Source organism: Cupriavidus sp., from assembly GCF_057315035.1.
The window spans coordinates 114,668-161,831 of the sequence record NZ_DBHKYV010000013.1 but is presented as its reverse complement, the minus strand read 5'-3'; the positions used below and the strand labels follow the sequence as shown (position 1 = coordinate 161,831).

Below are 47,164 nucleotides of genomic sequence, written 5' to 3'. Positions count from 1 at the left end.
CCGCGCACGCCGCGCTATCCATCCCCGGACTGAAGTCCGAGGTTTCCCGCGCAGCCTGATGACGGGGAAGCAAACGGAGATCTCAATGGATAGACGACGCTGCATACCATAGCAAATTCGACGCCGGGCGTCGCGCGTACCTGGGGAAAGGTATGACGGACGTTCGACGATCTCAGCAAGGCCAGCCAAGCCTGCAAAGCCTGCGAAGGCTGTCCTGAGGCGAGGCTGGCGTACAAGAATCGTGAGAGGGGGTAGTCATGATGCACGAGCGGTTTCGCGGCCGGCAGGTCAGGCCAATCGTTGGCGGTGGTGGGTTCAATGGCGGCGAGCCGCCCGATGAGGGCGGCACCGAAGGCCGCTTGCGTGCACTCGAGCGCAGCGTTGCCGTTATCAAGGCCAATATCGTGACCAAGGCCGATATCTCCGAAGTGCGCGCCGATATCCACAAGGCCATCGCCGATATCAACAAGGTCATTCTCGAATGCAGCCGCTGGAACCATGCGTCGCTGGTGGCAATGTTTGGCGCCTTTGTACTGGGCGTGATCGGTCTGCTGGTCACGATCTGGAATGTCGGCCAGCCGCAAGCGCCCGCAACCGTGACCCATGGAAGTGCGCCGGTGGTGATCCAGGTTCCCGTAGCCCCGGCGCCGTTGTCGGCGGTGTCGGTGGGGTTGGATGAGTAGCGGGCCAGTGGGACCGATCAAATGGATGAGTATTCCTCGGTAGATACGATTACACCGACGATTGGGGGTTTCTGGATCGGTGTTATCGGTGCCGTCGTCGGCGTCGCAGGACTTGGATTCTCGATCTACAGCTCTGTGGAGAAGGAGCCGAATGTAAGGTTGCTGATCCTCTCGGGATGGACGGCTGCACTGCTGGCATCCGTCACGGCGGGGATCATCGCCTTCAGGCTGGTGAGACTCATTTCCGGTATGAGTCAGAAGATCGCTGCTCTTAGTTCGCGACTTTCCGAATTGCAGGCAGACAAACGATTTTCGCCGCGCAAGCGCGTACGCCTGAGCCCGCACCAATACGCTAATGAGCTACTTCGAGAGCTTCAACTACTATCCGTCGCTCCGCGCACGACCCGCGGAGGTCCTTGGATATGATCGCCTGGACGATGCCTGCAAGAATGACCTTCTTCCAATCTTCACCGCAGGTGCGTGGCCTAAGCAGGAAGGTATCGAGGAATCCATTCAAAGGGTCAGGGCCGCAACCGGGGGCAGGAGTTTCATCCTCGACGTTACGCGCGAACCTTCCCGCATGAATTCTTCAACGCAATCCTTGCTGGAACCTGAGCGGAATTTCGCCGCCTGGCAAAAATTTGTCGCCGGAATACCCAATGTGGTACCTGTGCTTCAAATCACGCCGTCGGCAAAGATCTCCCAAGTCATACATCAGGCACGCGAACTGGAGCAGAGCGGCACCCACCGAGTTGCTTTCCGCATCAGCGGATTCAGCGAGGATGTTGACAAGGTTACTGCTGCGTTATCCGCATTGTCGAAGAGCGAGAACGGGCTGGTGATTATCGATGCGGGCTATATTCGAGAGACTTTCGCCGCCTCTCTGGCTGCATGCGTAACGGCAATAAATAGCATTCGACAGGAAGTGGAGGATGCCATTGTCGCGGTGCTGGCGACCAGCTTCCCTGCGAGTGTGGTGTCGCATATAGATGCAGGTTCAGGTGGGAAGCGCGGCGTGATTAATCTCCTTGAGAGGGTCTTGCATGCCGAAATCGGGCCGGATGCGGCAATCTATGGAGATCACTGCTCGGTTCATGCGCGGACCTACCCAGCGGCCGGTGGTCACTACGTGCCGAGAATCGACTACCCGATGCACGACGCCTGGGCGTTCGAATGTAGACCTGACGCAAATTCTGCCGGCTATGTGGATGCTGCGAAGAGTCTCATTACTGACCACCCGGAAATCAGTCGTGATGCAACCTGGGGCGCCGAGCGTATCGTTGCCGCCGCCGCCGGCGAGATCGATGCCATGCGCACGCCTGCCATGTGGATTGCTGCACGGGTGAACATGCACATTGCAAAGCAGTTCGAACTATCTCGGCAGATATTGGGTACTGACGAGGACAGCCTTATGGAAGATTTTCTGTAGCTCGCCGACGGACACTGCACCGGTACGTTTTGTATGAGCCGGCACTGTTGCCGAACGTCAAGAAAGGCAGACAACAAAAAACCCGGAGAGCGTTAGCTTTCCGGGTTCTCGGCAACGTAAGGCGTTGCGGGCCATGTACTGGTGGGTGGTACAGGGATTGAACCTGTGACCCCTGCCGTGTGAAGGCAGTGCTCTACCGCTGAGCTAACCACCCCTTACTGCTTCGTCACCGTTGTTGCTGATGTCGTGCAGCGGAGAAACGAGATTATGCCGATGGCTCAGTATCTTGTAAAGCCCTTTCTCAAACTTTCTTCAAAATAGTTGTGAGGGCCACGGCACTGGCTGGTCGGCTCGCCGGCCTATTGGACCGTGGCCTCCGCGGGAGCTTCGGTCTTCCATACCGTCTTGCCACCGCTGGCCTTGTCCAGTTCCTTGAGCACGCCCAAATGAGCGGTGACCTCGGCCTCCGTTGCCAGCAGTACTGGCAGCGTGAGGGTGGACAGGTCGGCCATGGCGCGGGTTTCGCCCTGGGTGGTGCTGCCGTCGAGCATGTCGATGACCAGCGAATTCTGGCCGCGCGTCATGGCCAGGTAGACCTCGGCCAGCAGTTCGGCATCGAGCAAGGCGCCGTGCAGCGTACGGTGCGAGTTGCTCACGCCCAGGCGGTCGCACAGGGCGTCGAGGGAATTCCGCTTGCCGGGGAACATCTGGCGCGCTTCGCGCAGTGTGTCGATCACGTTGCCGGCGTGCTTGCGGAACGGCGGCAGGCCGTGAAGCTGGAATTCCATATCGAGGAAACCCAGGTCAAACGCGGCGTTGTGAATGATCAGCTCGGCGTCCTGCACGAAGTCGCGGATCTCGTCGACGACCTCCGCGAACTTCGGCTTGTCGGCCAGGAAGTCGGCGGTGAGGCCGTGAATGGCTACCGCGTCTTCCGGGACGTCGCGCTCCGGATTGATATAAAAGTGCAGGTGGCGGCCGCTCAGGCGGCGGTTCACCAGTTCCACGCAGCCGATTTCGATCAGTCGATCGCCGGTGGCGTGGTTCAGGCCGGTGGTTTCTGTGTCGAGAACGATCTGTCGCATGGGGCGGGATTGTAAACGGTCGCGGCGAACGGCCCGATGCCGGGCCGGAAATCGATCATTTGTTGAGGGATTCCACGCCCCGGTTGGCGAGCCGGTCGGCGCGTTCATTGCCCGGGTGGCCGGCGTGGCCGCGTACCCAGTGCCATTCGATCTGGTGTGGTTGACGGACTTCGTCAAGGATCTGCCAGAGGTCGGCATTCTTGACAGGCTTCTTTTCGGCGGTTTTCCAGCCGCGCGCCTTCCAGCCAGTAATCCACTCGCTGATGCCTTTCTGCACGTATTGCGAGTCGGTATAGATCTTCACGATGCAAGGGCGCTTGAGCGCACGCAGCGCCTCGATCACCGCCATCAGCTCCATGCGGTTGTTGGTGGTCGGGCTTTCCCCGCCAAACAGTTCTTTCTCGTTGCCACCGGCAACGAGTACGGCGCCCCAGCCGCCTGGGCCGGGGTTGCCCTTGCAGGCGCCGTCGGAATAGATTGTGACTTCTTGCATGTACAGGAGGAATGAATGCCTGGCGCTATTCGTCAGGCTTGATCTTGTGAGTCTTGCCGTGCGTGCCCGTGGGTGTTGCCACCGGTGCGGACACTGGCGTCAGGGCAGGCTTGGCGGTCTTCCATGCCGGGCCTACCAGGCGAATGTTCTTGACGCGCTTGACCGCCGAGATCATGTACACCGAGCCGAAGATCGGCCACCAGCGATCGCCGGCCTTTTCCATGAAGGCGGCGCGCTGCAGCCAGCGGTCAGTGCGATAGGGCGGGCAATAGCAGCCGAACCGGCCGCGGATGATCTCGAAGCCCAGCAGCTTGAGCCAGTCCTTGATGCGCACGAAGCCAACCGTCTGCGCATCGCTGGGCAGGAATGGTGTCGCGCCCAGCCGGTTCAGGCCCTGGCGCGCACCCCACAGGCTCATCGGGTTGAAGCAGGTGACTACCACGCGTCCCTCGGGCATCAGCACGCGCGATACTTCGCGCAATACCTCGTGCGGATCCTCAGAGAACTCAAGGATATGGGGTAGCGTGACAAGGTCGATGCTCTGCGTGTCGAACGGCAATTCGTCGAAGCGGCATAGCAACTGGCGCGCATCGGGATGCGTTGCGCTGGGTCCATGGGGGCCGGCGCGGCCGTCGAGGGCCAGCGCGGAGAACGGCATGCGGTTCTCGCGCAGCGTGTCGATATGGGGCAGGCCCAGTTGCACCGCGTGATAGCCGAATACATCCGCCACCGTCCGGTCGTATTGCTGGGCCTCCCACCGGAGCATGTATTGCCCGGGCGGCGACGCCAGCCATTCTTCCCAATCTATAATCGGTCGGTCGGACATAGGAGCACGCATGTTGAAAGTGGAGCCAATCCCCGCCTTCCAGGACAACTATATCTGGGCCATCCACGACGGGCATAGCGCCGCAGTCGTGGACCCGGGCGAGGCCGAACCGGTCGAGCGCTTCCTGGCGCAACGCGGTCTGGCACTGGGCGCTATTGTAATCACCCATCACCATGGAGATCACCAGGGTGGGGTCACGGACCTGCTCAAAAACCACGTTGTCGGGCCCGACGGCGCACCGCTACCCGTGATCGGGCCGGCTGGCGAACGGATTGGCCATCGCACCCAGGCGGTGCGCGAGGACGACACCGTGACGCTGACGCACCCCGCCGCCTCGTTCCGCGTGCTCGATGTGCCAGGCCATACCGCCGGCCACGTGGCCTACGTGGGCGATCTGCCCGGCACAGGCCATGTCGTGTTCTGTGGCGATACATTGTTCGCCAGTGGCTGCGGCAGGCTGTTCGAGGGTTCGCCGGCGCAGATGCTGTCGTCGCTCGACAAGCTGGCGGCGTTGCCCGGCGATACGCGTGTTTTCTGTGCCCATGAATACACACGCAGCAATGTGCGCTTTGCCCAGGCGGTCGAACCAGGCAATGCCGACCTGGCGGCATGGTCGGCGCGCGTCGATGCGCTTCGCCAGGCAGGCACCCCGACGGTGCCGACCACCGTGGCGCATGAGCGCGCGGTCAATCCATTCCTGCGCTCGCGCGATGCGGCGGTGCGCCAGGCGGTCCAGGGGCAGGGCGGAGACGTCAGCAACGACGCCGCTGCGTTTGGCTCACTGCGCGGCTGGAAAGACAATTTCCGATAAGACATTTCAGACGTTTCTGAGTCGGTGCGGTCGGTGGCGATCCCCGTTGGACGTACCGAAAGATCACCAAATTGCATCATGGGGAAAATCTCATTGACGCGAACCGGCCTTTTCCATAGGATCAGGCCAAATTTTTGGCGTCACTTTCAGAGAACTTAATGCGATTTGGTCGATTTCTGGCGGTAGTTGCGTGTGCCGCGCTGCTTGCAGCATGTGCCGGCACTCCCACGCCGCCTGCCGGTGAAATGGCCGGCACACCGACCGCCCTGGAATCCGGTCCGAAGAAGGACCCGCTCAATACCCTCAACAGCACTGGCCGCGCCGGATCGCTGTCCGGCAGCAACGTCGTCAAGGTCGAACAGTCCGGCGTGGACTGGCTGCGCGGCCCGTCCTCCGATATCTGGGACCGCATCCGCAAGGGTTTTGCGATGCCCGAGCTGGAAGGCACGCTGGTTGATGACCGGACACAATGGTACGCGGCGCGTCCCGACTATATGGAACGGATGGTGGGCCGGTCGAGCCGCTATCTGTACCACATCGTCGAGGAGCTCGAACGGCGCAAGATGCCCACCGAGCTGGCCCTGCTGCCGTTCGTCGAGAGCGCATTCAATCCCCAGGCGGAGTCCACGGCCAAGGCGGCCGGCATGTGGCAGTTCATCCCGAGCACCGGCAAGAGCTACAACCTCAAGCAGAACATGTTCCGCGACGAGCGGCGCGACGTGCTGGCGTCTACCGACGCGGCGCTCGACTACCTGTCGCGGCTCTATGACATGTTCGGCGACTGGCATCTGGCGCTGGCTGCATACAACTGGGGCGAGGGCGCGGTGTCGCGGGCCATTGCACGCAACCAGGCGCGTGGTCTGCCAACCGACTACGCCAGCCTGACCATGCCGAACGAGACGCGCTACTACGTGCCGAAACTGCAGGCGGTGAAGAACATCATCGCCAACCCGGCCGCGTATGGCGTGAAGCTGCCCGAGATTCCCGACCACCCGTACTTCGTCACGGTCACGACCTCGCGCGATATCGACGTGGCGCTGGCGGCCAAGCTGGCCAATATGCCGCTGGATGAATTCAAGGCGCTGAACCCCTCGTTCAACCGGCCGGTGATCCTGGGCGCTGCCAACCCGCAGATCCTGCTGCCGTTCGATAACGCCGAGCGTTTCCAGTACAACCTCAATACCTATCGGGGTGGCTTGTCGAGCTGGGCCGCGGTGACGGTGGATAGCCGCGAACGCGTGGAGGCCCTGGCGGCCCGTCTCAATGTCGATGCCGACACGCTGCGCGAGATCAACCGGATTCCCAAGGGCATGCGCCTGAAGGCCGGCTCGACGGTGATGATCCCGCGTAACGAACGCCATGACCAGGACATCAGCGCTTCGCTGGTGGATACGGCGATGCTGGCCGTGGAACCCGATGTGCCTGACGCCAAGCGCGTGGTGGTGAAGGCGGGGCGCAAGGATACGGTGTCGTCGGTGGCGCGCCGCTATGGCGTGTCGACCCGGCAGGTGCAGTCTTGGAACAGGTTGTCGGGCAGCAAACTGGTGGCCGGACAGAGCCTGGTGCTGATGGTGCGACCGAATTCGGCCGCGGCAGCGCGTGCAGAGCGTGGCGATGACGGCGACGATACGCCGGCACGCGGCACCGCGCATGGCAAGACACGCGGCAAGGCCCAGGTTGCGGCGAAGTCCGAGAAGGCGGAGCCGCGCAAGCGCGTGGTGGTCGAGGCTACGCCGCGCAAGGGCGCCACCAAGTCGACCAGCAAGCCTGCCCCGGCAGCGCCGTCGAAATCCACTGCGTCCGCGAAGTCCACCAAGTCCGGCAAGGCGCATTCGCACTAAGCCACTCGCACTAACCTACTCGCACTGAACAACGCGGATCAGCGATTTTCCGCCCCGGGCACCGGGGCGGAATGTCTGGTTGATCGGAATCAACGACCGAAGCGGCAGGGCGCGGCGACAGTGACACTTTCCATCCGGTGTCACACGTACCCATGTCGATCCTCCGAACCCTCTGCGGGTTGCCGCTCGTCGCGGCATGCCTTGGTGCTGCGTGCGATACCGTGCGTCAGGACGCCGACGCCAAGTATCCCGCTCCGAAGCTGATTGCCCATCGTGGCGGCACCGCCGACCGTCCTGAGAATACCGTTGTCGCCATCGAGTCATCGCTGGCACAACGCGCCGACATGATCTGGCTGTCCGTGCAGTTGAGTGCGGATGGGGAGCCGGTGCTCTACCGGCCTGCCACGCTTGAAGCGCTGACCAACGGTACCGGCAAGGTCGCCGACTGGTCGGCCGCGGCACTCTCGAAGCTCAACGCGGGCTGGACCTTCTCGATAACGAATCCCGATGGCAGCCGGCAATACCCTTATCGCAACCGGGCAGTAGGCATACCCACGCTGCGCGATGCGTTGCGTGCCATCCCCGCCAAGATACCGGTCATGCTCGACATGAAGGCCATGCCGGCCGAGTCGTTGACCCATGCCGTGGCGCAGGTACTGACATCCGAGGAGGCCTGGGGTCGCGTGCTGATCTATTCGACGGAGGCGGATTTCCAGCGCACGTTCGCGGCATGGCCCAAGGCACGCCTGTTCGAATCGCGCGATGTCACGCGCAACCGGCTGGTGACGGCCACGCTCGGCCAGACCTGTGGCGCCGCGCCTGCGTCGGGTGCATGGGCGGGGTTCGAATTGCGACGTAATGTCGAGGTGGTGGAAACCTTTACCCTGGGTGAGGGAAGGTCACCGGTCAATGCCGTGTTCTGGACCAAGGATTCGGTGAACTGTTACCGCGCGAAGCAGCAGGTCAACCTGGTGGCATTTGGTGTCAACGATCTGGCAGCCTATTGCGAGGCCAAACGCCTGGGTCTCGATGCTGTCATGGTAGATTCTCCAGAAAAGATGGCCGGCATTCGGGCCCAGGTGATGCAGAGCCCCGCGTCCTGCGGCAAGTAGCCGCCGCGCCGTGGCGTTCGACCGCGCTCAGGCCTGCCGAAGCCATCCGCACCGCATTCACGATAAACGACAAGCGGAGGAGACACATCATGACGGCAAGCCGTGCGTTGCACGCGCGTTCCCTGTCCGAGAAGGCAGGCTTCTGGGCCGAACAGGCCGCGCGCATCGATTGGGAAACGCCCTTCGAGCGAGTGCTTGACGACACTCACCCGCCGTTCGCGCGCTGGTTCGTTGGCGGGCGTACCAACCTGTGCCACAACGCGATCGATCGTCACCTTGCGGAACGGGCCGACCAGCGTGCGTTGGTCTATGTGTCCACCGAAACCGATACCGAGCGTACCTATACCTATCGGGAACTCCATGATGAAGTGACGCGCATGGCCGCCATCCTGCAAGGGCTGGGCGTGCAACGCGGCGACCGCGTGTTGGTCTACATGCCGATGATCCCCGAGGCCATGTTCGCCATGCTCGCGTGTACGCGTATCGGTGCGGTGCATTCGGTGGTGTTTGGCGGGTTTGCGTCGGTCAGCCTGGCCGCGCGTATCGACGATGCCAGGCCGAAGGTGATTGTGAGCGCCGATGCCGGATCGCGCGCGGGCAAGGTTGTGCCATACAAGCCATTGCTCGACGAGGCGATCAGGCTGGCCGGTCATCATCCCGAGAAAGTCTTGCTGGTGGATCGCAAGCTGGCCGACATGCCGCGTACCGCGGGCCGCGACGAAGACTACGGCGCATGGCGCGACAAGGTGGCCGGCCAGGACGTGCCCTGCGTGTGGCTGGAATCAAGCGAACCGTCGTACGTGCTCTATACCTCGGGCACCACGGGCAAGCCCAAGGGCGTGCAGCGCGACACAGGCGGATACGCGGTGGCGCTGGCCACATCGATGGCGTATATCTTCTGCGGCAAGCCCGGCGATACGATGTTCACGGCGTCGGACGTCGGCTGGGTTGTTGGCCATAGCTATATCGTCTATGCGCCGCTGCTGGCGGGCATGACGACGGTGATGTACGAGGGCACGCCGATCCGCCCCGACGGCGGCATCTTGTGGAAGATCGCGGAACAGCACCGCGTCAATATCATGTTCAGTGCGCCCACGGCCATCCGCGTGCTGAAGAAGCAGGATCCCGAATTGCTCAAGCGGCATGACCTGTCCAGCCTGCGGCTGCTGTTTTTGGCCGGCGAGCCACTAGATGAGCCGACTGCGCGATGGATCCAGGACGGCATTGGCAAGCCTGTGGTGGACAACTACTGGCAAACCGAATCGGGTTGGCCAATCATTGCGATCCAGCGTGGCGTGGAGCCGTTACCGGCAAAGCTTGGTTCGCCCGGGGTACCCGCGTATGGCTATGACCTGCGGATCGTCGACGAGGTCACTGGCGATGAGTGTGCGCCGAACCAGAAGGGTGTGGTTGCCATTGACTATCCGCTGCCGCCTGGCTGTATGACCACGGTTTGGGGCGATGATGACCGGTTCATTCGGACCTACTGGTCGTCGGTGCCGAACCGGCAGTGCTATTCAACCTTCGACTGGGGCGTGCGTGACGATGATGGCTATGTGTTTATCCTCGGGCGTACTGATGACGTGATCAATGTGGCCGGCCATCGGCTCGGTACACGCGAAATCGAGGAGAGCCTGTCGTCGCATCCGGGCGTGGCCGAGGTAGCCGTGGTTGGTGTGCAGGACGCGTTGAAAGGGCAGGTGGCGCTGGCGTTCTGCATTGCACGCGATGCTGGCCGTACCGGTAACGAGTCAGATCGCCTGATCTTCGAAGGCGAACTGATGAAAACCGTGGAACAGCAACTTGGCGCGGTGGCGCGTCCGGCACGCGTGTTCTTTGTCAACGCACTGCCCAAGACCCGATCCGGCAAGTTGCTGCGTCGCGCCATCCAGGCCGTGGCGGAAGGGCGGGATCCGGGCGACCTGACCACCATCGAAGATCCGACCGCGCTGGAACAGGTGAAGGCAGCGCTGGCCTAGCCACTAGCCACCAATCCGCTCGCTCTCTCGCGCTGCGGGAGGGCGAGCAACCCAAAATTCCGCTTGCCAGCGACCTTCATGCGGCCTAATATTTTAAGCATAAAATATTTAACCATGATGTAGAGTGCTGGCGGTCCATTTTTCCGACGGCACGCAGGAGACTGACAGATGCGTGTGCTCTGTATTGGCGGTGGCCCGTCCGGCCTGTACTTCGGCCTGTTGATGAAACTGCAGAATCCGTCACACGAGGTCGTCGTGGTGGAGCGCAACCGCGCCTATGACACGTTTGGCTGGGGTGTGGTGTTTTCCGATGCAACACTCGAGAACCTCAAGCAGGCTGACCCCGTCAGTGCGGCCGAAATCAACGCCGCGTTCAACCATTGGGACGATATCGACATCCATATCGGCGGTCGGACCATCCGTTCCGGCGGCCACGGCTTTATCGGCATCGGCCGCAAACGCCTGCTCAATATCCTGCAGGCGCGCTGCGAGGCGCTGGGCGTAAAGCTGGTGTTCGAGACCGATGTCAGCGATGACCAGGCGCTGGCGCAGCAATACGGCGCCGACCTCGTCATTGCATCCGACGGCATCAATAGCCGTATCCGCACGCGTTATGCCGAATCGTTTGAGCCGGACATCGACACGCGACAATGCCGCTTCGTCTGGCTTGGCACCCACAAGCTGTTCGATGCATTCACCTTCGCGTTCGAAAAGACCGAGCACGGCTGGTTCCAGGCGCATGCCTACCGTTTCGACGACAACACGTCGACGTTTATCGTCGAGGCGCCCGAGGCAGTCTGGCGGGCCGCCGGTATCGAACAGATGAGCCAGGAAGAAGGCGTGGCGTACTGCGAGAAGCTGTTCGCGCGCTATCTTGATGGCCACAGGCTCATCAGCAATGCCACGCACCTGCGCGGCTCGGCGATCTGGATCCGCTTCCCGCGCGTGATCTGCGGGCGCTGGGTGCACTGGAACGCGCTCCCCGACGGGCGACGCGTGCCCGTGGTGCTGATGGGCGATGCCGCCCACACGGCACACTTCTCGATTGGCTCGGGTACCAAACTGGCATTGGAAGACGCGATCGATCTTGCCAATGAGATTAGCGCGAACCGGGCGGCGGGCATCGATGGCTTGCCCGAGGCCCTGTCGCATTACGAGGCCACTCGCAGCGTGGAAGTGCTCAAGATCCAGAACGCCGCGCGCAATTCCACCGAGTGGTTCGAGAACGTCGAGCGTTACGCGGGCCTGGCACCGGAACAGTTTGCCTACTCACTGCTGACCCGTTCCCAGCGGATCTCGCATGAAAACCTGCGGGTGCGCGATGCGGGCTATGTCGACGGCTTCGAGCAATGGCTGGCCGCGCAGGCCGGCGTGCCACAGGAAACCCTGAAGCTGCGTGCAGCGGGTGGCGATGCGGGCTTGCCGCCGATGTTCACGCCGTTCACGCTACGTGGCGTGACACTGAAGAACCGCGTGGTGGTCAGCCCGATGGCCATGTACTCGTCCGTTGATGGCGTGCCCGGCGATTTCCATCTGGTGCACCTCGGATCGCGTGCCATGGGCGGTGCCGGCATGGTGGTTGCCGAGATGACCTGCGTGTCGCCCGACGCGCGCATCACGCCGGGATGTCCCGGACTCTGGAACGACACGCAGCGCGACGCGTGGCAGCGTATCGTTGCCTTCGTGCATGCTAACAGTGACGCGAAGATCGCCATGCAGTTGGGTCACGCGGGCCGCAAGGGTTCGACCCAGCTTGGTTGGGAAAAGATGGACTACCCGCTGGCGGACGGCAACTGGCCGCTGGAATCGGCGTCTGCATTGCCGTACCTGCCGGGCATTTCGCAAGTGCCGCGGGAAATGTCACGGGCCGACATGGACCGCGTACGCGATGACTTCGTGGCCAATGCACGGCGCGCCGCGCAGGCGGGCTTCGACTGGCTCGAACTGCATTGCGCGCATGGTTACCTGCTTTCGAGCTTTATCTCGCCACTGACCAATGTACGGACCGACGAATATGGCGGAACGCTGGCCAATCGGCTGCGCTTTCCGTTGGAAGTGTTTGCCGCCGTTCGTGCAGTCTGGCCGCAGGACAAGCCGATGTCGGTGCGCATCTCCGCGCATGACTGGGTGGATGGCGGTATTACCGCCGACGACGCGGTAGAGATTGCCCGCGCGTTCAAGGCCGCCGGCGCCGACATGATCGACTGCTCGTCGGGCCAGGTCAGTCCGGACCAGGCGCCGGTCTACGGCCGGATGTACCAGACGCCGTTCGCCGACCGCATCCGCAACGAGGCTGGCATTCCGACGATTGCCGTGGGCGCGATCTTCGAAGCCGATCACGTCGACAGCATCGTGGCTGCGGGTCGCGCCGACCTGTGTGCGATAGCACGTCCGCATCTGGCCGATCCGGCGTGGACGCTGCATGAGGCGGCCAGACTCGGCTTTCGCGATGTGGCCTGGCCAAAGCAGTACGTGGCTGGCAAGCGCCAGCTGGAAACCAATCTTGCGCGTGCGGCATCGTTTGCGCAGCAACCGGGGAAATAGCCATGACACTGGCATTGACGGGCCGTCATGCATTGGTGACCGGTGGCGGCCGGGGCATTGGCGCGGCGATAGCGCGTCGGCTGCTGGAAGACGGCGCCAGCGTGACCCTGCTGGGGCGCGACTGCACCGCGCTTGACGCCGCCATGCAGGCGCTGGAACCGCTTGCGGTCGATGGCGCCGCGTTGGGGGTGGCCACTGCCGACATCGCCGATCCCGATGCGGTCACTGGCGCATTCGGACTGGCTACAGACGAGCGCGGGCCAATCACGCTCTTGATCAACAATGCGGGCCAGGCCCACAGCGCGCCATTCGCCAAGACCGACCTGGCGTTGTGGCGACGCATGCTCGACGTGAACCTGACCGGCACGTTCCTGTGCACGCAGGCCGCACTGCCGGCGATGCTCGAACAGGGTTGGGGCCGCATCGTCAATGTGGCCAGCACGGCCGGACTGATCGGTTACGGCTATGTCAGCGCGTATTGCGCGGCCAAGCATGGCGTGATTGGCCTGACGCGTGCGTTGGCGCTGGAACTGGCGACGAAGGGCATTACGGTCAACGCCGTGTGCCCCGGCTACACCGAAACCGACATCGTGCACGCTGCCCTGGCCAATATCGTGGCAAAGACGGGCCGTACCGAAGAACAGGCCCGGGCCGAACTGGCTGCACGCAATCCGCAGAAGCGGCTGGTGCAACCCGACGAGGTGGCCGACGCCGTGGCGTGGCTGTGCCGGCCTGCGGCATCCGCAATCACCGGACAGGCCCTGCCAGTGGCAGGCGGCGAGGTCATGGCAGGTTAAATGCCAAGTGCTCTCGTTTTGCTCCCCTCTCCCGCACGCGGGAGAGGGGCAGGGGGAGAGGGCCAGCCTTTCAAGTTGCGAAAAGGCCAAAAGACAAAGGAGCAAGAAATCAATGAGTGAAATCGCACTGGACATGCGCCACCACAAGCGCCCGTTTGCCGGCTATGAGCCGAAACATTTCCTGTGGTCGGTATCGGCCGACGGCAAGGTGGCCACGCTCACGCTGAACCGGCCCGAGCGCAAGAATCCACTGACCTTTGATTCGTACGCGGAACTGCGCGACCTGTTTCGTGGCTTGTGCCATGCCACCGATATCAAGGCCGTGGTGATTACCGGCGCCGGTGGCAACTACTGCTCGGGTGGCGATGTTCACGAAATCATCGGTCCGCTTACGCGCATGACCATGCCCGAGCTGCTGGATTTCACGCGCATGACCGGCGATCTGGTCAAGGCGATGCGCGCCTGCCCGCAACCGGTGATCAGCGCGATCGATGGCATTTGCGCCGGCGCCGGCGCGATGATGGCGCTGGCATCGGATCTGCGACTGGGCACCGCGCAGGCCAAGACCGCGTTCCTGTTCGTGCGTGTGGGCCTGGCAGGCGCCGACATGGGCGCGTGCACGCTGCTGCCGCGCGTGATTGGCCAGGGACGCGCCAGCGAACTGCTCTACACGGGTCGCTCGATGAGCGCCGAGGAAGGGCTGCAGTGGGGTTTCTTCAATGCGCTGCATGCATCCGACACGGTACTGGCCGAAGCACAGGCACTTGCCGCGCAGATTGCCGCGGGGCCGACGTTCGCGCATGGCATGACCAAGAAGCTGTTGCATCAGGAGTGGAATATGGGTCTGGACGAAGCCATCGAAGCCGAAGCCGAGGCGCAGGCCATCTGCATGCAGACGCGCGATTTCCGGCGTGCCTACGACGCATTCGTCGCGAAGCAGAAGCCTGTTTTCGAAGGCGACTGAGGAGCCCGCATGAGCGACAAATCTTATCTCGATCTGCCTTTCCTCGACGACGCACATCGCCAGCTCGAGCGCGAGCTTGATGCGTGGTGCCAGCAGAACCTGCGCGATATCGATCACCACGACGCCGATGCGGCGTGCCGTGCGCTGGTGCGTCAACTGGGTCGGGCCGGCTGGCTGCGCTACTGCGTGCCTGCGGCATTCGGCGGCGTCTTGCCGGCGCTCGATTCTCGGGCACTGTGCCTGCTGCGCGAAACACTGGCGCGGCACGATGGGCTGGCCGACTTTGCCTTCGCCATGCAGGGGCTTGGCTCGGGGGCCATTACGCTGGCCGGCAGCGATGCGGTGCGCGAGCGCTATCTGCCACGCGTGGCAAACGGTGAGGCACTTGCGGCGTTCGCGTTGTCGGAGCCCGACGCCGGCTCCGATGTCGCGGCACTGCAATGCAGTGCAAGGCTGTCCGACGACGGCAGCCACTACGTGCTCGACGGCACCAAGACGTGGATCTCGAATGGCGGCATTGCCGACTTCTATTGCGTGTTCGCCCGCACCGGCGAGGCGCCCGGCGCGCGTGGCATCACCGCCTTCGTGGTCGATGCCGATACCCCCGGCCTGACGATTGCGGAACGCATCGACGTGATTGCGCCGCATCCGCTGGCCACGCTGCGCTTCGACAACTGCCGCGTGCCGGTTGGCAACCGCCTTGGTGAGGCGGGGCAGGGCTTCAAGGTGGCGATGATGACACTGGACATCTTCCGCGCCTCGGTGGCGGCGGCAGCGCTCGGCTTTGGCCGTGCGGCGCTCGACGATGCTCTGGCACGCGCCACGTCGCGCCCGATGTTCGGCGGCGTGCTGGCCGACCTGCAACTGACGCAGGCCGCGATCGGCGACATGGCCACGGCGATCGACACGGCTGCGCTGCTGACCTATCGCGCCGCGTGGCTGCGCGATGTGAAGCAGTTGCGCACCACCCGCGAGGCGGCGATGGCCAAGATGGTCGCTACCGAAAATGCGCAGCAGGTGATCGACCGCGCCGTGCAGATGTTTGGCGGCCTGGGCGTCAAGGTAGGCACGCGCGTGGAGGGCCTGTACCGCGAGATTCGCTCGTTGCGGATCTATGAGGGTGCCACCGAAGTGCAGAAGCTGATCATCGCGCGCGAAACACTCGCGGCGCGCCAGGCATAACGTCGTATCAGGCAGGATACGAAACAGGAGACAACAATGGTCGCCCCCAATGTCGTCACGTCTCACGTCGACACGTTTGCGCAAGACCGCTTGCCGCCGTTGAAGGCATGGCCGGTGTTCCAGTTCAATGACGATACACGTTACCCGGCGCGGCTCAATGCGGCCGTCGAACTGGTTGACCTGCACCTTGCACAAGGGCATGGCCGACGCGTGGCGGTCCGGCACGAACGCGATGGCCGCATCGAGACCGTGACCTACGCGCAGCTGGCGGCGCTGGTCAATCGCATTGCACATGTGCTGGTCGAGGACATGAAGCTGGTGCCAGGTAACCGCGTGCTGCTGCGCGGGCCGAACAACCTCATGATGGCCGCAAGCTGGCTGGCAACCCTCAAGGCCGGCCTGATCGCGGTGCCGACCATGCCGTTGCTGCGCGCCAAGGAACTGCGCCAGATCATCGACAAGGCGCAGGTCACGGCCGCACTGTGCGATGCCCGCTTGCGTGAGGAACTGGAAACGAACCAGCGCGCCGACAGCGAGCACTTCTGTCCCACGCTGACCACCGTGCGTTACTTCAACGGTACCGGCGCCGATGCGCTGGAGACGGCGCTCGAAACCAAGCCGGAGACTTTCACGGCGTGCGACACGGCCGCCGACGACATCTGCCTGATTGCGTTTACCAGCGGCACCACAGGCCAGCCCAAAGGCACCGTGCACTTCCACCGCGATGTACTGGCGATGTGCGACCTGTTCCCGCGCCACGTGCTCAAGCCCAGGCCCGACGATATTTTCTGCGGCACGCCGCCGCTGGCGTTTACGTTCGGACTCGGCGGCATGCTGTGCTTTCCGTTGCGTATCGGCGCCAGCACCGCGCTGGCCGAGAAGCTCACGCCCGAAACGCTGCTCAAGCTGATTCAGGACCATCGCGCGACGATAGTCTTCACTGCGCCGACGTTCTACCGGCAGATGGCCACGCTGGCGAAGAACTTTGATCTGCGCAGCCTCAGGAAGACTGTCTCGGCCGGCGAGGCGCTGCCCGATGCCACGCGGCAAGCGTGGAAGGCGGCGACCGGCATCGAGATGACCGATGGCCTGGGTGGCACCGAGATGATGCATATCTTTGTCTCCAGCACCGGCGCCGACGTGCGTCCGGGTGCCGTGGGTCGCGTGGTGCCCGGCTACGAGGCGCGCATCGTCGACGACAACATGCAGCAGTTGCCGCCCGGTACGGTGGGCAAGCTGGCGGTGCGCGGCCCTACCGGCTGCCGTTATCTCGACGACCCTCGCCAGGAGGCCTATGTGCGCGACGGCTGGAACCTGCCGGGAGACACCTTCATGGTCGACGAGGATGGTTACTACTTCTACCAGGCGCGTTCGGACGACATGATCATCTCGGCCGGCTACAACATTGCCGGCCCCGAGGTCGAAGGCACGCTGATGAAGCATGAGCATGTGGCCGAATGCGGCGTGGTTGGCTCGCCCGACCCCGAGCGCGGGCAGGTGGTGATGGCCTATGTAGTGCTACGTCCCGGTGTGGAGGCCAGCGATGCCACGCGCACTGCGCTGCAGGATTACTGCAAGCGCGAGATCGCACCGTACAAATATCCGCGCCGCATCGAGTTTGTAAGCACACTGCCGCGCACCGAGACCGGCAAGCTGCAGCGTTTCCGCCTGCGGCAAATGGCCGTTGAAGTTGTGGAGGGCAGGGAAGGCGTGGAGGGTGTGCGGCGATGAGCGAAGTGTTTCGCAACCATGTACGCGTACGGTTCAAGCATTGCGATACCGCGGGCATCGTCTTCTATCCGCGCTACTTCGAGATGCTGAACGATTTCATCGAGGACTGGTTTGCCGAAGCGCTCGACTGGCCGTTCGATGCCATGCATGTGTCCGGCCATGCAGGTATTCCCACCGCGGCGCTGGAATGCCGCTTCGAGGCGCCGAGCCGCCTTGGAGAACGGCTGACGCGCGAACTGCGTGTCACGCACGTTGGCCGCAGCAGTTTCACGGTGGCGATCCGCTTCGTGGGGCCCGACAACGACACGCGCATGGCCATCACGCAACGGCTGGTTTGCGTCGATACGCGCACCATGACTTCGCAACCACTGCCAGGCGCGGTTTGCACCGCGATGGGGCGCTATCTCGACGCGTCTGCCTCTGCCTGACTCATTCGACTCAACCGACTCATTTGACCCTTTTCAAGAATCGACATCATGCTGAACACATTGCAACCGCCCGACTGGGCACCACCCAAGGGTTACGCCAACGGCATCATGGCCGAGATGCAGGTCGGCAGTCGCCTGATCTTTGTCGGCGGCCAGATCGGCTGGAACGGCCAGTGCGAGTTCGAGACCGATGACTTCGCGCTGCAGGTGGCGCAGGCGTTGCGCAATATCGTGGCGGTACTGGCGCAGGGTGGGGCAGGTCCCGAGCACATCGCGCGCATGACCTGGTATGTGAAGGACAAGGCCGAGTACGTGGGCGCCTACAAGGCCATTGGCCAGCACTACCGGGACATTATCGGGCGGCATTTTCCGGCGATGACCGCGGTGGAGGTGGCCGATCTGGTCGAGCCGCGCGCCAAGGTGGAAATAGAGGTGACGGCGGTCGTGCCGCCGGCTGGCTGAAACAGCATTGGGCGCGATGTCGGGCGTAAATCGGGCGGCATGACAAATAAGCCGCCCGGTTGTCGTGTCTATCGTAAGTTATTGAATACTTGAGAAATTGGGTGCGGCGGGATATAATTCGAAAGTTTCGCTTTCAGAACCCTTCACCCTAGCGCCTACCGTATTCCACCTTCCGCCGCCCTGATCGCGCGGGTTTTTCATGCACTGCACAAAAGTGATGAAACAGCCACGCGTTGAGCCGGTCCTTCAATGGGCCGCGCACGGGCACGAGGCGTTGAGCAGGTCGGTCACGGGGTGAGTCCAGCAGGAGCCTACCCGTGTTACCGTCTTTTCCGTCCGCCATCCTCGCGCTTGCAGACGGCACGGTCTTTCGTGGCTATTCCATCGGCGCTTCCGGCCATACGATCGGCGAAGTGGTGTTCAACACCGCTATCACCGGTTATCAGGAAATCCTCACCGACCCGAGCTATTCCCGGCAGATCGTCACGCTGACGTATCCGCATATCGGCAATTACGGCGTCAATCCTGAGGATGTAGAAGCCACGAAAGTCCATGCCGCCGGCCTGATCATCAAGGATCTGCCGCTCCTCGCCTCGAACTTCCGCAAGGAACATACGCTCGCCCACTACCTGAAGCAGGAAAAGGTTGTGGCGATCGCCGGTATCGACACTCGCAAGCTGACCCGTATCCTCCGCGAAAAGGGCGCCCAGAACGGCTGCATCCTGGCCGGCGAGGACAACGTCCAGAAGGCCATCGACCTGGCGCGCTCGTTCCCGGGCCTGGCAGGCATGGACCTGGCAAAGGTCGTGTCGGTCAAGGAACCGTACGAGTGGACCCAGACCGAGTGGAAGCTCGGCGAAGGCTACGGCCGCCAGGACAAGCCGCAGTTCCACGTGGTTGCCTATGACTACGGCGTCAAGTTCAACATCCTGCGCATGCTGGCCGAACGCGGCTGCAAGGTGACCGTGCTGCCGGCGCAAGCCAGTGCGGCCGACGCCCTGGCGCTGAATCCGGATGGCATCTTCCTGTCGAACGGCCCCGGCGACCCCGAGCCGTGCGACTACGCGATTGCCGCCACGCGCGAGTTCATCGCCCGCGGCATTCCCACGTTCGGCATCTGCCTGGGTCACCAGATCATGGCCCTGGCCGTGGGTGCGAAGACGCTCAAGATGAGCACGGGCCACCATGGCGCCAACCATCCGGTCAAGGACCACGATGACGGCCGCGTGGTGATCACGTCGCAGAACCACGGCTTTGCGGTCGATGCGTCGACGCTGCCGGCCAACGCGCGTGTCACGCACACGTCGCTGTTCGACGGCACGCTGCAGGGCTTCGCGCTGACCGACAAGCCGGCCTTCTGCTTCCAGGGTCACCCGGAAGCGTCGCCTGGTCCGCACGACATCGCGTACCTGTTCGACCGCTTCACCAAGCTGATGCAGGACGCCCGCGCCAAGGCAGCTGCCTGAGAACGAGAAACCTGAACAGGATCCGCCCATGAACGCCTTCATGCACGCCAGCCTCGGCGTCACCGATTTCTGGACCTTTGTGCTCGGTACGATCTTCATCGTGTTGCTGCCGGGACCGAATTCGATGTATGTGCTGTCGGTAGCCGCGCAGCGCGGCGTACGCGCCGGCTACAAGGGTGCATGCGGCGTGTTCCTGGGCGACGCGATCCTGATGGTGCTGTCGGCCGCGGGTGTCGCATCGCTGCTGAAAGCCAGCCCGGGGCTGTTCCATGTGGTCAAGTACGTCGGCGCCGCCTACCTGGCGTGGATCGGCTTCCAGATGCTGCGCGGCGCGCTGCGCAACTGGTCGAAGCGTGCCGACGGTGCTGACGTCGCCCCGGCGGCGGTGTCCGTGGATCGCGCGGCGAACCCGTTCACCAAGGCGCTCGTGATCAGCCTGCTGAACCCCAAGGCAATCCTGTTCTTCATCTCGTTCTTCATTCAGTTCGTGGATCCGCAGTTTGCGTATCCCGCGCTGTCGTTCGTGGCGCTGGGCCTGGTCTGCCAGGTCTGCAGCTTTGCCTACCTGACCACGATCATTTTCGTGGGCGCGAAGCTGGCCGATGCGTTCCGTCGCCGACGCCGCCTGTCCGCAGGCATGTCGAGCGGGGTCGGGGCGATGTTCATCGGCTTCGGTGCCAAGCTGGCCACGGCCACACTGGGCTGACCTACCCGGACGCCCACCAACAGATATCCGGCACGGCCCGCACGAAACACGCGGACCGGCCAATAAAGAGAGCGTGCAATGCCAAAACGCACAGACATAAAGAGCATCCTTATCATCGGCGCGGGCCCGATCATCATCGGCCAGGCGTGTGAATTCGACTACTCCGGCGCACAGGCCTGCAAGGCACTGCGCGAAGAGGGCTTCAAGGTCATCCTGGTCAACTCGAACCCGGCGACCATCATGACGGACCCGAACACGGCCGACGTGACCTATATCGAGCCCATCACGTGGGAAGTGGTCGAGCGCATCATCGAGAAGGAACGCCCAGACGCGATCCTGCCGACCATGGGCGGCCAGACCGCGCTGAACTGTGCGCTGGACCTGCATCGCCATGGCGTGCTGGACAAGTACAAGGTCGAGCTGATCGGCGCATCGCCGGAAGCGATCGACAAGGCCGAGGACCGCCAGAAGTTCAAGGACGCGATGACCAAGATCGGTCTCGGTTCGGCGAAGTCCGGCATTGCCCATTCGATGGACGAGGCCGTGGCGGTGCAATCGCGCATTGCCCAGGAAACCGGCTCGGCCGGCTACCCGATCGTGATCCGTCCCTCGTTCACGCTGGGCGGCACGGGCGGCGGCATTGCCTACAACCGCGAAGAGTTCGAGGAAATCTGCAAGCGCGGCCTCGACCTGTCGCCCACGCGCGAGCTGCTGATCGAGGAATCGCTGCTCGGCTGGAAGGAATACGAGATGGAAGTGGTCCGCGACAAGGCGGACAACTGCATCATCATCTGCTCGATCGAAAACCTGGACCCGATGGGCATCCACACCGGTGACTCGATCACCGTGGCCCCGGCCCAGACGCTGACCGACAAGGAATACCAGATCCTGCGTAACGCCTCGCTGGCCGTGCTGCGCGAGATCGGCGTGGACACCGGCGGTTCGAACGTGCAGTTCTCGATCAATCCTGTCGATGGCCGGATGATCGTGATCGAAATGAACCCGCGCGTGTCGCGTTCGTCGGCGCTGGCATCGAAGGCGACGGGCTTCCCGATCGCCAAGGTGGCGGCCAAGCTGGCCGTGGGCTACACGCTGGACGAGCTCAAGAACGAAATCACCGGCGGCCAGACCCCGGCATCGTTCGAGCCGTCGATCGACTACGTGGTGACCAAGGTGCCGCGTTTTGCGTTCGAGAAGTTCCCGCAAGCCGACAGCCACCTGACCACGCAGATGAAGTCGGTGGGCGAGGTGATGGCCATGGGCCGTACGTTCCAGGAATCGTTCCAGAAGGCGCTGCGCGGCCTGGAAGTCGGCGTGGACGGGCTCGACGAGAAGTCGACCGACCGCGACGAGGTGATCGAGGAAATCGGCGAAGCCGGCCCGGACCGCATCTGGTACGTGGGCGATGCGTTCCGCCTGGGCATGTCGCTCGAGGAAGTGCATGCCGAAACCGCTATCGATCCGTGGTTCCTGGCCCAGATCGAGGACATCGTCAAGACCGAAGGCCTGGCGCGCAACCGCACGCTGGACAGCCTGTCGTCCGCCGAACTGCGCTTCCTGAAGCAGAAGGGTTTCTCGGACCGCCGCCTGGCCCGCCTGTTGAAGACCGATGCCAAGGCCGTGCGCGAAGCACGCGTGGCGCAGAACGTGCGCCCGGTGTACAAGCGCGTGGATACCTGCGCCGCCGAATTCGCGACCAACACCGCCTACATGTACGGCACGTATGAAGCCGAGCATGGCGAGTGCGAAGCCGAGCCGACCACCAACAAGAAGATCATGGTGCTGGGCGGTGGCCCGAACCGGATCGGCCAGGGTATCGAGTTCGACTACTGCTGCGTGCACGCCGCGCTGGCACTGCGCGAAGACGGGTACGAGACCATCATGGTCAACTGCAACCCGGAAACCGTGTCGACCGACTACGACACCTCGGATCGCCTGTACTTCGAGCCGCTGACGCTGGAAGACGTGCTGGAAATCGTCGACAAGGAAAAGCCGGTCGGCGTGATCGTCCAGTACGGCGGCCAGACCCCGCTGAAGCTGGCGCTGGACCTGGAAGCCAATGGCGTGCCCATCATCGGCACCAGCCCCGACATGATCGACGCCGCGGAAGACCGCGAGCGTTTCCAGAAGCTGCTGCAGGAGCTGGGCCTGCGCCAGCCGCCGAACCGTACCGCACGCGCCGAAGACGAAGCGCTGCGCCTGGCCGAGGAAATCGGCTATCCGCTGGTGGTGCGCCCGTCGTACGTGCTGGGTGGCCGCGCGATGGAAATCGTGCACGAGCCGCGCGACCTCGAACGCTATATGCGCGAGGCCGTGAAGGTGTCGAACGACTCGCCGGTGCTGCTGGACCGCTTCCTCAATGACGCGATCGAGTGCGACGTGGACGCCCTGTGCGACGGCCAGCGCGTGTTCATCGGCGGCGTGATGGAGCATATCGAGCAGGCTGGCGTGCACTCGGGCGATTCGGCCTGCTCGCTGCCGCCGTACTCGCTGTCGCAGGCGACTGTCGACGAACTGAAGCGCCAGACCGCCGCAATGGCCAAGGCACTGAACGTGGTCGGCCTGATGAACGTGCAGTTCGCCATCCAGCAGAAGGGCGGCGAAGACATCGTCTACGTGCTGGAAGTGAACCCGCGCGCGTCGCGTACCGTGCCGTACGTGTCGAAGGCTACCGGCCTGTCGCTGGCCAAGATCGCCGCGCGTTGCATGGCCGGCCAGTCGCTCGATTCGCAAGGTATCGGCGCCGAAGTCGTGCCGCCGTACTACAGCGTCAAGGAAGCCGTATTCCCGTTCAACAAGTTCCCGGGCGTGGATCCGGTCCTCGGACCTGAAATGCGTTCGACCGGCGAAGTCATGGGCGTGGGCAAGGTGTTCGGCGAGGCGCTGTTCAAGAGCCAGCTGGCCGCCGGTTCGCGTTTGCCGGAAAAGGGCACCGTGTTGATCACCGTCAAGGATAGCGACAAGCCGCGCGCCGTGACCGTGGCCCGCATGCTGCACGACCTCGGCTATCCGATCGTGGCTACGCGCGGTACCGCTTCGGCCATCGAGGCCGCCGGCATTCCGGTCAAGGTGGTCAACAAGGTCAAGGATGGCCGTCCGCATATCGTGGACATGATCAAGAACGGCGAACTGGCACTGGTCTTCACGACGGTGGACGAGACCCGCACGGCAATCGCCGATTCGCGCTCGATCCGTATCGCCGCGCTGGCCGGCCGTGTGCCGTACTACACCACGATTGCCGGCGCCAACGCCGCGGTGGAAGGCCTGAAGCACATGCAGAGCCTGGAGGTCTACGACCTGCAGGGCCTGCACAAGCAACTGGCCTGAGGCTGGCGTGGATGCTGCGGTGCGGGGTGCTTCCCCGTGCCGTCCGGCCGCCGCCGGGTTGAAACCGGCGGCGGTTCTGGCCTAAACTACGTCGCATCCGTACGGCGCGTTCGTACGTCGAAGTCGCCGATCGACCCGGCCTGGTGCCGGTCGATTTCATTCTGAAAGCCGCGGTTGAGCGGAAGTGCTGCCTGGCAGATTGCTGTCGGGGGCATGGTTCCAGCTCCGCTGCGGCTCATTTTTTTGTTGAACGAGACAATGAGCACCATTCCGATTACCAAGCGTGGCGCCGAACTGCTGAGGGAAGAACTGCAGCGCCTCAAGGCCGTTGAACGTCCCGCGGTGATCAATGCCATCTCCGAGGCGCGCGCCCAGGGCGACCTGTCGGAAAACGCCGAATACGATGCCGCCAAGGAAAAGCAGGCGTTTATCGAAGGCCGGATCCAGGAAGTGGAAGCCAAGCTGGGCGCCGCCCAGGTTATCGACCCGACCCAGCTCGACACTGATGGCCGCATCGTGTTTGGCGCCACGGTGGACCTGGAAGACCTGGAATCGGGCAAGCCCGTGAGCTACCAGATCGTCGGCGACGACGAAGCTGACCTCGAGAGCGGCAAGATCTCGGTAAGTTCGCCCATCGCACGTGCGCTGATCGGCAAGTTCGAAGGCGACGTCGCAATCGTGCTGGCCCCGGGTGGCGAGCGCGAATACGAAGTCATCACTGTCCGTTACATCTGAACGGCGGGACAGGCGTGTTTTCGTCTTCCTACTCGAACCTGCCACCCTTGCCGCACCGCATTTTCCTGCTCCTGACCGTAGTCTGGGCGGGTAGCCTGTGGACGGTGGGCTACATGGTGGCGCCGACGTTGTTTGCGGTGCTGCCAAGTCGCGAGACGGCGGGCATGATCGCAGGGCACCTGTTCCGCTACCAGGCGATGCTCGGCGTGACTGTCGGGGTGCTCCAGCTGGTGCTGTGCAATGTGCTGATTCGCCGGGGTGCCGCGCGCTATCGTGCGTTGCGCTGGATCGTGCTGGCCATGCTGGTCTGTGTGCTGGCAGGTTATTTTGGCGTGCAGCCCTTCATGGAAGGGCTCAAGGTCAAGGCCCAGGCGCTGAACCTCGGGGTATCCGAGTCACCGTACAAGAGCCAGTTCGGCATGCTGCACGGGGTGTCGAGCGTGTTCTATCTGATCCAGAGCCTGCTGGCCCTGGTTCTGGTCTGGCGCGCCAGCGCGCCACGTGCGTCCGGGGAATAACGGCAGAACGCGGCGCAAGACTGACGAAGGCAACAAAAAAGGCGGCCGTGGCCGCCTTTGTCATCGATGAGCGGTTCTGCCGCTCAACCGAGAGCCTTTTTCTTCTGGCTGGCCGGGCGAGCGCGAGAGCGCTTGACGTTGCCGCCCTGGGTCACGCGCTCGTTGCCGAGTACCTTGACCGCCGTGCTTTTCGGGCGGCGCTGGCTGGAACCGGTCGGCTTGCGCACCATGACAGTGCGCGGAGCGGCGCCGGAGCCCAGGCGGCGACGAGCGGCCTGGCCGATGTCGTCGGCCTGGTTTTCCTTGAGGGTGGCCGAACCCGGGCGCCAAATGACGAGCAGTTTGCCGATATGCTGGATCGGCGCGGCGTTGAGCTCGTCGCAGATCGATTCATAAATGGCGATGCGTGCCTCGCGTTCGTCGCCGAACACGCGGATCTTGATCAGGTCGTGGGCCGCCAGGCTGCGGTCGATCTCGGCCAGAACCGCGCGGGTCAGGCCTTCCGCACCGATCATGACCACGGGATTGAGGCCGTGGGCGCGCGAGCGCAGGTCGGAGCGTTGTGCGGGAATCAGTTGTAGTGCTGGCATCTGGAAGGCAAAAATCGAATTGGCGCGTATTATCCGCCAAAATGTCACCGGCAGGCGGCAAAGATCACCAAGTAGGGAGAAAAAGCTGTGTATGGTCACAAAACGTGGCTGCATCTCCCTCAAACAGACAAGTCTCAGGAATGGCCAAGGGCAAGAACAAGTTCAACCAGTCGTGGTTGCACGACCATATCAACGATCCGTACGTGAAAATGGCCCAGCGCGAGGGCTATCGCGCCCGTGCGGCCTACAAGCTCAAGGAAATCGACGACCAGGACAAGCTGATCCAGCCGGGACAGGTCATCGTGGACCTGGGTTCGGCGCCGGGCAGCTGGAGCCAGTACGCCCGCAACAAGCTTGCTGCGTCGCCGCGCGCCGTGGACGGCAAGATCGACGGCACCGTGGTGGCCATCGACCTGCTGCCGATGGAGCCGGTGGCCGACGTGACATTCATCCAGGGTGATTTCCGCGAGGAGGCGGTGTTCCGGGAGCTTGAGGCATTGGTGCTCGAAGCGTCGGGAGGCTCGCGGATTGACCTTGTTATCTCGGACATGGCCCCCAATTTGTCCGGTGTGGCGTCGGCCGATGCGGCGCGCATGGAGTATTTGTGCGATCTGGCACTGGAATTTGCCCAAACGCACCTGAAACCCGAGGGATCGCTGCTGGTAAAGTGCTTCCACGGTTCCGGCTACAGCCAGATCGTGGAAAAATTCAAACGTCAGTTCAAGGTGGTGGCGAAACGCAAGCCCAAGGCGTCGCGCGACAAGTCTTCAGAAACCTTCATTCTTGGGCGTTACCTGAAATCAGTGGACTGACGCGGTGCGTGGCAGTGCACGGCCGGCCGCCCCGGGAGCATGGGGAGGTGGCGGTATCGGGGTTTGTGCCGGGTGCTGCCCGGCTTGCCCTATACCGGCAGGCTCGGGCACTATCAGGCCCATAGAATCAGATTTCCCTGTGGGGGCGGGCGCTGCATTACAATGCAAAGCAGCTATCCGTTGGCAAGGCAATTGCAAAGGAGTTCGGCCTTGAATAACAACCTGTTTCAAAAGGCGGCAATCTGGCTCGTTATCGCGCTGGTATTGTTCACCGTCTTCAAGCAGTTCGACAAACCGCGTGCCCAGGACGGGGTCACCTACTCGCAGTTCATGGATGATGCCAAGAACGGCAAGGTGTCGCGCGTCGACGTGCAGGGCCGCAATCTTGTGGTGTCGCCCAAGGAAGGGTCTAAGTACACCATCATCTCGCCGGGCGACATCTGGATGGTCGGCGACCTGATGAAGTACGGCGTCCAGGTGACCGGCAAGGCCGACGACGAACCGAACGTACTGGTACAGGCGCTTTACTACCTCGGACCGACGTTGCTGATCATCGTGTTCTGGTTCTACATGATGCGGCAGATGCAGGGCGGGGGGAAAGGCGGTGCCTTCTCCTTCGGCAAGTCCCGTGCGCGCCTGATCGACGAAAACCAGAACGCCGTGACCTTCACCGACGTGGCCGGTTGCGACGAAGCCAAGGATGAAGTGGTCGAACTGGTCGACTTCCTCAAGGATCCCCAGAAATTCCAGAAGCTTGGCGGCCGTATCCCGCGCGGCGTGTTGCTGGTCGGCCCTCCGGGTACCGGCAAGACGCTGCTGGCACGCGCCATCGCCGGCGAAGCCAAGGTGCCGTTCTTCAGCATCTCGGGCTCGGACTTCGTTGAAATGTTCGTCGGCGTGGGTGCTGCCCGCGTGCGCGACATGTTCGAGAACGCCAAGAAGCAGGCACCCTGCATCGTGTTCATCGACGAAATCGACGCGGTCGGCCGTCATCGCGGTGCCGGCATGGGCGGCGGTAACGACGAGCGTGAGCAGACGCTGAACCAGATGCTGGTCGAGATGGATGGTTTCGAGGCCAACTCGGGCGTGATCGTGATTGCCGCGACCAACCGGTCCGACGTACTGGACAAGGCGCTGCTGCGTCCGGGCCGTTTCGACCGCCAGGTCTACGTGGGCTTGCCGGACATCCGCGGCCGCGAGCAGATCCTGAAGGTCCATATGCGCAAGGTGCCGATTGGCAACGACGTGGACGCATCGGTGATCGCACGTGGTACGCCGGGCTTCTCGGGTGCCGACCTGGCCAACCTGGTCAACGAGGCCGCGCTGTTTGCCGCCCGCCGCAACAAGCGTGTGGTGGACATGCAGGACTTCGAGGACGCCAAGGACAAGATCTACATGGGTCCGGAGCGCAAGTCGACGGTCATGCGCGAGGAAGAGCGCAAGGCCACGGCTTACCACGAGTCCGGCCACGCCGTGGTGGCGAAGCTGCTGCCGAAGGCCGACCCGGTCCACAAGGTCACGATCATGCCGCGTGGCTGGGCGCTGGGCGTGACCTGGCAACTGCCGGAGCATGACAAGTACTCGAAGTACAAGGACAACATGCTTGAGGAAATCGCGATCCTGTTCGGCGGCCGTGCCGCGGAAGAGGTCTTCCTCAATGCCATGAGCACCGGTGCTTCGAATGACTTCGAGCGTGCCACCAAGATTGCCCGCGACATGGTGACGCGTTTCGGCATGAGCGATTCGCTGGGTGCCATGGTCTACGTGGATACCGAGCAGGATGGCATGTTCGGCAAGCTGTCGTCGAAGACCGTTTCGGAGGCCACGCAGCAGAAGGTCGACGGTGAAATCCGCCAGATCATCGACGAGCAATATGCGCTGGCCAAGCGCCTGCTCGAAGAGAATCGCGAGAAGGTCGAGGCAATGACCAACGCGCTGATGGAGTGGGAAACGATCGACGCCGACCAGGTCAACGACATCATGGCCGGCAAGCCGCCGCGCCCGCCGCGGCACCTGCAGGGCCCGAGCGGTGGTGGCAGTACGCCTCCGGGTGGTTCGCCGGTGGCACCGACCAATGCGCCCGCCACGGCGCGTGTCGACGACACGGTGTAATTTGGCGATCGCCGCTGCGTAACAGACTTGACGAGACCGTACTGAACGGTTTCAAACGCGGCGGATTCTGATAGCCTCCGAAGCCGGTGCCCAGTGCACCGGCTTTTTGTTTTTCAGGACGCAGACCTTGTCGACCGAGTTTTTCCAGTGCGGGCGTTATCGCTTCGCCCGCAACGCCCGCCCGCTGGTAATGGGCATTCTCAATGTGACCCCGGATTCGTTCTCGGACGGTGGCCAGCATGCCACGCGCGATATGGCGCTGCGGCATGCGGAGCAGTTGATCGCCGAAGGTGTGGACATCATCGATATCGGTGGCGAGTCGAGCCGTCCGGGCTCCGCGGCGCTGCCGCTGGACCAGGAACTCGATCGCGTGATGCCCGTGGTCGAGGCCTTGGCCGATTGCGGCAAGCCGTTGTCAATTGACACGTACAAGCCCGAGGTCATGCGCGCCGCACTGGCGGGCGGAGCGGATTTGATCAACGATATCTGGGGTTTTCGCATGCCCGGCGCGGTCGAGGCCGTAACGGCCGGGCAGGCCGGCCTGTGCGTCATGCACATGCAGCGCGATCCGCAGACCATGCAGGAAGATCCGCGGTACACCGATGTCGTGGCCGAGGTTGAGGCGTTTCTCAGGGAGCGTGTGTCAACCCTGCGTGCGGCGGGCGTGGACGAAGCGCGGATATCGCTCGATCCAGGCTTTGGCTTTGGCAAGACACCGGATCATAATCTGCGCCTGCTGGGCCAGATGGAGCGGCTGGCTGTCGATGGCCTGCCGATCCTGGCCGGCTTGTCGCGCAAGTCCACACTCGGTGCCATTGTTGGCGGCAAGCCGCCGCAGGGCAGGGTAGCGGCCAGCCTGGCCGCGGCAGTCTGCGCTGCCGAGCGTGGGGCCTTTATCGTGCGCGTGCACGACGTAGAACAAACCGTGGACGCCCTCAAGGTGTGGTGGGCGATTCGCCATGAATCAGTTGCTCCGCAGGGGCAACAGGGAGAATGACCAGATGACACGCAAATATTTCGGGACGGATGGTGTACGGGGTCGGGTTGGCGAAGTGCCGATCACGCCCGATTTCGTGATGCGACTCGGCTATGCCGCCGGCAAGGTGCTGGCCCTGGGGCAGCGGACCTCGCAGGGCAAGCCGACGGTACTGATTGGCAAGGACACCCGGATCTCGGGCTATATGCTCGAAGCCGCGCTCGAGGCCGGTTTCACGGCGGCTGGCGTCAACGTGCAACTGACCGGCCCGTTGCCCACGCCGGCAATTGCCTACCTGACGCGCGCGCTGCGCCTGGCGGCGGGCGTGGTGATTTCCGCCAGCCACAATCCGTACTACGACAACGGCATCAAGTTCTTCTCGGCCTCGGGTGACAAGCTGCCCGATGAAGTCGAGGCGAAGATCGAATCGCTGCTCGACGAGCCGATGACCTGCGTGCGTTCCGAAGAACTGGGCCGCGCCAAGCGCATCGAGGACGCCGCCGGCCGCTACATCGAGTTCTGCAAGAGCACGTTCCCGTATGAGCAGGACCTGCATGGCCTGCGCATCGTGGTGGATAGCGCGCATGGCGCGGCCTACCATATCGCGCCGCACGTGTTTCATGAACTCGGCGCCGAGGTGATCTCGATCGGCAACCAGCCCGATGGCCGCAATATCAACGCCGGCTATGGCGCGACGGCACCGGAGAAGCTGGTGGAAGCCGTGCGCGCACACCGGGCTGACCTCGGTCTGGCCTTCGACGGTGACGCGGACCGCCTGCAGGTGGTGGATGCCCAGGGCCGCCTCTACAACGGTGACGAACTGCTGTACCTGATCGTGCGCGACCGCCTGGCCGCAGGCCAGAAGGTAGAAGGCGCGGTTGGCACGCTGATGACGAACATGGCCGTGGAACTGGCGCTCAAGCGTCAGGGCGTGGATTTCGTGCGCGCCAAGGTCGGTGACCGCTACGTGCTGGAAGAGCTGAACAAGCGTGGCTGGCAGTTGGGTGGCGAAGGTTCCGGACACCTGCTGTGCCTGGACCGCCATACCACGGGCGATGGCATTGTTTCCGCGCTGCAGGTGCTGGCCGCGTTGCGCCGCAGTGGCAAGACGCTGTCGCAATTGCTGGAAGGGGTCAGCCTGTTCCCGCAAACGCTGATCAATGTGCGCGTCGAGAAGGGCTTCGACTGGGAAGGCCATGCGGGACTGAAAGCGGCCCGCGAACAGGTCGAGCCCGAGCTGGAAGGGCGTGGGCGCGTACTGATTCGTGCCTCGGGTACCGAGCCGCTGGTGCGGGTCATGGTGGAGGCGGAGCAGGTTGAAGTTGCCGAGCGCGCCGCCCAGACGCTGGCCAACGCATTGCGCGCCTGATCCTCGCTGTATCGGGTTAGGGATTCGGCGCCCGGACGCCGGACCAAAACGCCACGGCTTGATCGCCGTGGCGTTTTTTTATCCAAATTAAGCAATTAACTACCTTGAGCGATTGGTGTCGGCCAACGACCATGCTGCAGTGGAGTGTTACAGGTGTGATGTGAAGGCGACCAGTGTCGATGTGTCGATTAAAGCACGACAGCGAGACAATCTCGTGACGGGACGTGCATATCGGCCATTTGGCGGAATGTTTGAAGAAGATTTGGCGATGTCATGGAACTGTCATACAGGGAGCATAAAGTTCGCCTTGTCAAAAATTTGTCATTCCCAACCAATGTTCTCTGGAGGACATATGAAGCTGGTCAAGACTGCCGTAGCAGGCATCGTGTCGATTGTGGTGGCGGGTACTGCGTTCGCGGCGGAAATTACCGGTGCAGGCGCCTCTTTCCCGGCGCCCGTGTATTCCAAGTGGGCGGACGCCTACCAAAAAGCAACGGGTAACAAGGTCAACTATCAATCCATCGGTTCGTCGGGCGGCATCAAGCAGATCGGCGCCAAGACCGTTGATTTCGGCGCATCGGACGCCCCGCTGAAGGACGAAGAACTGGCCAAGGGCAACCTGGTTCAGTTCCCGACCGTGATCGGCGGCGTGGTGCCCGTGATCAACCTGCAAGGCGTGAAGCCGGGCGAACTGACCATCACCGGCGAAGTGCTGGCCAACATCTACCTGGGCAAGATCAAGAAGTGGGACGATCCCGCGATCAAGGCCCTGAACCCGAAGGCTCACCTGCCGAGCCAGGACATCCTGCCGGTGCGTCGTGCCGACGGCTCGGGTACCACGTTCATCTTCACGAACTACCTGTCGAAGGTCAGCGCTGACTGGAAGGGCTCGGTTGGCGAAGGCACGACCGTGAACTGGCCTGGTGGCGGCACGGGCGGCAAGGGCAACGAAGGCGTGGCCGCTTTCGTGCAACGTCTGAATGGCGCGATCGGCTACGTCGAGTACGCCTACGCCAAGCAGAACAAGATGACGTACCTGACGATGAAGAACGCGGCCGGTGAAGTGGTGCAGCCGAGCGACGACGCCTTCAAGGCTGCCGCCGCTGGCGCCGACTGGAGCAAGTCGTTCTACCAGATCCTGACCAACCAGTCGGGCAAGGGTGCATGGCCGATCGCCGGTGCCACCTTCATCCTGCTGCACAAGACGCAGGAAAAGCCGGCACAGGGCCAGGAAGTCATGAAGTTCTTCGACTGGGCCTACAAGAGCGGTGGCGCGATGGCCACGGACCTGGACTACGTGCCGCTGCCGGACGCGGTTGTGAACCAGATCCGCGCAACCTGGAAGACCAGCGTCAAGGACGCTTCGGGCAAGGCGCTGTACTGATCTGCCTGAGCTGTTGTGTATTGTCTGTTGTCTGAAGCTTGACCCGACACGCGTCCCGGCTTGCTGTGTGCAAGCCCGGTAACGCGTGACGGGGGCGCGGCGGCCCGCACGCCGCCGCGCTACCCGATCTACCTACGGATTTCCCATCATGGCGACTTCGTCCGATCTTCCAGCCGTCCGGCCTCCCAGCCGTCTTGGCGACATCCTGTTCGGCGGCCTGACCCGCGGCGCTGCCATCGTGACCCTGTTGCTGCTCGGCGGCATCATCGTTTCCCTGGCCATCAGCGCCTGGCCTTCGATCAAGCAGTTCGGCATCTCGTTCCTGTGGGCCTCTGAATGGGATCCACCCGCCGACGTGTACGGCGCGCTCGTGCCGATCTACGGCACGCTGGTGACCTCGCTGATCGCCCTTATCATCGCCGTGCCGGTCAGCTTCGGCATCGCACTGTTTCTTACCGAGCTGTCGCCCGTTTGGCTGCGTCGACCGCTGGGTACCGCCATCGAGCTGCTCGCCGCAGTGCCGTCGATTGTCTACGGTATGTGGGGCCTGCTCGTGTTCGCACCGATCTTCGGTGAATATTTCCAGAAGCCGCTTGCCAATACCGTGGGCCAGGTGCCCGTGATCGGCAAGCTGTTCCAGGGTGCCCCGCTGGGCATCGGCCTGCTGTGTGCGGGTGTGATCCTGGCGATCATGATCATCCCGTACATCGCTTCGGTGATGCGTGACGTGTTTGAAGTCACGCCGGTGCTGCTCAAGGAATCGGCGTATGGCATTGGTTGCACCACGTGGGAAGTGATGTGGCGTGTGGTGCTGCCCTATACGCGCGCTGGTGTAATCGGCGGCGTGATGCTGGGCCTGGGCCGCGCGCTGGGTGAAACCATGGCCGTCACGTTCGTGATCGGCAACACCAACCTGCTCGACAACGTGTCGCTGTTCTCGCCGGGCAACAGCATTACCTCGGCGCTGGCGAATGAATTCGCCGAAGCCGGCGCCGGCCTGCATACCGCCGCGCTGATGGAACTGGGCCTGATCCTGTTCTTCATCACGTTCGTGGTGCTGGCCCTGTCCAAGATCCTGCTGCTGCGACTCGCCAAGAATGAGGGTGGCAAATGAACCAAGCCCAAGCCGTGTCTACTTCGTCCATTCCCGCCGTGCGTCCCGATGCGGACGCCGTGCGCGAGCGCCTGCAGGGCTCGCGTCGCCGCATGAACATGTTCGCGCTGACCGCGTCGCTGGGCGCCATGGTCTTCGGCCTGTTCTGGCTGGCGTGGATTCTCTGGACCACCGTGTCGCTTGGCGTGGGCGGCCTGTCGCTGGACCTGTTCACCCAGATGACGCCGGCGCCGAACACCGCCGGCGGCGGCCTGGCCAACGCCATCTTCGGCAGCTTCGTACTGGTGGGCGTGGCCACGCTGGTCGGTACGCCGCTGGGCATCCTGGCTGGCATCTACCTGGCCGAGTATGGCCAGAAATCGCCGCTGGCCAGCCTGATCCGCTTTATCAACGACATCCTGCTGTCGGCACCGTCGATCGTGATCGGCCTGTTCGTCTACGCGCTGGTGGTGGTTCGCATGGGCCATTTCTCGGGCTGGGCCGGTGTTTGCGCACTGGCGCTGCTGCAGATCCCGATCGTGGTCCGTACCACCGAGAACATGCTGAACCTGGTGCCGAACGCACTGCGTGAAGCCGCGGTGGCGCTGGGCACGCCGAAGTGGAAGATGGTGATGTCGATCACGGTCAAGTCGTCGTATGCGGGCATCGTGACCGGCGTGCTGCTGGCCGTGGCCCGGATTGCCGGCGAAACCGCGCCGCTGCTGTTCACTGCGCTGTCCAACCAGTTCTGGAGCGCGGACCTGAACAAGCCGATGGCCAATCTGCCGGTGACGATCTTCCGCTTCGCCATGAGCCCGTTCACGGAATGGCAGCAACTGGCCTGGGCCGGCGTGTTCCTGATTACTGTCGGTGTGCTTGCGCTGAATATCATCGCGCGCATGCTGTTCAAGAAATAACCGGCGCCACGCGATAACAGCCTGAGCCGAACCAACGAATTCAAGCGAGACATCAGCATGACCTCTACCGTCATCGATATTCCCGATACCGTGCGCGCCAAGATCGACGTCCGGAACCTGAACTTCTACTACAACCAGTTCCACGCGCTCAAGAACATCAACATGTCGATCCCGGACCGCAAGGTCACGGCGTTCATCGGCCCGTCCGGCTGCGGCAAGTCCACGCTGCTGCGCACGTTCAACAAGATGTTCGCGCTGTACCCCGAGCAACGTGCCGAGGGCGAGATCAACATGGACGGCGAGAACCTGCTGGCCAGCAAGCAGGACATCTCGCTGCTGCGCGCCAAGGTTGGCATGGTGTTCCAGAAGCCGACGCCGTTCCCGATGTCGATCTATGACAACATTGCGTTCGGCGTGCGCCTGTTCGAAAAGCTGTCGCGCTCGGAAATGGACGACCGCGTGGAGTGGGCCCTGTCGAAGGCCGCGCTGTGGAACGAAGCCAAGGACAAGCTGCACCAGTCCGGCTATGGCCTGTCTGGCGGCCAGCAACAACGGCTGTGTATCGCGCGCGGCATCGCCATCCGTCCGGAGGTACTGTTGCTGGATGAACCGTGCTCGGCACTGGACCCGATTTCCACGGGCCGCATCGAAGAGCTGATTGCCGAGCTCAAGGACGAGTACACGGTCGTGATCGTGACGCACAACATGCAGCAGGCTGCGCGCTGCTCGGACTACACGGCGTATATGTACCTGGGTGAACTGATCGAATTCGGCGAGACCGAGAAGATCTTCATCAAGCCGCATCGCAAGGAAACCGAAGACTACATCACTGGCCGCTTCGGTTGACAAGCGGCTGCATTGCAGGACTCGACCATCCACGCCTAGCATACGGAAAGCGGCCAGGAGAACACCATGACTGACAAGCACCTGTCGACCCAGTTCGACGCCGACCTCAACGCGATCAACACCAAGCTGCTGCAGATGGGCGGACTGGTGGAATCCCAGATCGAACTGGCCATGCGCGCGCTGGCCGATTTCGATGCCGACCTGGCGGACCAGGTGATCTCCCGCGAGCACCAGCTCAACGCGCTGGAGGTGGAAATCGACGCTGATTGCGGCAATATCATTGCCCGCCGCCAGCCTACCGCGCGCGACCTGCGCCTGGTGATGGCCATCTCGAAGACCATCACGAACCTCGAGCGCGCTGGCGACGAGGCCGAGAAGGTGGCCAAGCGGACCAAGCATATCCTGGAAGACGCCGCGGCCCACAATATCAACTATTCCGAGGTCAAGCTCTCGGGCGAGATGGCCATCACGCTGCTGCGCCAGGCGCTGGACGCATTTGCGCGGCTGGACACCGTGGCTGCCGCCCGCATCGTCAAGGACGACAAGGCCATCGACGATGAATTCCGTGCGTTCGTGCGCAAGCTGATCACGTACATGATGGAAGACCCGCGCACGATCTCGGTGGCGCTGGACTTCCTGTTCATTGCCAAGGCGATCGAGCGTATCGGCGATCACGCCAAGAATATTGCAGAATTCATCATTTACATCGTGAAGGGTACGGATGTCCGTCACGCCTCACGGGAAGACATGGAGCGCGAAGCCCTGAGCTGATAACGCGCCAGCACTGATAAGCGGAGAACTATTACATGCCAAGCAGTATTCTCGTTGTCGAAGACGAACCGGCGATCGCCGAACTGATCGCCGTTAATCTCCAGCACGCGGGGCACTATCCGATTCGCGCGTACAACGCCGAGCAGGCGCTGTCGCTGATGAGCGATGTGTTGCCTGACCTTGTGCTGCTGGACTGGATGCTCCCGGGCAAGTCGGGGGCGACCTTCGCCAAGGAGCTTCGTACTAACGATCGCACCAAGCAGATCCCGATCATCATGCTCACCGCGCGCAGCGAAGAGCAGGACAAGGTCATGGGCCTGGAAGCCGGCGCGGACGATTATGTGACCAAGCCGTTCTCGCCCAAGGAACTGCTGGCCCGCATCAAGGCAGTGCTGCGCCGCCGCGCACCGCAGCTGACCGATGACGTGGTTGCCATCAACGGGCTGCGGCTGGATCCGGCCACCCATCGCGTGACGGGGCAGGATGACACTGGTCCGCTCAAGCTGGACCTTGGGCCGACGGAATTCCGGCTGCTGCATTTCCTGATGACGCATCCGGAGCGAGTGCATAGCCGGTCACAATTGCTGGATCAGGTGTGGGGTGACCACGTCTTCGTGGAAGAGCGTACTGTCGACGTGCATATCAAGCGTCTGCGTGCCGCACTGACCCCGGGCGGGTACAGCAACATGATCGAAACAGTGCGCGGCAGCGGCTACCGGCTGGCTCGCTCACCCAGCCATTGATTTCTTCGGCCGGCGGCGGTGCAGCGAGGGCCGCGCCGGCCGATTTGTGGCACACTTCGTCGCAATGCGACTGCCGTCTGAACTTCTACCCCTCGCATGAATGTCATCTGGGCCCGATCCGCGGCCATCCTCGTCAGCCTGGTGGTCATTGCCGCGGGTCTGTACGCCGTGGCCGGCGCCGTACCCGGCCTTCTGTTCCTTTGCGTCTCGCTGTTTCTGCTGCTGGCTTACTACCTGTTCCAGATCAATCGTCTCTGGCGGGTGCTCGATGCGCCGGCCTACGGCGAGATCCCGAGCGCGCTCGGCTTGTGGGGCGAGGTCTATTACCGCCTGCACCGGCTGGTCAAGCGCTGGCGTACCCAGGTGCTGCAGGTTGAACAGCAGCATACGCGGTTTATCCAGGCCATCCAGGCGTCGCCATATGGCGTGCTGATGCTTGACGATGCCGACCAGATCGAATGGTGCAACGGCGTAGCCGAGCAACATTTCGGTTTGAACGCGCGACGCGACGTACGCCAACGCATCACGCACCTGATCCGTCGGCCCGAGTTTGTCCACTACCTGACCCGCGAACGCTACGACGAGCCCCTGATCATGCGCGACATGGGCGAGCACAAGCGCAGTACCACCTCGGTGCAGATCCTGCCCTACGGTGAAAGCCGCAAGCTGGTGCTGACGCAGGACATTACCAAGGTCGAGAATACCGAGGCCATGCGGCGCGACTTCGTGGCCAATGTCTCGCATGAACTGAAGACACCGCTGACGGTGCTGACCGGCTTCCTGGAAACCGTGCGTGATCTGCCGGTGTCCGAGGACGACCGCAAGCGCTATATCGACATGATGCTGGTGCAGTCGATGCGTATGCAGCATATCGTTGAAGACCTGCTGGCGCTGGCCAAGCTCGAATCCGACGCGCAGCCGCCGGCGCTGGACCGTGTCAATGTGGCCGCATTGGCCGCGCATCTGGTGCACGACGCCGAAGCGCTATCCCAGGGGCGCCATGACATTCAGGCCGAGATCGATACGGCGGTGGTCTTGCGCGGCGCCGAGGGCGAATTGCTGTCGGCGCTCGGCAACCTGGTGTCGAACGCCGTACGCTATACGCCCGACGGTGGCCGCATTGCCATTCGCATGACATTCACCGATGGGCATTCCGTGTTTTCGGTCAGCGATACCGGTCTGGGCATTGCGCCCGAACATATCCCGCGCCTGACCGAGCGTTTCTACCGCGTGGACCGCAGCCGCTCGCGCGATACCGGCGGCACCGGCCTGGGCCTGGCCATCGTCAAGCACGTGCTGTCGCGCCACCATGCCGACCTGCGTGTTACCAGCGAAGTAGGGCGCGGCAGCACCTTCCGCATCATCTTCCCGCTCGATCGCAGTGGCTACGAACCCGATGCCGCGCAACCGCTGCCGCAACTGGGCGACGCCCCGCGCCACGCCGCGTAAGCCGAAGTTTTCTCCCCTCTCCCGCACGGCGGGAGAGGGGCCGGGGGAGAGGGCCAGCGGCTCAAGCTGAGACAAGTCGCGAATTGAACCTCACACCCTCTCCCCCAACCCCTCTCCCGCGCGCGGGAGAGGGGAGCAAGGTAAAACTCAAGTCCCGAATTTCAGCAACAGTTCCTGCTGGCTGACCCGCTGCGCCTTTGCGCGCGACGGCCTGCGTACGTACTCGCCGTCCGGCTCCATGATCCATGCCGATGCGTTGTCATGCAGATGCACCTGCAGGCCTTCCTTGATCACGCGTGCTTTCAGCGTGCGATCGAGGATTGGAAACGCAACCTCCACGCGGCGGAACAGGTTGCGGTCCATCCAGTCGGCGCTCGACAGGTACAGCACGTCTTCGCCATCGGCCCGGAAGTAGTAGACGCGGTGATGCTCCAGGAACCGCCCGACAATCGACCGGACCGAGATGTTCTCCGACAGCCCCGGCACGCCCGCGCGCAACGCGCAAACGCCCCGCACGATCAGGTCGATTTTCACGCCGGCTCGCGACGCCTTGTAGAGCTCGTCGATGATGGTCGGTTCCAGCAGCGCGTTCATCTTGGCGATGATGCGCGCGCGTTTGCCGGCGCGGGCATTGCGCGCCTCGGCGCGGATATGCTCGATCAGGTTGCTGTGCATCGTGAACGGCGACTGCCACAAATGGTTCAGCCGGATCGTGCCGGCGGTGCCAGTCAGCAGCTGGAACACGTGATGCACGTCTTCGCACACCTCTTCGTTGGCGGTAAGCAGGCCAAAGTCCGTGTACAGGCGTGCGGTGCGCGGGTGATAGTTGCCGGTGCCAAGATGCACGTAGCGACGCAGTTGCACGTTCTTGGCCTTGGCGCCGGCCAGCTCGCGCCGCACGATCAGCAGCATCTTGGCGTGGCATTTGTGTCCCACCACGCCATAGACCACATGGGCGCCCGCCGATTCGAGCCGCTCCGCCCAGTTGATATTGGTTTCCTCGTCGAAGCGCGCCAGCAGCTCCACCACGACGGTGACTTCCTTGCCATTGCGTGCAGCGGTCATCAGCGCTTCCATGACCGCCGATTCGTTGCCGGTCCGATAGACCGTCTGCTTGATGGCCACCACGTTCGGATCGCTGGCGGCCGCCTGCAACAGGTCGAGCACCGACGCAAAGCTCTCGTACGGATGGTGCAGCAGTACATCGCGCTGCCGGATCGCATCGAACATGTTGGCGCCCGGCGGAAACGCCTTGACCGGGGCGGGAACGTGCGGCGGATATTTGAGCGAGGGGCGATCCACCAGGTCGGGGATCTGCATCAGCCGGACCGGATTGACCGGGCCACTGACGCGGTACAGGTCCTGTTCGCCGAGGCCCGATTCCAGCAACAGACGGCGCGTGAGCGCTGGCGGCGTGTCCGACGAGACTTCCAGGCGAACCGTGTCACCGAAGTGCCGCGTCGGCAGTTCGCCTTGCAACGCTTCGCGCAGATCGGTGATATCGTCCTCGGACACGAACAGGTCCGAGTTGCGCGTGACCCGGAACTGATAGCAACCCAGTACTTCGATGGCCGGGAACAGCTCATGCACGAATGCCTGCATGAACGACGACAGCATCACGAAGCCGTACGGGTAGCCCGACAGCTTCTCGGGCATGCGTACCACGCGCGGCAATGCGCGCGGCGCCTGGACGATCGCCAGGTCGGCATTGCGGCCGAACGCGTCCTTGCCGGACAGTTCGACCACGAAGTTCAGGCTCTTGTTGAGCACGCGCGGGAACGGGTGCGCGGGGTCGAGCGCGATCGGCGTCAGAACCGGCCCCAGTTCGCGTACAAAAAAGTCGCGTGCCCATTCGCGCTGGGCATCGGTCCAGGTGTTGGTCAGGTGAAAGAACACACCTTCTTTTTCGAGCGCGGGGAAAATCACGTTCTGCAGCATGTCATACTGCGAGGCCACCAGGCGCTGCGTGCGCTCGGTGACAAGCTGGTAGGTCTGCTGGAACGAGAGACCGTCGGGCGTCAGGCCCGACGCGTTGTCCCGCATCTGTTCCTTCAGTCCGGCCATGCGGATCTCGAAGAACTCGTCCAGGTTGCTGGAAACGATACAGATGAATTTCAGCCTTTCCAACAACGGAACATTGGGGTCGGCAGCTTGCGCGAGCACGCGCGCATTGAATTCCAGAATGCCCAGCTCGCGGTTCAATAGCGTGCCAGGCGGCGTCGTCGACATGTCTAAAACCTTATTTTGGCGATGTGGCGACTTTTTCATAGAATCGTGTCAGTTTGATGACACTTTGATTTTGTCATGATGCGGACATGACAGAGACATAATCTTACGGGTTTGGGCCACTTTGGCCTATCCCGCGTAACACTAACGCAATGACACAAAATCCCCGCTTGCTGGCCGCCGTCGACATGGGCTCCAACAGCTTCCGCCTGATGATCGGGCGGGTGGATGAAACGCCCACGGCCTCCGGCCCTGCCAGCCAGATATTCCAGGTCGACGCGCTGCGCGAGCCCGTGCGGCTGGCCGCCGGCCTGACCCCGGACAAGTACCTGGACCAGCCCGCGCGTCGGCGCGGCGTTGATGCGCTACGCCGGTTTGGCGACCGCCTGCGCGACTTTGCGCCCGAACAGGTGCGTGCGGTGGCCACCAATACGTTGCGCGTGGCCAAGAACGCGTCTGACTTCCTGATCGAGGCAGAGGCCGCGCTGGGTTTCCCGATAGAAGTGATCGCCGGACGTGAAGAGGCGCGGCTGATCTACCTGGGTGCGTCGCACGATGCGCCAGCCTGCCAGGGCAACCGGCTCGTGGTGGACATCGGGGGCGGTTCCACCGAGTTCATCATTGGCAGCGGCTATCAGTCCAAGCTGATGGAAAGTCTGTACATTGGCTGCGTCTCGCATAGCCGACAGTTCTTCCCGAGCGGCAACGTCGACGAATATGCGATGAAGCAGGCCGAACTGGCGGCGCGCCGTGAGATTCAGGTACTGGTGCGCCAGTACAAGGCGGCGGGATGGCAGCAGGCCGTCGGTTCGTCGGGCACGGCGCGTGCACTGGCCGAGCTGATCGAGCTGAACGGCATGAATGACAATCCGGCCGAGCATGGCATCACGCGCGAAGGCCTCGAACGCCTGAAGCGTGCGCTGGTCAAGGCTGAGAATACCAATCGCGTCAAGCTGACGGGCCTCAAGGCCGACCGCATCCCGGTGCTGCCTGGCGGCCTGTCGATCATGCTCGGCGTGTTCGCCGAACTCGATATCGACCGCATGGACGTGACCGACGGTGCGCTGCGCCTTGGCGTGCTATACGACCTGCTTGGCCGCAGTCACCACGAGGACATGCGCACGGTGACCGTGGACCAGTTCATGCGCCGCTACAGCGTGGACCGTGCGCAAGCCACGCGGGTCGGGCAGGCCGCGCGCCAGTTGCTGGCGCAGTTCCCGGAGCCGCGCAACGAGCGCCGCGATGACAACCTCGCCTTGCTGGGCTGGGCTGCCAACCTCCACGAGATCGGCATGTCGGTCTCACATAGCGGGTATCACAAGCATTCGGCCTATATTTCCACGCACGCCGACATGCCGGGTTTCTCCAAGACCGATCAGGCGCGCCTGGCCACGCTGCTGCTGGGGCATGCGGGCAAATTGGGCAAGCTGTCGGGTAGCGGCAAGTTCGTGGACTGGCGCATGCTGTTCAGCCTGCGGCTGGCCTTTGTTCTGTGCCGCCGCCGCGGCGACATGAAGCTGCCTGAAATCGTGGTCAGGCAGCGCTCCGATGAACTCGATGAAGGGTTCGAGGTGCGCCTGCCGAAATCATGGATCGACGCCAATCCGCTGGTCGAGTACAGCCTCGCGCAGGAAGCCGACGAGTGGGAACGCGTCGGCAAGCGCTACAAGGTCGTGTACGTCTGACAGTTTGGTTTTCTCCCCTCGCCCGCATGGCGGGAGAGGGGCCGGGGGAGAGGGCCAGCGGTTCAAATAGAGGCGGGAGAAAAGCAAAAAAACGGCGACATGCAGATGTCGCCGTTTTTGCTTGCCGGCGGTACTTACCGGTTCAATCCCAGAAAGTGCCGTGCATAGCGTGGATTCATGTCGCGTACGCGCAGCAGCGTCAGGAAGTCGGCGACATTGAAATCGGGGTCCCAGGCGGGCAGGCCGCAGATCTTCGCGCCCAGTCGCAGGTAGCCCTTGATCAGCGCGGGCGGTTCCACGTCCAGCGTCTGGTTCAGATCATCGACTGGCAGCGGCACGCGCGGGAAAGCGTGATATTCGATCGGTGCCAGCGACTTCTCGGCGAACTGGCGATACAGGCTCGCGGCGTAGTGGCCGCCATCGCTCATCGGCACGCTGGCGCAGCCCAGCATCGATTCAAGGTTGTAGCGCTGCAGGTATTCGCCAAGCCCGCCCCACAGCGCCATGATCACGCTACCGGAGCGATAGTCGCGGTGCACGCAGGACCGACCCAGTTCCAGCATCTTCGGGCGCAGATGCGCCAGGCGGACCAGATCGAATTCGGATTCGGCGTAGAGGCAGCCGATGCGCTTGGCCTGGTGCGGCGGCAGTACGCGGTAGGTGCCAACCACCTTCAGCGTCTCCTGGTCGCGTACGATCAGGTGATCGCAGTAGGCGTCGAACATGTCGATGTCGGTCTCGGCGACCGACGATTGCAGGCGTGCGCCCATTTCCTCGGCAAACACCTTGTAGCGCAGGCGCTGTGCCTCGGCTACTTCGTCTTGGTGACGTGCCCACGCCACGCTGAAAGCAGGCGCCGGAGCTTGTGTTTCGGTTTGACGTTGTGTTGGCTGACGAGGAAGACGCCTCCGCGCCGACTGGCCAGTCAGGCCAGTGGGCAAGGAGTCGAACAGCGGCTGGGTAGGCGTCGGAAGGTCTCGCATCAGTGTGTCCTTTCGGTGACGAAACGGCTTCGAAACAATGTAGAGAGGCCGAGTGACAGCGCCGTGAACTGATGGTGACCGTTACGTGACAGCAACATCATTGTCGTGGGCGCAGGCTTGAAAGGTAGGCTGGGCCTGCGCGATCGGACATGGCCGATCGGCGATAAACGACAAATCTATGGCGAAACTGTGACAGCGCGGCGTTGCGCGCGCGCTGTCAGCGATGGCTTCAGGAGGGACTGGACTGCCTGGATTGCCTGGGTTGGTTCAGAGGAGGTCGGGCTGGATCACCGCGCGCAGCACAACCTGTGCTTCGCTTTCGCGGGTGCGTCCCGCCAGCCACCAGATGCCGCTCTTCTTGACGCTCCATGGCATTTCCTGGCCCGCCATCAGCAGGCTGACCAGTTGGCCGATCCAGGGCTGGTGACCCACGATCACGGTGTGCTCATGCCCTTGCGGCCAGTCGATCGCGGCGAGGACCGCGCCAACATCGGCTCCCGGTGCCAGGGCATCGAGGATCTCGACCTTGCCCGAAAGGGTTGACGCGGTTTCGCGCGTGCGCAATGCGGGACTGCAGACCACGCGATAGTCTGCGGGCAGATGGGCGCGCAACCAGGCTGCCGATGCTTCCGCCTGCTTGCGGCCGCGGCGCGTTAGCGGCCGTTGCAGATCCGCGCTGCGCGAGATGCTTAACGCGGCGGGCAGGTCCTCGGCTTCGGCGTGGCGCCACAGAATCAGGTTCATGTCGGGGCAGGGGCTTGGTCGAGCCTTGAGTATGGTGACGCGTGACGCCGGCCGCAAGGTGCAAGTCGGCGCCAAAAAAACAAAACGGGCTATCCGGTGGGCAAGGCCCACGGATAGCCCGTCAGTGTCGACAGCGGCGATGTCATCCGCATGACAGCGGGACATCGCCTGCGCGGCGCAAACTCAGGATTTGTGGCGGAAATTGATGCGGCCCTTGGTCAGGTCGTAAGGCGACATTTCCAGGGTGACGCGATCGCCTGCCAGGATACGGATGCGGTGCTTCTGCATCTTGCCCGAGGCGTATGCCCAGATTTCCACGCCGTTTTCCAGCGTCACGCGATAACGGTTGTCGGGCAGGGCTTCCGACACCACGCCGCCAAATTCAATGAGTTCTTCCTTAGCCAATCTGTTTTCCTTTGTGGCAGCCCTGACGGCTGCATGAGTTAGAGACGATCCTGTGGATGCCAGTGCCAGCTATGCAGGCATTGGCTCCGCCGCCATGGCGGCAGCCGCGCGAGACCATTCCGGCAGGCAAACCGACGGGTTCAGCCGGACAACCCGGCCAAACGGGTCAGGTAAATCGTGGAGGGGCGCGGATGACCCAGACGATTGCCTTGCCGCTTGCGGTCGCGCATGCAACAGGCGCGTCCGTGTGCATCACGGGGACAGGCGGGCAAGGTGTTTCCGGGGACGTCAGCAGATCCAGCTTCCTCATATGGGGCAAGCGGATCGCATTTTCCAGTGCGCCTGGCGGCGCGTACCCGGTTACAGGGCATGCTCAGATACCCCGAACTGACGCGCGATTGTAGCACGTTCATCCCTTGTTCGCAGGCGCAGCATTGGATTCGGCGCAGCAGGGGAAACGACATGTGCTGGCGCAGGCTGGCGTTGTGCGGTGCCGCATGTGCAGGGGAAGAGGCGGGACTGGCGCAGGTTTAGCCGCGCCTTGCACAATCCACCGCAAGGATGAGGGGCGTCACATGGTTTCCGTAACGTGTTTCATGCAGAATTCGCTCCGCCCCGAGCCATATGGGGCGCATCGATTACAAGAAACGGGGAAGCAGGATCATGTGCGCAATCTTTGCCCTGGTGGCATGTGTTGTTCTGGGAGCGCCAGTCGAGTTGTACGGACTGGGCGCCATCTGCGCGGTTTGGGATCTGTTCAGGGCGGCGGACATGCGCAAGCAGATGCGCGTGCTCGAGGCTCATATCGAGGACCTCGAAATGCCGGCCCCTGCGGCGGTACGCCACGACGACCTTGCGCCTCGCGGCCAGGTGATCGCCTGAAGGGAGTCAGGCGGGCCGTACTGGTCCGCCGGAAGAATGCCTGAAAAGAAAAAGGGCTCACGTCTGTCGACGTGAGCCCTTGATCAACTACCTAGAACTACTTGCAAATATGGTCGGAGCGATAGGATTCGAACCTACGACCCTCTGATCCCAAATCAGATGCGCTACCAGGCTGCGCTACGCTCCGAAGACGGCGATTCTAGCGTGAAGCGATCCGCGCAGTCAAATGCGGCGTGAAGATAATTGTTGTGTGGCGAAAGTGGCGTCGCGGGCGCAGGCCAACACCCTGCTTCAGGTGGGAGCGCATTTGGCTTGACTTGGTACGTTGCGCTGACATAATCCGCACACCGCAACGGTCCGACCCGGCGCTTCGCGCCAGGCATTGCAGTGCCCACTTGGACCAGGTCCCGACTATCACAACTATGGTATGCCGGCCCCCGCTAGCGACGCGGGCCGCCGGACACTGCCTGAGCCATGCCTCGCCGGTGCGTCATAGCACCGGGAGCCGGGCAACCGGACCTGCGGAAAACAAAACAAGGACGGCTGTCGCAGGCCGCAATCAGAAGGTGGGCCAGTGCGTGCGGAGCACTGGCGATGCCTTTGTGAACGGGAATGAAGATGTTTCAGTCGCAGGTGGTAGTGCTGATCGCAGGCTTGTTTGCGCTGCAGATGGCAATCGTCTGTGCCGTGTTGCGGCGCTCCGCCGGTATGGAGCGCAGCGGGCTCACTTCGTGGGCACTCGGCGACCTGATCGTGGCGCTGGCGGTGGTGCTATTGGCCGCACACGCCTACCGCCCCGCATGGCCGCTGACCGCGCTGCCTGAGCTGGCGCTGACCGCAGGGCTATCGATGATGGTCTACGGCACGCGCCATTTCGCAGGCAAACCAGGGCGCGGCATCGTGCTGGCAGTGCTGAACCTGCCCGGCATGACTGCGCTGGTGCTGCATGCCAGCAGCGAAATGGCCGGCGTTGTGGCGGGCCTGCAACCGTTTCCGGTGTCGGCCCCCGCCGTGGCGGGTCTCACGCTGGCGGCTTCGGCCATTCAGGTGCTGCTGTTACTCGAACTGATCCGCATTACCGTGCCGCGTCTGCCCGCAAAGCGTGGCACCGGCCGCCTGGCCGCGCTGTGCCTGATTCTCGTGGCGCTCGCCTGCACCGTGATGGCCGGTGCGCAGTCGTGGTTCCTGCTTTCCTCGCTGGTCGATGGCCATCCACCGCAGGCGTTCGAAGAGCAAGGCGGCATCAGCGTCTGGTTCGTGTTTGGTGTCGTGGGGTTGTCGGTCAGCTTTGCGCTGATGGCGCATGACCGCTTGCGCCGGATCATTGAACGACGTGCGCGCCACGACGACCTGACCGGCGTACTGTCTCGCGGGGCTTTCTGGGAAGAACTGGAAGATGCCTGCAAGCTGGCCGAGCGCCAACGCGAGCCAATTTCCGTTGCCTTTATCGACCTCGATCATTTCAAGGCAATCAACGATCTTTACGGCCATCTGGCCGGTGACAGCGTGCTGCGTCATTTTGCCGGGCTGCTGCGCAAGGCGGCGCCAGCACGTGCCGTGATCGGCAGGCTGGGCGGCGAGGAATTTGCGATCGTGATGCCCGACATGACGCTGGAAACCGGCCGCGCCATCAGCCTGCGCCTGAGTGCCCTGGTGCGCGCCACGCCGTGTCCGTCGGAACCCGATGCGATTGCCTATACGGTCAGTATCGGCATGGCCGAGCGCCAGCCGGGCGAGAATGCCGATGCCGTGATGCGCCGCGCCGATCGCGCACTCTATGATGCCAAGCAGATGGGCCGCAACTGCGTGTCGTCCCACGATGCAGGCGAAGGCGTCGGCATGCCACGGCGCCCGCGCGTACGCGAGCGCGAGTCTTCCTGACAGGCACGCCTTCGCGCATTCCGCTTTTGTCCGGGATACGGCGCGCTGCGGTAGAATGCACGCCTTGCCGCAATGGCAAGGACTCAAGATGCGCCGCCCTTAGCTCAGTTGGATAGAGCACTCGCCTTCTAAGCGAGCGGCCAGAGGTTCGAATCCTCTAGGGCGGGCCAACATCCA

General features: G+C 63.0%; 42 protein-coding genes and 3 tRNA genes. 34 read left to right on the top strand and 11 right to left on the bottom strand.

Features of this window, described 5'->3' with window-relative positions:
• The first annotated feature begins 257 nt into the window (after window positions 1–257).
• The 3 genes from ACO550_RS17995 to ACO550_RS17985 are packed head-to-tail and all read left to right on the top strand — an operon-like array spanning window position 258 to window position 2,112.
• Window positions 258–683: a hypothetical protein gene (locus tag ACO550_RS17995; RefSeq protein ID WP_315593332.1), complete on the top strand. Its 426-nt coding sequence runs from the start codon at window positions 258–260 to the stop codon at window positions 681–683.
• Between the two features lie 21 nt (window positions 684–704).
• A complete protein-coding gene (locus tag ACO550_RS17990; protein WP_315593331.1) occupies window positions 705–1,109 on the top strand; it encodes a hypothetical protein in 405 nt (134 codons plus the stop codon).
• Window positions 1,039–2,112, top strand: coding sequence for a beta family protein (locus tag ACO550_RS17985; protein WP_315593330.1), 1,074 nt, complete (start codon window positions 1,039–1,041; stop codon window positions 2,110–2,112). Before ACO550_RS17990 ends, ACO550_RS17985 begins: the two co-directional genes overlap by 71 nt.
• Before the next feature lie 139 nt (window positions 2,113–2,251).
• Here ACO550_RS17985 and ACO550_RS17980 read toward each other — a convergent pair.
• From ACO550_RS17980 to ACO550_RS17965, 4 genes are all read right to left on the bottom strand, one after another.
• Window positions 2,252–2,326 (bottom strand) — tRNA-Val (locus tag ACO550_RS17980).
• A gap of 145 nt (window positions 2,327–2,471) precedes the next feature.
• Window positions 2,472–3,197 carry a DNA polymerase III subunit epsilon gene (gene dnaQ / locus ACO550_RS17975; protein WP_315593329.1) on the bottom strand — a complete coding sequence of 242 codons (726 nt, stop codon included), beginning with the start codon at window positions 3,195–3,197 and terminating at the stop codon, window positions 2,472–2,474.
• 55 nt (window positions 3,198–3,252) lie between these two features.
• Entirely contained in the window at window positions 3,253–3,690 is a 438-nt protein-coding gene (gene rnhA, locus ACO550_RS17970) for a ribonuclease HI (RefSeq protein ID WP_315593328.1), read from the bottom strand.
• 25 nt (window positions 3,691–3,715) lie between these two features.
• Window positions 3,716–4,516, bottom strand: coding sequence for a methyltransferase domain-containing protein (locus ACO550_RS17965; RefSeq protein WP_315593327.1), 801 nt, complete (start codon window positions 4,514–4,516; stop codon window positions 3,716–3,718).
• Between the two features lie 10 nt (window positions 4,517–4,526).
• Between ACO550_RS17965 and gloB the strand changes: the two genes are divergently transcribed.
• The 14 genes from gloB (at window position 4,527) to carB (ending at window position 23,866) form a co-directional block, all read left to right on the top strand.
• Window positions 4,527–5,327 carry a hydroxyacylglutathione hydrolase gene (gene gloB, locus ACO550_RS17960; RefSeq protein WP_315593326.1) on the top strand — a complete coding sequence of 267 codons (801 nt, stop codon included), beginning with the start codon at window positions 4,527–4,529 and terminating at the stop codon, window positions 5,325–5,327.
• Window positions 5,328–5,485: 158 nt separating this feature from the next.
• A complete protein-coding gene (locus ACO550_RS17955) occupies window positions 5,486–7,168 on the top strand; it encodes a transglycosylase SLT domain-containing protein (RefSeq protein WP_315593325.1) in 1,683 nt (560 codons plus the stop codon).
• Between the two features lie 152 nt (window positions 7,169–7,320).
• Complete coding sequence (locus ACO550_RS17950) at window positions 7,321–8,280, top strand: glycerophosphodiester phosphodiesterase family protein (protein ID WP_315593324.1); 960 nt, start codon at window positions 7,321–7,323, stop codon at window positions 8,278–8,280.
• Between the two features lie 89 nt (window positions 8,281–8,369).
• Window positions 8,370–10,259, top strand: a complete 1,890-nt coding sequence (locus ACO550_RS17945) for a propionate--CoA ligase (protein ID WP_315593323.1) — start codon at window positions 8,370–8,372, stop codon at window positions 10,257–10,259.
• Between the two features lie 168 nt (window positions 10,260–10,427).
• Window positions 10,428–12,803 (top strand): bifunctional salicylyl-CoA 5-hydroxylase/oxidoreductase, encoded by a 2,376-nt coding sequence (locus tag ACO550_RS17940; RefSeq protein ID WP_315593322.1) that lies wholly within the window; start codon window positions 10,428–10,430, stop codon window positions 12,801–12,803.
• A gap of 2 nt (window positions 12,804–12,805) precedes the next feature.
• The gene (locus ACO550_RS17935) at window positions 12,806–13,600 is read left to right on the top strand and encodes a 3-oxoacyl-ACP reductase FabG (protein WP_315593321.1); all 795 of its coding nucleotides are present in this window, start codon (window positions 12,806–12,808) and stop codon (window positions 13,598–13,600) included.
• A gap of 112 nt (window positions 13,601–13,712) precedes the next feature.
• Entirely contained in the window at window positions 13,713–14,564 is an 852-nt protein-coding gene (locus ACO550_RS17930; RefSeq protein ID WP_315593320.1) for an enoyl-CoA hydratase family protein, read from the top strand.
• A gap of 9 nt (window positions 14,565–14,573) precedes the next feature.
• Window positions 14,574–15,746: an acyl-CoA dehydrogenase family protein gene (locus tag ACO550_RS17925; protein WP_315593319.1), complete on the top strand. Its 1,173-nt coding sequence runs from the start codon at window positions 14,574–14,576 to the stop codon at window positions 15,744–15,746.
• Window positions 15,747–15,782: 36 nt separating this feature from the next.
• Window positions 15,783–17,477, top strand: a complete 1,695-nt coding sequence (locus ACO550_RS17920; RefSeq protein WP_315593318.1) for an AMP-binding protein — start codon at window positions 15,783–15,785, stop codon at window positions 17,475–17,477.
• Window positions 17,474–17,905, top strand: coding sequence for an acyl-CoA thioesterase (locus tag ACO550_RS17915; RefSeq protein ID WP_315593317.1), 432 nt, complete (start codon window positions 17,474–17,476; stop codon window positions 17,903–17,905). Before ACO550_RS17920 ends, ACO550_RS17915 begins: the two co-directional genes overlap by 4 nt.
• Window positions 17,906–17,953: 48 nt before the next feature.
• On the top strand, window positions 17,954–18,367 hold the full coding sequence (locus ACO550_RS17910) for a Rid family hydrolase (RefSeq protein WP_315593316.1): 414 nt from the start codon (window positions 17,954–17,956) through the stop codon (window positions 18,365–18,367).
• A 317-nt stretch (window positions 18,368–18,684) separates the two neighbouring features.
• Entirely contained in the window at window positions 18,685–19,833 is a 1,149-nt protein-coding gene (carA, locus tag ACO550_RS17905; RefSeq protein WP_315593315.1) for a glutamine-hydrolyzing carbamoyl-phosphate synthase small subunit, read from the top strand.
• A 28-nt stretch (window positions 19,834–19,861) separates the two neighbouring features.
• Entirely contained in the window at window positions 19,862–20,539 is a 678-nt protein-coding gene (leuE, locus tag ACO550_RS17900) for a leucine efflux protein LeuE (protein ID WP_315593314.1), read from the top strand.
• 78 nt (window positions 20,540–20,617) lie between these two features.
• Window positions 20,618–23,866 carry a carbamoyl-phosphate synthase large subunit gene (gene carB / locus ACO550_RS17895; RefSeq protein ID WP_315593313.1) on the top strand — a complete coding sequence of 1,083 codons (3,249 nt, stop codon included), beginning with the start codon at window positions 20,618–20,620 and terminating at the stop codon, window positions 23,864–23,866.
• A gap of 86 nt (window positions 23,867–23,952) precedes the next feature.
• Here the strand turns inward: carB and ACO550_RS17890 are convergent, their stop codons facing one another.
• Window positions 23,953–24,135 (bottom strand): hypothetical protein, encoded by a 183-nt coding sequence (locus ACO550_RS17890; RefSeq protein WP_315593312.1) that lies wholly within the window; start codon window positions 24,133–24,135, stop codon window positions 23,953–23,955.
• Here ACO550_RS17890 and greA point away from each other — a divergent pair.
• Window positions 24,125–24,601, top strand: coding sequence for a transcription elongation factor GreA (greA, locus tag ACO550_RS17885; RefSeq protein WP_315593311.1), 477 nt, complete (start codon window positions 24,125–24,127; stop codon window positions 24,599–24,601). The genes ACO550_RS17890 and greA overlap by 11 nt on opposite strands.
• Before the next feature lie 14 nt (window positions 24,602–24,615).
• Window positions 24,616–25,119, top strand: a complete 504-nt coding sequence (locus ACO550_RS17880) for a DUF4149 domain-containing protein (protein WP_315593310.1) — start codon at window positions 24,616–24,618, stop codon at window positions 25,117–25,119.
• Window positions 25,120–25,202: 83 nt separating this feature from the next.
• On the opposite strand, the gene ACO550_RS17875 is transcribed toward ACO550_RS17880, so the two are convergent.
• Window positions 25,203–25,709 carry a YhbY family RNA-binding protein gene (locus ACO550_RS17875; protein ID WP_315593340.1) on the bottom strand — a complete coding sequence of 169 codons (507 nt, stop codon included), beginning with the start codon at window positions 25,707–25,709 and terminating at the stop codon, window positions 25,203–25,205.
• Window positions 25,710–25,849: 140 nt separating this feature from the next.
• On the opposite strand from ACO550_RS17875, the gene ACO550_RS17870 reads away from it, so the two are divergent.
• The 11 genes from ACO550_RS17870 (at window position 25,850) to phoR (ending at window position 38,181) form a co-directional block, all read left to right on the top strand.
• Window positions 25,850–26,521 (top strand): RlmE family RNA methyltransferase, encoded by a 672-nt coding sequence (locus ACO550_RS17870; protein WP_315593309.1) that lies wholly within the window; start codon window positions 25,850–25,852, stop codon window positions 26,519–26,521.
• Window positions 26,522–26,731: 210 nt separating this feature from the next.
• A complete protein-coding gene (ftsH, locus tag ACO550_RS17865) occupies window positions 26,732–28,633 on the top strand; it encodes an ATP-dependent zinc metalloprotease FtsH (RefSeq protein WP_315593308.1) in 1,902 nt (633 codons plus the stop codon).
• A 127-nt stretch (window positions 28,634–28,760) separates the two neighbouring features.
• The gene (folP, locus tag ACO550_RS17860; protein WP_315593307.1) at window positions 28,761–29,630 is read left to right on the top strand and encodes a dihydropteroate synthase; all 870 of its coding nucleotides are present in this window, start codon (window positions 28,761–28,763) and stop codon (window positions 29,628–29,630) included.
• Window positions 29,631–29,634: 4 nt separating this feature from the next.
• Entirely contained in the window at window positions 29,635–30,978 is a 1,344-nt protein-coding gene (gene glmM / locus ACO550_RS17855) for a phosphoglucosamine mutase (protein WP_315593306.1), read from the top strand.
• A gap of 352 nt (window positions 30,979–31,330) precedes the next feature.
• On the top strand, window positions 31,331–32,362 hold the full coding sequence (pstS, locus tag ACO550_RS17850; protein ID WP_315593305.1) for a phosphate ABC transporter substrate-binding protein PstS: 1,032 nt from the start codon (window positions 31,331–31,333) through the stop codon (window positions 32,360–32,362).
• 148 nt (window positions 32,363–32,510) lie between these two features.
• Window positions 32,511–33,476 carry a phosphate ABC transporter permease PstC gene (gene pstC / locus ACO550_RS17845; RefSeq protein ID WP_315593304.1) on the top strand — a complete coding sequence of 322 codons (966 nt, stop codon included), beginning with the start codon at window positions 32,511–32,513 and terminating at the stop codon, window positions 33,474–33,476.
• A complete protein-coding gene (gene pstA / locus ACO550_RS17840) occupies window positions 33,473–34,372 on the top strand; it encodes a phosphate ABC transporter permease PstA (protein ID WP_315593303.1) in 900 nt (299 codons plus the stop codon). The genes pstC and pstA overlap by 4 nt, the downstream gene beginning before the upstream one ends.
• 57 nt (window positions 34,373–34,429) lie before the next feature.
• Complete coding sequence (gene pstB / locus ACO550_RS17835; protein ID WP_101683007.1) at window positions 34,430–35,218, top strand: phosphate ABC transporter ATP-binding protein PstB; 789 nt, start codon at window positions 34,430–34,432, stop codon at window positions 35,216–35,218.
• 66 nt (window positions 35,219–35,284) lie between these two features.
• A complete protein-coding gene (gene phoU, locus ACO550_RS17830; RefSeq protein WP_315593302.1) occupies window positions 35,285–35,989 on the top strand; it encodes a phosphate signaling complex protein PhoU in 705 nt (234 codons plus the stop codon).
• Between the two features lie 35 nt (window positions 35,990–36,024).
• On the top strand, window positions 36,025–36,732 hold the full coding sequence (phoB, locus tag ACO550_RS17825) for a phosphate regulon transcriptional regulator PhoB (RefSeq protein WP_315593301.1): 708 nt from the start codon (window positions 36,025–36,027) through the stop codon (window positions 36,730–36,732).
• Window positions 36,733–36,828: 96 nt separating this feature from the next.
• The gene (gene phoR / locus ACO550_RS17820) at window positions 36,829–38,181 is read left to right on the top strand and encodes a phosphate regulon sensor histidine kinase PhoR (RefSeq protein WP_315593300.1); all 1,353 of its coding nucleotides are present in this window, start codon (window positions 36,829–36,831) and stop codon (window positions 38,179–38,181) included.
• Window positions 38,182–38,328: 147 nt separating this feature from the next.
• On the opposite strand, the gene ppk1 is transcribed toward phoR, so the two are convergent.
• A complete protein-coding gene (gene ppk1 / locus ACO550_RS17815; RefSeq protein ID WP_315593299.1) occupies window positions 38,329–40,449 on the bottom strand; it encodes a polyphosphate kinase 1 in 2,121 nt (706 codons plus the stop codon).
• A 110-nt stretch (window positions 40,450–40,559) separates the two neighbouring features.
• Between ppk1 and ppx the strand changes: the two genes are divergently transcribed.
• The gene (gene ppx / locus ACO550_RS17810) at window positions 40,560–42,092 is read left to right on the top strand and encodes an exopolyphosphatase (RefSeq protein ID WP_315593298.1); all 1,533 of its coding nucleotides are present in this window, start codon (window positions 40,560–40,562) and stop codon (window positions 42,090–42,092) included.
• A 134-nt stretch (window positions 42,093–42,226) separates the two neighbouring features.
• On the opposite strand, the gene ACO550_RS17805 is transcribed toward ppx, so the two are convergent.
• The 3 genes from ACO550_RS17805 to infA all read right to left on the bottom strand — a co-directional run bounded on the left by ACO550_RS17805 (window position 42,227) and on the right by infA (window position 44,224).
• Entirely contained in the window at window positions 42,227–43,075 is an 849-nt protein-coding gene (locus ACO550_RS17805) for a GNAT family N-acetyltransferase (protein WP_315593297.1), read from the bottom strand.
• A 267-nt stretch (window positions 43,076–43,342) separates the two neighbouring features.
• Complete coding sequence (locus ACO550_RS17800) at window positions 43,343–43,819, bottom strand: histidine phosphatase family protein (RefSeq protein WP_315593296.1); 477 nt, start codon at window positions 43,817–43,819, stop codon at window positions 43,343–43,345.
• A gap of 183 nt (window positions 43,820–44,002) precedes the next feature.
• The gene (infA, locus tag ACO550_RS17795) at window positions 44,003–44,224 is read right to left on the bottom strand and encodes a translation initiation factor IF-1 (protein ID WP_008641674.1); all 222 of its coding nucleotides are present in this window, start codon (window positions 44,222–44,224) and stop codon (window positions 44,003–44,005) included.
• Between the two features lie 663 nt (window positions 44,225–44,887).
• Here infA and ACO550_RS17790 point away from each other — a divergent pair.
• On the top strand, window positions 44,888–45,106 hold the full coding sequence (locus ACO550_RS17790) for a hypothetical protein (protein ID WP_315593295.1): 219 nt from the start codon (window positions 44,888–44,890) through the stop codon (window positions 45,104–45,106).
• A 110-nt stretch (window positions 45,107–45,216) separates the two neighbouring features.
• On the opposite strand, the gene ACO550_RS17785 is transcribed toward ACO550_RS17790, so the two are convergent.
• Window positions 45,217–45,293 (bottom strand) — tRNA-Pro (locus ACO550_RS17785).
• Window positions 45,294–45,724: 431 nt separating this feature from the next.
• On the opposite strand from ACO550_RS17785, the gene ACO550_RS17780 reads away from it, so the two are divergent.
• Window positions 45,725–46,987, top strand: a complete 1,263-nt coding sequence (locus ACO550_RS17780; RefSeq protein WP_315593294.1) for a GGDEF domain-containing protein — start codon at window positions 45,725–45,727, stop codon at window positions 46,985–46,987.
• A gap of 93 nt (window positions 46,988–47,080) precedes the next feature.
• Window positions 47,081–47,157: transfer RNA gene (locus ACO550_RS17775), tRNA-Arg, on the top strand.
• Window positions 47,158–47,164: the final 7 nt, after the last annotated feature.

Excerpts from the sequence above, each read along its gene's own strand:
- ACO550_RS17995 (WP_315593332.1), top strand. The coding sequence starts at position 258 with ATGATGCACGAGCGGTTTCGCGGCCGGCAGGTCAGGCCAATCGTTGGC.
- ACO550_RS17990 (WP_315593331.1), top strand. The coding sequence starts at position 705 with ATGGATGAGTATTCCTCGGTAGATACGATTACACCGACGATTGGGGGT.
- ACO550_RS17985 (WP_315593330.1), top strand. The coding sequence starts at position 1,039 with ATGAGCTACTTCGAGAGCTTCAACTACTATCCGTCGCTCCGCGCACGA.
- dnaQ (WP_315593329.1), bottom strand. The coding sequence starts at position 3,197 with ATGCGACAGATCGTTCTCGACACAGAAACCACCGGCCTGAACCACGCC.
- rnhA (WP_315593328.1), bottom strand. The coding sequence starts at position 3,690 with ATGCAAGAAGTCACAATCTATTCCGACGGCGCCTGCAAGGGCAACCCC.
- ACO550_RS17965 (WP_315593327.1), bottom strand. The coding sequence starts at position 4,516 with ATGTCCGACCGACCGATTATAGATTGGGAAGAATGGCTGGCGTCGCCG.
- gloB (WP_315593326.1), top strand. The coding sequence starts at position 4,527 with ATGTTGAAAGTGGAGCCAATCCCCGCCTTCCAGGACAACTATATCTGG.
- ACO550_RS17955 (WP_315593325.1), top strand. The coding sequence starts at position 5,486 with ATGCGATTTGGTCGATTTCTGGCGGTAGTTGCGTGTGCCGCGCTGCTT.
- ACO550_RS17950 (WP_315593324.1), top strand. The coding sequence starts at position 7,321 with ATGTCGATCCTCCGAACCCTCTGCGGGTTGCCGCTCGTCGCGGCATGC.
- ACO550_RS17945 (WP_315593323.1), top strand. The coding sequence starts at position 8,370 with ATGACGGCAAGCCGTGCGTTGCACGCGCGTTCCCTGTCCGAGAAGGCA.
- ACO550_RS17940 (WP_315593322.1), top strand. The coding sequence starts at position 10,428 with ATGCGTGTGCTCTGTATTGGCGGTGGCCCGTCCGGCCTGTACTTCGGC.
- ACO550_RS17935 (WP_315593321.1), top strand. The coding sequence starts at position 12,806 with ATGACACTGGCATTGACGGGCCGTCATGCATTGGTGACCGGTGGCGGC.
- ACO550_RS17930 (WP_315593320.1), top strand. The coding sequence starts at position 13,713 with ATGAGTGAAATCGCACTGGACATGCGCCACCACAAGCGCCCGTTTGCC.
- ACO550_RS17925 (WP_315593319.1), top strand. The coding sequence starts at position 14,574 with ATGAGCGACAAATCTTATCTCGATCTGCCTTTCCTCGACGACGCACAT.
- ACO550_RS17920 (WP_315593318.1), top strand. The coding sequence starts at position 15,783 with ATGGTCGCCCCCAATGTCGTCACGTCTCACGTCGACACGTTTGCGCAA.
- ACO550_RS17915 (WP_315593317.1), top strand. The coding sequence starts at position 17,474 with ATGAGCGAAGTGTTTCGCAACCATGTACGCGTACGGTTCAAGCATTGC.
- ACO550_RS17910 (WP_315593316.1), top strand. The coding sequence starts at position 17,954 with ATGCTGAACACATTGCAACCGCCCGACTGGGCACCACCCAAGGGTTAC.
- leuE (WP_315593314.1), top strand. The coding sequence starts at position 19,862 with ATGAACGCCTTCATGCACGCCAGCCTCGGCGTCACCGATTTCTGGACC.
- carB (WP_315593313.1), top strand. The coding sequence starts at position 20,618 with ATGCCAAAACGCACAGACATAAAGAGCATCCTTATCATCGGCGCGGGC.
- greA (WP_315593311.1), top strand. The coding sequence starts at position 24,125 with ATGAGCACCATTCCGATTACCAAGCGTGGCGCCGAACTGCTGAGGGAA.
- ACO550_RS17890 (WP_315593312.1), bottom strand. The coding sequence starts at position 24,135 with ATGGTGCTCATTGTCTCGTTCAACAAAAAAATGAGCCGCAGCGGAGCT.
- ACO550_RS17875 (WP_315593340.1), bottom strand. The coding sequence starts at position 25,709 with ATGCCAGCACTACAACTGATTCCCGCACAACGCTCCGACCTGCGCTCG.
- ACO550_RS17870 (WP_315593309.1), top strand. The coding sequence starts at position 25,850 with ATGGCCAAGGGCAAGAACAAGTTCAACCAGTCGTGGTTGCACGACCAT.
- glmM (WP_315593306.1), top strand. The coding sequence starts at position 29,635 with ATGACACGCAAATATTTCGGGACGGATGGTGTACGGGGTCGGGTTGGC.
- pstS (WP_315593305.1), top strand. The coding sequence starts at position 31,331 with ATGAAGCTGGTCAAGACTGCCGTAGCAGGCATCGTGTCGATTGTGGTG.
- pstC (WP_315593304.1), top strand. The coding sequence starts at position 32,511 with ATGGCGACTTCGTCCGATCTTCCAGCCGTCCGGCCTCCCAGCCGTCTT.
- pstA (WP_315593303.1), top strand. The coding sequence starts at position 33,473 with ATGAACCAAGCCCAAGCCGTGTCTACTTCGTCCATTCCCGCCGTGCGT.
- pstB (WP_101683007.1), top strand. The coding sequence starts at position 34,430 with ATGACCTCTACCGTCATCGATATTCCCGATACCGTGCGCGCCAAGATC.
- phoU (WP_315593302.1), top strand. The coding sequence starts at position 35,285 with ATGACTGACAAGCACCTGTCGACCCAGTTCGACGCCGACCTCAACGCG.
- phoB (WP_315593301.1), top strand. The coding sequence starts at position 36,025 with ATGCCAAGCAGTATTCTCGTTGTCGAAGACGAACCGGCGATCGCCGAA.
- phoR (WP_315593300.1), top strand. The coding sequence starts at position 36,829 with ATGAATGTCATCTGGGCCCGATCCGCGGCCATCCTCGTCAGCCTGGTG.
- ppk1 (WP_315593299.1), bottom strand. The coding sequence starts at position 40,449 with ATGAAAAAGTCGCCACATCGCCAAAATAAGGTTTTAGACATGTCGACG.
- ppx (WP_315593298.1), top strand. The coding sequence starts at position 40,560 with ATGACACAAAATCCCCGCTTGCTGGCCGCCGTCGACATGGGCTCCAAC.
- ACO550_RS17805 (WP_315593297.1), bottom strand. The coding sequence starts at position 43,075 with ATGCGAGACCTTCCGACGCCTACCCAGCCGCTGTTCGACTCCTTGCCC.
- ACO550_RS17800 (WP_315593296.1), bottom strand. The coding sequence starts at position 43,819 with ATGAACCTGATTCTGTGGCGCCACGCCGAAGCCGAGGACCTGCCCGCC.
- ACO550_RS17790 (WP_315593295.1), top strand. The coding sequence starts at position 44,888 with ATGTGCGCAATCTTTGCCCTGGTGGCATGTGTTGTTCTGGGAGCGCCA.
- ACO550_RS17780 (WP_315593294.1), top strand. The coding sequence starts at position 45,725 with ATGTTTCAGTCGCAGGTGGTAGTGCTGATCGCAGGCTTGTTTGCGCTG.